Annotated in this window: 51 protein-coding genes, 5 tRNA genes, 1 rRNA gene and 4 pseudogenes (1 of these 61 only partly in view); 25 read left to right on the forward strand and 36 right to left on the reverse strand. The window is 68.2% G+C overall.

Annotation, left to right across the window (positions count from 1 at the left end; genetic code table 11):
- Window positions 1-88 (forward strand): 5S ribosomal RNA (gene rrf, locus ABIA35_RS33575); the annotation flags it as partial.
- A 59-nt stretch (window positions 89-147) separates the two neighbouring features.
- Here rrf and ABIA35_RS33580 read toward each other — a convergent pair.
- The 9 genes from ABIA35_RS33580 to ABIA35_RS33620 form a co-directional block, all read right to left on the reverse strand.
- Window positions 148-1,308, reverse strand: coding sequence for a serine hydrolase domain-containing protein (locus tag ABIA35_RS33580; protein WP_370360648.1), 1,161 nt, complete (start codon window positions 1,306-1,308; stop codon window positions 148-150).
- 126 nt (window positions 1,309-1,434) lie between these two features.
- Window positions 1,435-1,508, reverse strand: a tRNA-Ala gene (locus tag ABIA35_RS33585).
- A gap of 58 nt (window positions 1,509-1,566) precedes the next feature.
- Window positions 1,567-2,409 (reverse strand): hypothetical protein, encoded by an 843-nt coding sequence (locus ABIA35_RS33590; RefSeq protein ID WP_370336442.1) that lies wholly within the window; start codon window positions 2,407-2,409, stop codon window positions 1,567-1,569.
- A gap of 150 nt (window positions 2,410-2,559) precedes the next feature.
- Window positions 2,560-3,249 carry a GNAT family N-acetyltransferase gene (locus ABIA35_RS33595; RefSeq protein WP_370360730.1) on the reverse strand — a complete coding sequence of 230 codons (690 nt, stop codon included), beginning with the start codon at window positions 3,247-3,249 and terminating at the stop codon, window positions 2,560-2,562.
- A gap of 38 nt (window positions 3,250-3,287) precedes the next feature.
- Window positions 3,288-3,758, reverse strand: a complete 471-nt coding sequence (locus ABIA35_RS33600) for a molybdenum cofactor biosynthesis protein B (RefSeq protein ID WP_370336440.1) — start codon at window positions 3,756-3,758, stop codon at window positions 3,288-3,290.
- 121 nt (window positions 3,759-3,879) lie between these two features.
- A tRNA-Phe gene (locus ABIA35_RS33605) sits at window positions 3,880-3,953 on the reverse strand.
- Window positions 3,954-4,077: 124 nt separating this feature from the next.
- Window positions 4,078-4,479, reverse strand: coding sequence for a YccF domain-containing protein (locus ABIA35_RS33610; RefSeq protein WP_370360649.1), 402 nt, complete (start codon window positions 4,477-4,479; stop codon window positions 4,078-4,080).
- 126 nt (window positions 4,480-4,605) lie between these two features.
- Window positions 4,606-4,680, reverse strand: a tRNA-Asp gene (locus ABIA35_RS33615).
- A gap of 118 nt (window positions 4,681-4,798) precedes the next feature.
- A tRNA-Glu gene (locus ABIA35_RS33620) sits at window positions 4,799-4,871 on the reverse strand.
- A gap of 195 nt (window positions 4,872-5,066) precedes the next feature.
- Here ABIA35_RS33620 and ABIA35_RS33625 point away from each other — a divergent pair.
- Window positions 5,067-5,139: transfer RNA gene (locus ABIA35_RS33625), tRNA-Lys, on the forward strand.
- A gap of 168 nt (window positions 5,140-5,307) precedes the next feature.
- On the opposite strand, the gene ABIA35_RS33630 is transcribed toward ABIA35_RS33625, so the two are convergent.
- The 5 genes from ABIA35_RS33630 to ABIA35_RS33650 form a co-directional block, all read right to left on the reverse strand.
- A complete protein-coding gene (locus ABIA35_RS33630) occupies window positions 5,308-6,123 on the reverse strand; it encodes a TRM11 family methyltransferase (RefSeq protein WP_370360650.1) in 816 nt (271 codons plus the stop codon).
- A 521-nt stretch (window positions 6,124-6,644) separates the two neighbouring features.
- Window positions 6,645-7,202, reverse strand: a complete 558-nt coding sequence (locus ABIA35_RS33635; protein ID WP_370360651.1) for a hypothetical protein — start codon at window positions 7,200-7,202, stop codon at window positions 6,645-6,647.
- A 64-nt stretch (window positions 7,203-7,266) separates the two neighbouring features.
- Window positions 7,267-10,335 carry a DUF4434 domain-containing protein gene (locus ABIA35_RS33640; protein WP_370360652.1) on the reverse strand — a complete coding sequence of 1,023 codons (3,069 nt, stop codon included), beginning with the start codon at window positions 10,333-10,335 and terminating at the stop codon, window positions 7,267-7,269.
- 273 nt (window positions 10,336-10,608) lie between these two features.
- A complete protein-coding gene (locus tag ABIA35_RS33645) occupies window positions 10,609-10,803 on the reverse strand; it encodes a hypothetical protein (protein ID WP_370360653.1) in 195 nt (64 codons plus the stop codon).
- A gap of 438 nt (window positions 10,804-11,241) precedes the next feature.
- Complete coding sequence (locus tag ABIA35_RS33650) at window positions 11,242-11,382, reverse strand: hypothetical protein (protein ID WP_370336428.1); 141 nt, start codon at window positions 11,380-11,382, stop codon at window positions 11,242-11,244.
- A 396-nt stretch (window positions 11,383-11,778) separates the two neighbouring features.
- Between ABIA35_RS33650 and ABIA35_RS33655 the strand changes: the two genes are divergently transcribed.
- On the forward strand, window positions 11,779-12,309 hold the full coding sequence (locus tag ABIA35_RS33655; RefSeq protein ID WP_370336426.1) for a hypothetical protein: 531 nt from the start codon (window positions 11,779-11,781) through the stop codon (window positions 12,307-12,309).
- Window positions 12,310-12,514: 205 nt separating this feature from the next.
- Here ABIA35_RS33655 and ABIA35_RS33660 read toward each other — a convergent pair whose 3' ends face one another.
- Window positions 12,515-14,581 (reverse strand): hypothetical protein, encoded by a 2,067-nt coding sequence (locus ABIA35_RS33660; protein WP_370360654.1) that lies wholly within the window; start codon window positions 14,579-14,581, stop codon window positions 12,515-12,517.
- Between the two features lie 798 nt (window positions 14,582-15,379).
- On the opposite strand from ABIA35_RS33660, the pseudogene ABIA35_RS33665 reads away from it, so the two are divergent.
- The 4 genes and pseudogenes from ABIA35_RS33665 to ABIA35_RS33680 all read left to right on the forward strand — a co-directional run bounded on the left by ABIA35_RS33665 (window position 15,380) and on the right by ABIA35_RS33680 (window position 19,261).
- Window positions 15,380-16,835, forward strand: a pseudogene (locus tag ABIA35_RS33665) (NF041680 family putative transposase).
- Window positions 16,836-17,270: 435 nt separating this feature from the next.
- Window positions 17,271-17,513 (forward strand): hypothetical protein, encoded by a 243-nt coding sequence (locus ABIA35_RS33670; protein WP_370336422.1) that lies wholly within the window; start codon window positions 17,271-17,273, stop codon window positions 17,511-17,513.
- 278 nt (window positions 17,514-17,791) lie between these two features.
- Entirely contained in the window at window positions 17,792-18,442 is a 651-nt protein-coding gene (locus tag ABIA35_RS33675) for a nucleoside deaminase (protein ID WP_370336420.1), read from the forward strand.
- Between the two features lie 141 nt (window positions 18,443-18,583).
- Window positions 18,584-19,261: a nucleoside deaminase gene (locus tag ABIA35_RS33680; RefSeq protein WP_370336418.1), complete on the forward strand. Its 678-nt coding sequence runs from the start codon at window positions 18,584-18,586 to the stop codon at window positions 19,259-19,261.
- Window positions 19,262-19,695: 434 nt separating this feature from the next.
- On the opposite strand, the gene ABIA35_RS33685 is transcribed toward ABIA35_RS33680, so the two are convergent.
- The 3 genes and pseudogenes from ABIA35_RS33685 to ABIA35_RS33695 form a co-directional block, all read right to left on the reverse strand.
- Window positions 19,696-20,592, reverse strand: coding sequence for a hypothetical protein (locus ABIA35_RS33685; RefSeq protein ID WP_370336417.1), 897 nt, complete (start codon window positions 20,590-20,592; stop codon window positions 19,696-19,698).
- Window positions 20,593-21,176: 584 nt separating this feature from the next.
- On the reverse strand, window positions 21,177-21,728 hold the full coding sequence (locus ABIA35_RS33690) for a DUF6529 family protein (protein ID WP_370360655.1): 552 nt from the start codon (window positions 21,726-21,728) through the stop codon (window positions 21,177-21,179).
- A 142-nt stretch (window positions 21,729-21,870) separates the two neighbouring features.
- Window positions 21,871-22,122, reverse strand: a pseudogene (locus ABIA35_RS33695) (hypothetical protein); the annotation flags it as partial.
- 4 nt (window positions 22,123-22,126) lie between these two features.
- Here ABIA35_RS33695 and ABIA35_RS33700 point away from each other — a divergent pair.
- On the forward strand, window positions 22,127-22,264 hold the full coding sequence (locus ABIA35_RS33700; protein ID WP_370336414.1) for a hypothetical protein: 138 nt from the start codon (window positions 22,127-22,129) through the stop codon (window positions 22,262-22,264).
- Between the two features lie 534 nt (window positions 22,265-22,798).
- Window positions 22,799-24,682: a helicase-associated domain-containing protein gene (locus tag ABIA35_RS33705; protein ID WP_370360656.1), complete on the forward strand. Its 1,884-nt coding sequence runs from the start codon at window positions 22,799-22,801 to the stop codon at window positions 24,680-24,682.
- Between the two features lie 86 nt (window positions 24,683-24,768).
- Here the strand turns inward: ABIA35_RS33705 and ABIA35_RS33710 are convergent, their stop codons facing one another.
- Window positions 24,769-25,821 (reverse strand): ABC transporter permease, encoded by a 1,053-nt coding sequence (locus ABIA35_RS33710; protein ID WP_370360657.1) that lies wholly within the window; start codon window positions 25,819-25,821, stop codon window positions 24,769-24,771.
- Between the two features lie 168 nt (window positions 25,822-25,989).
- Here ABIA35_RS33710 and ABIA35_RS33715 point away from each other — a divergent pair.
- Both ABIA35_RS33715 and ABIA35_RS33720 read left to right on the forward strand, forming a co-directional pair.
- Window positions 25,990-26,136: pseudogene (locus tag ABIA35_RS33715) on the forward strand (hypothetical protein); the annotation flags it as partial.
- A gap of 160 nt (window positions 26,137-26,296) precedes the next feature.
- Complete coding sequence (locus ABIA35_RS33720; RefSeq protein WP_370336408.1) at window positions 26,297-26,890, forward strand: isochorismatase family protein; 594 nt, start codon at window positions 26,297-26,299, stop codon at window positions 26,888-26,890.
- An 88-nt stretch (window positions 26,891-26,978) separates the two neighbouring features.
- Here ABIA35_RS33720 and ABIA35_RS33725 read toward each other — a convergent pair whose 3' ends face one another.
- Window positions 26,979-27,185: a hypothetical protein gene (locus ABIA35_RS33725; RefSeq protein ID WP_370360658.1), complete on the reverse strand. Its 207-nt coding sequence runs from the start codon at window positions 27,183-27,185 to the stop codon at window positions 26,979-26,981.
- 374 nt (window positions 27,186-27,559) lie between these two features.
- Here ABIA35_RS33725 and ABIA35_RS33730 point away from each other — a divergent pair, with 374 nt between their 5' ends.
- Both ABIA35_RS33730 and ABIA35_RS33735 read left to right on the forward strand, forming a co-directional pair.
- Window positions 27,560-28,228 (forward strand): hypothetical protein, encoded by a 669-nt coding sequence (locus ABIA35_RS33730; protein ID WP_370360659.1) that lies wholly within the window; start codon window positions 27,560-27,562, stop codon window positions 28,226-28,228.
- A 227-nt stretch (window positions 28,229-28,455) separates the two neighbouring features.
- A pseudogene (locus ABIA35_RS33735) lies at window positions 28,456-28,622 on the forward strand (IS1380 family transposase); the annotation flags it as partial.
- Between the two features lie 50 nt (window positions 28,623-28,672).
- Here the strand turns inward: ABIA35_RS33735 and ABIA35_RS33740 are convergent.
- Window positions 28,673-29,806, reverse strand: coding sequence for a LuxR C-terminal-related transcriptional regulator (locus ABIA35_RS33740; RefSeq protein WP_370360660.1), 1,134 nt, complete (start codon window positions 29,804-29,806; stop codon window positions 28,673-28,675).
- 164 nt (window positions 29,807-29,970) lie between these two features.
- On the opposite strand from ABIA35_RS33740, the gene ABIA35_RS33745 reads away from it, so the two are divergent.
- A complete protein-coding gene (locus tag ABIA35_RS33745; RefSeq protein ID WP_370360661.1) occupies window positions 29,971-31,317 on the forward strand; it encodes an FAD-binding oxidoreductase in 1,347 nt (448 codons plus the stop codon).
- Between the two features lie 53 nt (window positions 31,318-31,370).
- Complete coding sequence (locus tag ABIA35_RS33750; RefSeq protein WP_370360662.1) at window positions 31,371-31,835, forward strand: acyl-CoA thioesterase; 465 nt, start codon at window positions 31,371-31,373, stop codon at window positions 31,833-31,835.
- Window positions 31,836-31,998: 163 nt separating this feature from the next.
- On the opposite strand, the gene ABIA35_RS33755 is transcribed toward ABIA35_RS33750, so the two are convergent.
- From ABIA35_RS33755 to ABIA35_RS33765, 3 genes are all read right to left on the reverse strand, one after another.
- Window positions 31,999-32,292 carry a hypothetical protein gene (locus ABIA35_RS33755; protein ID WP_370336397.1) on the reverse strand — a complete coding sequence of 98 codons (294 nt, stop codon included), beginning with the start codon at window positions 32,290-32,292 and terminating at the stop codon, window positions 31,999-32,001.
- An 819-nt stretch (window positions 32,293-33,111) separates the two neighbouring features.
- Window positions 33,112-34,539, reverse strand: a complete 1,428-nt coding sequence (locus ABIA35_RS33760; protein ID WP_370360663.1) for a hypothetical protein — start codon at window positions 34,537-34,539, stop codon at window positions 33,112-33,114.
- Window positions 34,540-34,688: 149 nt separating this feature from the next.
- Window positions 34,689-36,056, reverse strand: coding sequence for a DUF2786 domain-containing protein (locus ABIA35_RS33765; protein WP_370360664.1), 1,368 nt, complete (start codon window positions 36,054-36,056; stop codon window positions 34,689-34,691).
- Window positions 36,057-36,482: 426 nt separating this feature from the next.
- On the opposite strand from ABIA35_RS33765, the gene ABIA35_RS33770 reads away from it, so the two are divergent.
- Window positions 36,483-38,000, forward strand: a complete 1,518-nt coding sequence (locus ABIA35_RS33770) for an ATP-binding protein (protein ID WP_370360665.1) — start codon at window positions 36,483-36,485, stop codon at window positions 37,998-38,000.
- 194 nt (window positions 38,001-38,194) lie between these two features.
- Here the strand turns inward: ABIA35_RS33770 and ABIA35_RS33775 are convergent, their stop codons facing one another.
- Together ABIA35_RS33775 and ABIA35_RS33780 are read right to left on the reverse strand one after the other, a co-directional pair.
- Complete coding sequence (locus tag ABIA35_RS33775) at window positions 38,195-38,752, reverse strand: hypothetical protein (RefSeq protein WP_370360666.1); 558 nt, start codon at window positions 38,750-38,752, stop codon at window positions 38,195-38,197.
- Between the two features lie 215 nt (window positions 38,753-38,967).
- Window positions 38,968-39,696, reverse strand: a complete 729-nt coding sequence (locus ABIA35_RS33780; RefSeq protein ID WP_370336388.1) for a hypothetical protein — start codon at window positions 39,694-39,696, stop codon at window positions 38,968-38,970.
- Window positions 39,697-39,820: 124 nt separating this feature from the next.
- Between ABIA35_RS33780 and ABIA35_RS33785 the strand changes: the two genes are divergently transcribed.
- Complete coding sequence (locus ABIA35_RS33785) at window positions 39,821-41,074, forward strand: plasmid pRiA4b ORF-3 family protein (RefSeq protein ID WP_370360667.1); 1,254 nt, start codon at window positions 39,821-39,823, stop codon at window positions 41,072-41,074.
- A gap of 115 nt (window positions 41,075-41,189) precedes the next feature.
- On the opposite strand, the gene ABIA35_RS33790 is transcribed toward ABIA35_RS33785, so the two are convergent.
- Entirely contained in the window at window positions 41,190-41,582 is a 393-nt protein-coding gene (locus ABIA35_RS33790) for a VOC family protein (protein ID WP_370360668.1), read from the reverse strand.
- An 82-nt stretch (window positions 41,583-41,664) separates the two neighbouring features.
- Window positions 41,665-42,111 (reverse strand): anthrone oxygenase family protein, encoded by a 447-nt coding sequence (locus ABIA35_RS33795; protein WP_370336384.1) that lies wholly within the window; start codon window positions 42,109-42,111, stop codon window positions 41,665-41,667.
- Between the two features lie 89 nt (window positions 42,112-42,200).
- Between ABIA35_RS33795 and ABIA35_RS33800 the strand changes: the two genes are divergently transcribed.
- Entirely contained in the window at window positions 42,201-42,779 is a 579-nt protein-coding gene (locus tag ABIA35_RS33800; protein ID WP_370360669.1) for a TetR/AcrR family transcriptional regulator, read from the forward strand.
- Between the two features lie 33 nt (window positions 42,780-42,812).
- Here ABIA35_RS33800 and ABIA35_RS33805 read toward each other — a convergent pair whose 3' ends face one another.
- Entirely contained in the window at window positions 42,813-44,306 is a 1,494-nt protein-coding gene (locus ABIA35_RS33805) for an MFS transporter (protein ID WP_370336380.1), read from the reverse strand.
- 228 nt (window positions 44,307-44,534) lie between these two features.
- On the opposite strand from ABIA35_RS33805, the gene ABIA35_RS33810 reads away from it, so the two are divergent.
- Window positions 44,535-45,245 (forward strand): helix-turn-helix domain-containing protein, encoded by a 711-nt coding sequence (locus ABIA35_RS33810; protein WP_370336378.1) that lies wholly within the window; start codon window positions 44,535-44,537, stop codon window positions 45,243-45,245.
- Between the two features lie 204 nt (window positions 45,246-45,449).
- Here the strand turns inward: ABIA35_RS33810 and ABIA35_RS33815 are convergent, their stop codons facing one another.
- On the reverse strand, window positions 45,450-45,761 hold the full coding sequence (locus ABIA35_RS33815; RefSeq protein ID WP_370336376.1) for a serine hydrolase: 312 nt from the start codon (window positions 45,759-45,761) through the stop codon (window positions 45,450-45,452).
- Here ABIA35_RS33815 and ABIA35_RS33820 point away from each other — a divergent pair.
- Window positions 45,760-46,065: a hypothetical protein gene (locus ABIA35_RS33820; RefSeq protein WP_370336375.1), complete on the forward strand. Its 306-nt coding sequence runs from the start codon at window positions 45,760-45,762 to the stop codon at window positions 46,063-46,065. The genes ABIA35_RS33815 and ABIA35_RS33820 overlap by 2 nt on opposite strands.
- 143 nt (window positions 46,066-46,208) lie before the next feature.
- On the opposite strand, the gene ABIA35_RS33825 is transcribed toward ABIA35_RS33820, so the two are convergent.
- The gene (locus ABIA35_RS33825) at window positions 46,209-46,781 is read right to left on the reverse strand and encodes an XRE family transcriptional regulator (protein ID WP_370336373.1); all 573 of its coding nucleotides are present in this window, start codon (window positions 46,779-46,781) and stop codon (window positions 46,209-46,211) included.
- A gap of 108 nt (window positions 46,782-46,889) precedes the next feature.
- Here ABIA35_RS33825 and ABIA35_RS33830 point away from each other — a divergent pair, with 108 nt between their 5' ends.
- Window positions 46,890-47,543 (forward strand): class I SAM-dependent methyltransferase, encoded by a 654-nt coding sequence (locus tag ABIA35_RS33830; protein WP_370336371.1) that lies wholly within the window; start codon window positions 46,890-46,892, stop codon window positions 47,541-47,543.
- Window positions 47,544-47,549: 6 nt separating this feature from the next.
- Here the strand turns inward: ABIA35_RS33830 and ABIA35_RS33835 are convergent, their stop codons facing one another.
- From ABIA35_RS33835 to ABIA35_RS33845, 3 genes are all read right to left on the reverse strand, one after another.
- Window positions 47,550-49,235, reverse strand: coding sequence for an LCP family protein (locus ABIA35_RS33835; RefSeq protein WP_370336369.1), 1,686 nt, complete (start codon window positions 49,233-49,235; stop codon window positions 47,550-47,552).
- Window positions 49,228-49,641: a DUF6542 domain-containing protein gene (locus tag ABIA35_RS33840; RefSeq protein WP_370336367.1), complete on the reverse strand. Its 414-nt coding sequence runs from the start codon at window positions 49,639-49,641 to the stop codon at window positions 49,228-49,230. Before ABIA35_RS33840 ends, ABIA35_RS33835 begins: the two co-directional genes overlap by 8 nt.
- Before the next feature lie 93 nt (window positions 49,642-49,734).
- Window positions 49,735-50,283: a MarR family winged helix-turn-helix transcriptional regulator gene (locus ABIA35_RS33845; RefSeq protein WP_370336365.1), complete on the reverse strand. Its 549-nt coding sequence runs from the start codon at window positions 50,281-50,283 to the stop codon at window positions 49,735-49,737.
- Window positions 50,284-50,346: 63 nt separating this feature from the next.
- On the opposite strand from ABIA35_RS33845, the gene ABIA35_RS33850 reads away from it, so the two are divergent.
- From ABIA35_RS33850 to ABIA35_RS33860, 3 genes are all read left to right on the forward strand, one after another.
- A complete protein-coding gene (locus tag ABIA35_RS33850; protein WP_370336363.1) occupies window positions 50,347-51,714 on the forward strand; it encodes an amidohydrolase family protein in 1,368 nt (455 codons plus the stop codon).
- 95 nt (window positions 51,715-51,809) lie between these two features.
- Window positions 51,810-52,097, forward strand: coding sequence for a hypothetical protein (locus ABIA35_RS33855; RefSeq protein ID WP_370336362.1), 288 nt, complete (start codon window positions 51,810-51,812; stop codon window positions 52,095-52,097).
- A gap of 153 nt (window positions 52,098-52,250) precedes the next feature.
- Window positions 52,251-52,979, forward strand: coding sequence for a hypothetical protein (locus ABIA35_RS33860; protein ID WP_370336360.1), 729 nt, complete (start codon window positions 52,251-52,253; stop codon window positions 52,977-52,979).
- A gap of 344 nt (window positions 52,980-53,323) precedes the next feature.
- On the opposite strand, the gene ABIA35_RS33865 is transcribed toward ABIA35_RS33860, so the two are convergent.
- A complete protein-coding gene (locus ABIA35_RS33865) occupies window positions 53,324-53,866 on the reverse strand; it encodes a YbaK/EbsC family protein (protein ID WP_370336358.1) in 543 nt (180 codons plus the stop codon).
- Window positions 53,867-53,998: 132 nt separating this feature from the next.
- Complete coding sequence (locus ABIA35_RS33870) at window positions 53,999-54,466, reverse strand: MarR family winged helix-turn-helix transcriptional regulator (RefSeq protein WP_370336356.1); 468 nt, start codon at window positions 54,464-54,466, stop codon at window positions 53,999-54,001.
- A gap of 117 nt (window positions 54,467-54,583) precedes the next feature.
- Between ABIA35_RS33870 and ABIA35_RS33875 the strand changes: the two genes are divergently transcribed.
- Window positions 54,584-55,734, forward strand: partial view of an MFS transporter gene (locus ABIA35_RS33875; protein WP_370336354.1) — the 5' portion only. Its footprint extends 373 nt past the window's final position; 1,151 of the gene's 1,524 nt are visible here — the first part of the coding sequence; its start codon is at window positions 54,584-54,586; the stop codon falls past the right edge of the window.

The following is a 55,734-nucleotide window of genomic DNA, read 5'->3' on the forward strand; positions in this document are numbered from 1 at the left end:
CGGTCCCATTCCGAACCCGGAAGCTAAGCCCGCCAGCGCCGATGGTACTGCCAGGGGGACCTGGTGGGAGAGTAGGACGCGGCCGGACTAAATTTGTAGACTCAGGCCCCGAACCTTTGGTTCGGGGCCTGAGTCGTTTCCGGGCTTCTACCGACGAAGCAGCTCGCAGACCGCGTTCTCTTCGACGGCCCGCATCGTGGCGAACACCGCCGGATCCGTTTTCTCGGTGATCTGTGCGTTGACTGAGAACGTCAAAGAACGCGTGCCGTCCGGGGAGGCCGCGGTGAACTGTGTGTACCCCGAGGTGTTGCCGGTGTGGCCGTAGACGGTGCCGCACCGGGTCACGTAGCGGAAGATGGCGAGGCCGGCCGAGTTCTGCCCGGGGCCGGCGGGTTCGGAGCTGCCGTCGATGAACGCCAGCTGTGCCTGGCGCACGTTTTGCGGCAGGAACCGGGGGCCACCGTAGGCCGCGATGAAGGCGTTCAGATCCTGCGGGGTCGAGACGATTCCTCCGGACGCCCAGGAGGCGGAGGCGGTGAACTCGGTGCTCACGTCGGTGAGCCGGCCATCACGTTCCCCGTAGCCGTGGATGTATGGGATCGGCATCTCATAGCCGATGGGAAGGCTTGTCTTGCGCAGCCCGATGCGTCGGAACACCAGGCCGCTCAGCAGCTGCTCGTAGCTGCGTCCGGTCGCCGCCTGGGCCATGAGCGCGACAGCGATGTTGTCGGAGTTGGAGTACTGATACCGCGTGCCCGGGACGAACAACAGCGGCTCCGAGGCCACGAACGCCAACAGGTCGTCCGGTGCGAACACGTGGTGCGGATCCGCTTGGAGTTCCGCGCCGAACGCGGGGGCCTGTGAGTAGTCCGGGAGTCCGCTGGTGTGCTGCAACAGTTGCCGGAGTGTCACGCGGCCCCAGGAAGCCGGCAGGGAGGGCAGCCAGCGCGCGATGGTGTCGTCGAGTCCGAGTGTTCCCCGGGCCGCCAGTGAGAGCGCCACGGCCCCGCTGAAGGCCTTGGCGACACTGGCGATCCGCATGGAGTCCCGCGGCTTCGGCGGCCGTCCTGTGGCGAGGTCCGCGACCCCGGCGCGGTAGACGTTCGAGGCGCCCTGACGCGCGAACGTCACGATGACGCCGGGCGGCCCGCCCGGCTCGTGCACGAGCGCCTCCAACTGTTGCTGGAAGCCGGAAGGGGGCGTCGGCGGCCGCGTGGAGCCGGCTGCCGTCGTGGCCGAGACGGCCAGTACGCCGGCGACGACCGCGCAGGCCGCCGCGGCACGGAGATGACGGAGATGACCGAACATGGAGCGGATCTAGCCGGACCGTCCGCGTGACAAACGCAGTGGTCCCGTCGTGCAGTCATATGGAGTAGCACGGCAAAAAAGTATTGGGGCTCCCAGATTTCTCTGGAAGCCCCAATACGTTGAGTGTGGACCTGAGGAGATTTGAACTCCTGACCCCCTCGATGCGAACGAGGTGCGCTACCAGGCTGCGCCACAGGCCCTCAACGAGTCAGAAATCTATCACATGGGCCGACTCGTTCTGAAACCCGTTTCCCGGCGCTAGCCGTTGGCTGCGCGCCGGTACTCGGGGGAGGACTGTGCGGGACGCCACACCGTGGACTCGGGCTCGCGCACACCGGCTTCGACCGGGGCCGCGGGTGCTGCCGGCGCGGTTGTACGCTGCTCCGGCTGGCGCTGCCGTTCGCGGCGCCGTTCGGCGGCCACCGCGGCCTCGCGGCGGCGGTAGCGCTCGCGGGTGCGCTGCACCTCGTCGCGGCGGATGTAGACGACATAGCCGGAGAACAGCGCCGCCGGGGCGAGCATGGCCCAGATGTAGTCCAGGCCCAGGATCGTGCTCACGACGGCGCCCAGGGTCGCCAGCGCGAACAGTCCGGCGACCACGCGGCGGCGGCGCATCAGCAGCACGCCGCGGCGCCGGGCGGCCGTGGCGGCCGGGGACGGCTTGGCGACCGGGTGGTGGTGCGGCAGGCGAGCGGTGACGCGCTTGCGGGGCTGGGCGGCCGGGGACGGCGAGGCCTTGGCCTTGAGCGCGGGCTTCTGCTTGAGGCTCTCGACCGAGGCCGGCGTCGGCAGGACCGCGGTCTTGCGCGGCGGGGCCTTCTCCGGAGCCTTCGCTGTGGTCTTCCCCGCGGCCTTTCCCGCGGTGCGCGGATCGCCGGCGCGCGGGCCGGGGGCCCCGTCGGTTCCGGTGGCGGCCAGCGACTCCTCGGCGAGCACCTTCTTCTCGAAGCGTTCGCTGCGGCCCAGGGTGCGGATCGCGGCGGCGTATCGGGCCTTCTCACGGGCCTCGTTCAGCTGCTCTTCCCTACGCAGCCACACTGGGACGAGGTACACCGCCCAGGCGCCGACGATTCCCGCATAGATGAGGCCGCTGCTGCTCACAACACAGCACAGTAGAGGGGGCGACGATCATCAAGGCGCATTCTGTCGGCGTGTCGTTGAGGTTGTGACGAGACTGTTGTGACAGAAGGGGCCAGTTGATCAGTCTAAGGTGTCCGCTGTTCCCCCATCAAGCATGCTCCACACCATTTGTCACCCCGCCGGAGTAGAGCCACTCCTCGAAAGAGTGACGTGCCAGCGGGACAGCAGCCCGTCGGGCACCTCCTCGGCGGTCAGCGCGAACGCCTCGTGGTCGCGCCAGTCGCCGTCGATGTGCAGGTACGCACGGCGCAGCCCTTCGGGGCGGAACCCGAGCTTGTGCACCACCCGCAGGCTCGCCGCGTTCTCCGGCCGGATGCAGACCTCGATCCGGTGCATCCCGCCGGCCCGGAAGCAGTGGTCGACGGCCAGCGCGACCGCCGTCGGCGTGATGCCCCGGCCCGCGACGGTCTCGTCGACCCAGTAGCCGATGTTGGCCGAGCGCAGCGAGCCCCAGGTGATGCTGGAGACGGTGAGCTGCCCGACGAGCCGGTGCGCGGCGTGCTTGGCGGGCCGGCGCGGGCGGCGCCCGGCGTGCTCGGCCTCGGCGAGCGCGTCGTCCAGGGCGTCGGCCGGGTCCAGGGGATCGGCGTAGTCGATCGCGAACGGCAGCATCCGCCCGGCCAGCGCCTCGGCGCGCAGCCGCCGCACCATCTGCCGGAAGGTGATCCGCCCGCCGGTGTCGCCGGGCGGCACGGTGGCCTCCCAGCGCGTCAGCCAGGACCGGTTCCGCTCCTTCAGCTCCCGCCAGGCCGGCGCGTCGGACAAGGCCAGCGGCCGCAGCCGCACGGGTCCGTCGCTCAGCACGGCCGGCCAGGCCGCGCCCCAGCCGGCGGGCCGGTTCAGTGGTCGCCCCCGCGCAGCTGGTCGAGCGCGTGCCCGAGGATCCGGCCGAGCACGGCCATGCCGTCCCGGACTCCGCCGGCGGAGCCGGGAAGGTTGACGATGAGCGTGTGCCCCGCGACGCCGGCGGTCGCCCGTGACAGGGCGGCGGTGGGAACCTTCGGCAGCCCCTCGGCCCGGATCGCCTCAGCGATGCCCGGCACCTCGTAGTCGAGCACCCGCCGCGTCATCTCCGGGGTCTGATCCGTCGGCGAGATCCCGGTCCCGCCGGTGGTGATGATGGCGTCGTAGCCGAGCGAGAGCATGCGCCGCAGCGCGGCCTCCACCGGGGCTCCGTCGGGCACCACCTCGGGCCCCGCGGCGGCGAATCCGAGCTCGGTCAGCCGCTCCACGATGATCGGCCCCGTGGTGTCGGCGTACACCCCCTTAGCCGCCCGGTTGGACACCGTCACGACCATCGCACGCCGCATCGCGTTCCCCCTGTCCGGCTCGGTGTCGCCCGCCAACGGTACTCACTTTCCTCTCCGGGTGAACTGGAAACGAAAGAACCCCGCCGGTCACCCGACGGGGTTCTGCAGTCCTTCTTCGAGGTGGCCAGGGGCGGGGTCGAACCGCCGACCTTCCGATTTTCAGTCGGACGCTCGTACCAACTGAGCTACCTGGCCTTACTGCGAAAGCGCCCGGTCTCCCGGACACCTCGAACAGCATACCGGATCGCGGGGGGTGTCTCCCACCGGGTTGAGCGAACCCGTGTGATCCCGCGCGATCGGCGCCGATCCGCTGACGCGCTCAGCGGTATCCGTACCGGAAGTCCGCCTCGCGGCTGGTCACGATCTCCTTGCCGAGCGGGGCCAGGGAGACCGGGATCAGCTTGAAGTTCGCGATGCCCAGCGGGATGCCGATGATGGTCAGGCACAGCAGAACGCCGGTGACCGCGTGGCCGATGGCCAGCCACAGGCCGGCGACCAGGAACCAGATGATGTTCCCGATGAAGGACATGGCGCCGGCGGTGGGCTTGGCGACGATCGTCCGGCCGAAGGGCCACAGGGCGTAGTTCGCTATGCGGAAGGAGGCCAGGCCCCAGGGGATGGTGATGATCAGCACACAGCAGATGAGGCCTGCCACCACGTAGCCCACGGCCATCCAGAAGCCGCAGAGCACCAGCCAGATGATGTTCAGGATGAAGCGCATGTCTCCCCGTTTCCCCTCGCGCTGACGGTTCGAACTGTGAACGCCTGAGCCGATCACCGCGTTCCGCCAGGGGGCCGGCCAGGCCCGGCAACGCAGAAGAGCCGCCTTGCGGCGGCTCTTCGTGTGCGGTCCCGACGGGATTTGAACCCGCGGCCTCCACCTTGACAGGGTGGCGAGCACTCCTAGCTGCTCCACGGGACCTTGGTATGTACTTGTACTGCCTTGCTTCACCTGTTCGGCCGGTTCCCCGACCGCCCGGTAGAGCATATCGGATTACCGCCGCGGTTCATAACCGCGTTTCTGCCTCGCTGGTGTCGCGTACCCCCAACGGGATTCGAACCCGTGTTACCGCCTTGAAAGGGCGGCGTCCTAGGCCTCTAGACGATGGGGGCTGGTCTGCCCTCAACGTCCATCCGTCCGTCGGGGACGAGTTGAAGCATAGAGCACGATCAGCCCGGTGCCAAAATGATTAGCGGCCCCGGGCGTACGCCCGTCCGGCGGGCGCGCCCCGGGGCGAATCCGTAACCGGTTCTGCTAACGACGACCGACCCGCTACCCTGGTACGCGACACACGCCGGGGCGTGTGTGGGGCGCTAGCTCAACTGGCAGAGTAGCGGGCTTTTAACCCGTGGGTTGTGGGTTCGAGTCCCACGCGCCCTACGAACGAGTGTTCTGGTTCCCCGCTCGGGGAACCTCCTCCCCCTGGTCAGGGGCTTGCGCGGCATGTCGGCGCCATTTCTAGTGCGATCCTGGTTCGAGTGCCGTGTCGTACTCGGGCGCGACTTTGATCATGATTTATCGAAGATCGCGCCCTATGCGCGCCCACGTTCAGGGCCGTTCGGGGTCGAGGGCTTCTCGTTGATGTCCTTCTCTTCGGTGTCCTCCGTCCAGTCCAGGGCCTGTTCGATGCGCTTGCGGGCGAGGTCCTCTTGGCCGTCGACGCATTTGAGCCATCGTGGGGATGTCGACCAACGCCCCGCCCCGCCGAATGGGACGGGCGGTGACCGCCAGGAACCCGCCGGGCTTGAGCAGCTTGCGGCAGCCGGTCAGGATTTCGGTGAAGCCGGCCATCAGGTCCTCGAGGCTGCGATGGGCGAGGTTGGCAGGGTCGCGGCTGTAGTGGTGGTCGAACTTCTCCACGTTCGGCCGCCCGGTGTCGCGGGTGGAGCGGACCTGCCCATGCACCGAGCTCCCGTACGGCGGGGATGTCAGAACGAGCGCGGCTTGGCCGTGAACGTCGGCGGAGACGAGCTCATCGATGTGCCGGGCGTCGCCGCAGATAGCCGTCGCCCCGCCGGTCGCGCCCCGGTCGGCGGCATGGCCGATGTTGTCCAAGGCCAGGTCCGCCCAGCGCTGCTCGTATTCCACGCCGATCGCGTCGCGACCCGTGTGGATCGCCTCCACCAACGTGGTGCCGATCCCGCACATCGGATCGATGACCAGGTCGTCAGGGCTGGTGTAGTGCTCGATGGCATGCCGGGCGATGGCCGGCAGCATCTTGCCGGGGTGAGCCATGGAGGCCGGGAGGTAGCGTCCGCGGCGCTGCGTCCTGGAGTCCTGCTGGCCGGTGGTCCACACCGACAGCGGTAGATCGGCGGTGAGGGGATCGAGCTCGGGGAACGGGAGGGCGGGTTGGATCGTCAAAGCGGTCTCCCACACGGTTGAGCGGTGCATCGCGTTCGGCCGGTTGCGATGCGGGTCAACCACATGGGCCGGGAAAACGGGCGTTTCGGGTCACGGCAAGTCGCGTGACCCTCGTGCGGGGCTACAGTGCGGTTCTCTTGTCGACGGCTCTATCGCAGGCAACGTTTGAAACGAGGCTGAATGGAGGAGCGGCCGGTGACAGCAGCCGAGCCGGTGAACCTTCCGGCGGGCTGGTTGACCAAGCCGGTATGGTCCGATGCGATGCGGTGACCTGGTTGGCACCTGATGACGACGCGGGTTCCGCTGACGGCGACGGCGTACTGTTGGCCGGTGCTGCCTCTGGGTTCGTCGTCCAGATCGGGCCCAATGTGGTGGGATCCAGCGTTCGACGCCAACCGGGTCGACGGAGCAGTGGCCACAACCCTGCAGTTCCGCGACGCCGACACCGGCAAGGTCAAGGCGACGCAGAAGTTGCCGATCGGCCACTGGCACGGGATGTCGGGGATGGGTCTATCCACTGTTCACTGCTGTCGCAACGCGTCCGGGACTCGGGGCGACCGCTTCGGGTGGGATGGTGGTGCGAGCTCGTCCGGGATGGGCCGCGCGGGCCAAAACTGGAAGAGGTATTCCTCCCCTGGGCGGTCTTCTTCGCCCTCTTCCGGGATGCCACCGCCGCCTTCCAGCTCACGCATGCGCTCGTGCCCGCGGGAGTTGACGCGGAGGTGGTACACCATCGGCCCGTCGCTGAGAAGGAGCGGTGCGGTGCGGTGGTCTCTCGTTCCGTTGACCGTGGTGACGATTCCTGAGCGGCAAACCATATCAAGGTCAGCTGTGGTCTCCCACAGGCCCTCTGGTTGCATGGGCGGCTCTTCGGACCAGGCCTGCATGGTGACCAGGGCGGAGAAGGTGTGTCCCGGGCTCACCATGTAGACGATGCCTTGGCGCACTGTCAGATTGTCTTGAGGGAGCCAGTCATGTGACGGCGGTTCCTCGACGTTGTTGCGGTCGGCGTCTTCGAGGTTGAAGCGGTGGTAGGAGACGACGACCTCATCGGTCACCGTGCGAACTGGCTGGGCCATGTGAGGCTGCTCCGGCGGGATTTGCGGTGTGGGCCCGTAAGCGGGCCCACACCAGGCTACTATTTCAGTTCCCGTATACCTGCAGTTCGTCGGTCATGGTCCATCCCGGTCGCGCGGTCACGGTGACCTTGACATAGCGCCCGACGGTGTTCAGGTTCAGTAGTTTGTAGGTTTTGGTCTGAGCGGTCGCGCTGGTCATCGGCTCCGGGACCAGCCCGACGTCCGTCCAGTTGGTGCCGTCGGTGGAGGTGGAGAAGTCCAGGTAGGCGGGCAGGTACGCCGAGTCCCAGACCGCGTCTTGCCGCAGTTGCAGCCAGTCGCTCTTGATCTGCGTGATGCTCTTGGTCGTGCCCAGGTCGACAGTGAAGGAGTAGTTCCCGAGATCTCGTCCCTGCCAAGCGGTACCCAGTGCCGCAGTGCCCATGACGCCGTCTGTCAGCTTCGTGTCGAAGTCGTCTGGGTAACCTGCGACGTCAGCCTTGTAGTCGCTGGTGTAGGAGCACCCGGGTGCGCCTGCTGCCGCACCGCATCGGGCGTAGTTTGTCGCTGCGGTCGGAGTGGCCGATGTCGTGGCGGTCGCGTTGCTGCTTGATGCAGAAGTGTTTCCAGCACCGTCGAATGCCTGAATCTTGTAGGTGTATGCGGTGGAGCCGATCAGCTGCGAATCGGTGTAAGTAGTTGTTGTACCGATGAGTGTGGCGATCGGATTGCCATTGCGGATGATCTTGTAGCCGGCGACGGGCAGTTTGGGATCGGTCGAGGCTGACCACGTCACCTTGATGTTCTGGGCATCGATGGCGGTTGCGGTCACGCCGGTCGGCGTGGTTGGTGGCGCGTCTCCATCGCCGCCGTCGCCAGTGCCCGTGGCGGCCCAGTCGGCGTACGCCTGGGTGAAGGAGCCGTTGTCCGCGTTATAGCCGGAGTCCGGGGACAGGTAGTCGAGGTAAGACGCGGACCAGTCCGTGTATGCCGCGGTTTTCGTGGCGTTGATGTCGGCCACTATCGTCTTCACACCCGCCGGCGTCGTGCGCCCAGAGGCGTCGGCGACGTATGTCTGCGAGCCGGAGTACAGCTCTGTGTTTCCGCCCGCAGCGCTGAACGCGTCCCCCATCGCTGTGAACCAGGTGCCCATGGTGGCCGCGCCGGCGTGCTGGTCGCCGACGCCGTCCTGCAGGTCGACGATATCCAGATCCGCTTGGGGCAGGATGCTCTGCCATGTTGCGGCATAGGCGGTGCTGTCTTGCCAGCCGGGGAGCGACGTGTCGACGGCATCGAAGTTCGCGGCGGTCGCGACGGTGAGGTCGCCGGTGATTGCCCGCAGTTCTTCGGTGATGGTGTCGTAGTAGTTCACCAGGTTCGTCTGGGCCGTAGCAGAGGCGAAATGGATGTTGTCCACGGTGAGCGGCAGGTACCAGCCACCGAATGAGGCGTGCGAGCCGTAGAGCGTCCACAGGTCGTCAGCCGTCTCGCGGGACGCGTCCGCGTCGGTCCGTGTCGCCGACGCGTCGTTGACGTTCTGTAGCCACCTGTCGTCGGCGGCCAGCCCGATCAGTACGTGGATTCCAGCGGCGTGTGCCGCGGAAAGTAGTCGGCCGACGACGTCGGTCTGGGTGGACCGGTGATATTGCAGGGCGTTCGGATAGGCGGCAGTCGGGACCCCGCCGGCCTGGAGATCGTCGATGTCGACGCTGGACTCGAGGACCACGGTGTTCATGTGCAGATTCGCCATGTTCGACATCTCGGCCGCCAGCTGGCTGTCCGTTAGAGCATCGATGTGGGAGGCCCGCACGAGCGAGCCGTTGATCCGTCCCACGGTGAGCGGATCGACGGCGGGCGGCGGCGGAGGAGGACCGGCCACACCGGTGATCGTCACGTAGAAGCCGTCGTCAGTCTGCGTGGTCAGAACCCGCTGCCAGCGAAGGAAGTTGATCAGCGCGTTGCCCGCCGAATCGTTCTGGCTCTTGTTGAGCGGCATCGCCGAGTAGTTATTGGCCGGCGTGGCCGGTTCGTACTTATTTTGTGCAGCGCCTTCGTAGGTGAGAGCGAAGGGATACTCGTCGCAGTCCAGAGTGTTTCCCTGGCTGTACTGGGCACCCCACTGTGCGCGGCAGGTGGCTCTTGCGAAATTGCGATTGTCTTTGTAGCGCTGAAGGAGGGTGGTGGTGTTCAGTCGATGAAGGGGGTGGTCGGCGTCGCAGCCCGGAACCGCCTTAGCCGGGTTGGTCGGGAAGGTGGCAGCTGGGTTTCCGCAGGCTGTGTATATGTGTTTGGCAACTGCGCCCTCATTGCCGTTGGTGTCGTACTGCAGCGCTACCAGGTATGGGAAGATCGCTCCTCCGAACGGCGAGGCTACGTAGCTGGCGTAACTGGCGTTGTCCCAGCGCATCGCCATCGGTACGGTCGAGACGGGGTCACACTGCACACATGACCAACCTGGCCCTGGGACGAAGCCGAGAGTGAACTCTGCTAGGTCGGAGTACACGTCATCGGATCCTTGCCCGCTGCCGGCGGTGGTGTTGTAGGTCCATGTGTTCGATGTGGTGCCGTTCGCGATGAGATCGGACAGCATCCAGGCGCTGTCCGAGCCCGACCTTGTGGGCGCGGGTCCGTAGACGTTCGTCACCGACCATGACGGGGTGAACAGCATGTCCGAGTCGACAGTGCCGATCGGAGAGAGGCTGTCCAGGGTGACGGTGAAGAAGAGTTGGCGCTCCGGCTCTGTCGGCATGCCGGCCGAGGTGCCGATGATCGTCCTGCTGTAGACGAGGCCCCCGATCACCTGGCCGTTCTGCAGGAACTGGAAGAACAAGTTGTCCGACTGGCAGATGTCGTAGCGCGAAGCGACGTAGAAGTCGTTGCCTGAGGCCTGGACCGCCGCTTTGCAGTCGGCCACGCTCAACGGTGGCGGGTTTGGGACTGCGTTCGGTTGCGCCGTCCCGGCCTTGCTCATCGAGTCGGCGCTGACGACGGCTGTGTGCTGCCTGGTAATCCGATCGACATCCGCCTGGTGGAACTTGCTGGTGTCCACCTTGGCCGGGGCGTGCAGCCCGAGACTCGTCGGATCCGCTCCTGCCATCAAGCGATGAAGCGTCGAGTCGCGGTCTACGGTGAGGGGTGCTTCGAACGTGCGCACGGATCGCACGTTCTGTCCACCTGTGCTCGCGGAGGCCGGGATGTTGGCTGTTGAGACCAGGCCCAACGCCAGCAGAAGGGTGATCAGGAGACGTGTACGGGTGGCTGAGTGTATGTGTGCTCTGATATACACGACTCGCAAAATTAGCACAGTTGATCGATCCGGTCACTACTGAATCACTTTAGGTGACAGCGTGTAGCGATCTCGTGTGCCTCTGGACCACACTCCGTGAGCGGCCGCAGCGCGCATTCTCGGCGGTGCGAGTGGCACGACCTAGCCTGGCGCGGCTTGCGCCGGGCCGGAGACGGTCAGCACCACGGCGGCGGGGCACTGCTCGACGGCCTTGGAGTTCTCGTTGAGGGCGTGCAGGGCGCACGCGAGTGCAAGCCCCGCGGCCGGGGGGCCGTCCTGCGCGAAGGCGGGGGTGCCGGCGGCTCTGATCCAGTGTCCGTCCTGTTCAACGGGCATGACGGGACTCCGTTGCTGGCTGGCCGACCGTGCTGGCCGGGGTCCGGGGATGGGGCGTGGTGAGCATGGCGAAGTCGAGCCACTCGTCCATCCAGCCGGAGGGTGCCCTACGGGTCGGATAGTTGACCAGAAAAGCGCGGTCAACCCGCGCCGGCCCATGTCCGAGGGCCGCTTCGCCCTAGCCAGCTCGGCAAGAACGGGCTGAAGCAGCAGGGTATGGAGCATTTCCGGAGCGTCTACTGTCTTAGCTGGCGCTTACCTTCGCAGCTCAAAGGGGGTATGGCTGATCTTCCGGTTTGCGGGTGAGTACCTGACGGCGCGCCCACCCCGGATCGGTGAGCCTTCACGTCGCAGACGCGGTGGGGGTTTCGGTTTGCGACGGCGCGAGCGCCATTCTGAGCCGGAGAAGCCCCTGCCGTACGTCCAGCGTGCACGCGGTTAGATCTCGAGGGCGGTGCTGTCGGCAAGGATCGCGGCGGAGCCAAGGCCGACGGCGCGGCGGACGCGGACACGCCCCTGCACGAGCTCGGTAAGCAAGCAGATCAGTGGCGTCCGGATCCCCGATGAGTCGGCGTTCATATGTCTATTCTGTCGCTTCCGTAGCGGCGGCGGGCTCGCGGATGGCGAGCGATCGAAGTTCTTGACGTGCAGCCGGGCGACCAACGCCTTCTCGATCGCCGGAATCAAGGTTCTGAACCCGAATATGTTGACTTACGAGAGCCAGATCAAGGCCGCAGTGAGTACCAGGGGTCAAACGGTCGCCTATGTTGTCTATCCCGAATACGATGGCGGAAATGTGATGCCTTAGGCCGTCAAGATGTCGGCGGTGTGTGTCGCGAACTGCACCAATAGCCCCATCAATATCAGCGACACAATCCAGAACGAGCTATGGAGCCGGGCGAACAACGCCTGGGTCAATATCGGTAGGTGACGCGGGTCGGTTGGTGATCAGCGTTCGAGCAGAGGAGGGTGGCCATGTCGTCGAGGGAAGAACTGCTGCGGCTTCTTGAACCGCCGAGCGAGAAGTGGGCTCTCCCGAGCCCGGAGGAAATCGTGCGTGGCTACGGGAATCCGTTGCCCGCCGACTACATGTGGCTCAGCGAGGTTTACGGGCCCGGGGCGATCGCAGGCTATCTCAGCATCCTGGCTCCGCTCCCGGCATCCGAGATCGGAGCCGCCCCAGGCGTCGCACCGATGTCCGCCGAGCAATTCCTGCAGTTTGACGAGCCGGGCGAGATCGACCCCGCCTACCTGGAGCCCGCTGGCCTGATCGTGTGGGGCTTTGATCTCAACAACGACACTGCCTGCTGGAGCCCGGTCGGCGAGCCGGACGACTGGCCGGTGGTCATCCGCCGGCACAATCCGCAGTCGGGCCCGACGTGGGTGCGGTACGAGATCGGCGTCGTGGAACTGCTGGTGCGAACCTTACAGGGGAGGCTGGACAGCAACCCGTTCAGTGGTGACGATCTTTGGCGCAACGAGTCTCCGAGTTTTGCCCGGTCCTGAGACGGCGGACGCGAACCAACCCGCTCAGGCGTCCGTGAGCCTGGTCGAGCTTCCCTCCAGGGACCGCCCGCTCTGCTCGTCGAAGCCATGGCTTGCCGCGCTCCACGACGAACCTGATCGCGACATGCCAGCGCTTGACGGCGAACTGACGACAAAGCACGCTGCCTGAGCGGCTATGCCGCCCGCCCTGACTGGGTCGGTACGGCTACCGCCTCAACCGCGCCAGCTGAGTGAGCCTCGCTGTGAGCTCCTTTCCCTCCGCGCTGAGCGGTTCGAGCTTGTCGACCAATTCCTTGCGCATGCGATGGTCTGGGTCGTTGATGCGGTCTCGGACCCTTTGGGCTGCGTCCTCTACCTGGCGTCGATAATCGTCGAGGTTGTCGTCGAGGTTCTCTATTAGCTTCTCGCCCTGTATCCCGATGGCAAAGATGAACTGCTGGCGGACCTCATCGGCTTCCTTGTCGAGCGCCCGGACCCATTCCTGGCGCAGTAGATCCAACGATGTCGCCGCTCTTCTCAACAGCTGAACGCCCATGAACACGACAGCCGCGGCACCGGCGACCACCGCCGCTGGCGGAAACAGTGCGCCAGCGCCGGCGACGCTCCCGAGCCACGCCGCGGTCGCGCCGACCGGAGTCGCGATGCCGATCACTGCTGCGGTGTTTTTGACGAGATCATGAGGCGCCTTGTGGTGAGCAGCCATGCGGGGCTCGGTCAGGGAATCCATGTCCAGAGGCGGCACGGCCAGACTGTCGGCGGGCTCGTCAGCGTCGATGCACTCTTCCACACGGCTGCGCAAGTTTGCCTTGAAGCTCGCCAGCTGCTTGTCCCAGAGAGTGGCCGGTCCGTCCGGGGCCTCCAACCAGCTCTGAAGTATCTGTGCCTTGTGCACTTGGATCTGGTTCGCCTTGCGCGGCACGTACAGGTCGGTGGCTCGAATCTTCGCGTCGAGGTGGGCGTGGAAATGATCGGCGAGATGGCGGAACGGCCGGGCTGAACGCTCGACGCGGTGCTTGAGATCTTCCGAAAGGGCTTGGCGGAGCTCTGGGATGGCCCCATCGAGATGGCTCAGGTAGCGCTTCTGATCAGCGAGCACTCGGGCCAACTCGTCTAACGGGAGCCGTTCGTTGGCGACACGTTGTTCCAGCTCCCTGGTCAGCGGACCGATCGTGTTCTTGGCTTCGGTCGCGGCGTTCGCTATGTACTTGTGTCCTGCTTCGCCTTCGATGAGTCCCTGAAGTGCCTGTCGCAGGGTATCCATTCGGCTTGCTGCGATGCAGTTGTTCGCCTTCGCGATGTCCCCCCTGGCTTCGAGCATCGCGGCCCGTGCTTCCAAAGCAGGAGATACCGGGATGAAACCTTCGCCGATGAATACGGCATCCGGCCGTCCGTCTTCGGTGAAGTTCTCCCGCAGGTAGAGATTGTTCTGCTCGACGGTGTCCTTCCAGGCCGGCGTGCCCGAGTCGTCGACCTGAGTGGCGAGATCGATCGCCGTGACGACCCACAGGACACGCTTTCGTGCTGACCGACAGTGCTGGTACAGGTAGCGGATCAGGTCGAGGTCGTGCTCCGAGAGCGTCTTGGTCGCGTGTGTGACGTAGATGAAGCAGTCCGCCTCGATGACTGCGCTCTTCACGATTTGATCGTGGATCGCGTTCGGCGAACCGTAGCCGGGCAGGTCATAGAGCTTGGCTGGCACGCGGAAGTCCGCAATGGACAACTCGATCTCCGCTACCTCCCGATTCCAATGGGAATCCAGCCGGTTCGCGCGGTCAGCACCGACCGTCGCATACGCTGCCAAGATGGCTGGCGCCGGGGAGTTCCCCACGTCCTCCCACTGATCGTCATCGGAATCCTCAAAGCGGACACGGAGAAATCCACGGCCGGAAGCCTCCACGCCGCTGTCCTCGCCTACTGGCACGATTCGTGCCGGCACTGCGGTGGTCGCACGTGAGGCCGACGGCAGCAGGCTGACGAACTGATCGGCCATCTGGCCGAAGTCCGTCTCCCGCTCCCGGACCTCCAGGCCACCCTGAAGGCCCGACAGGAGCAGACTCTTGCCCGAGGAGTAGGCACCGAACATACCCACGGTGAGTAACGTCGAGGCATTTCGAGTCCGCAGTGCCTGCAGCAGAGCGGCCTTGGTCTGGTATTCCGTCCGCGAGTTTCCGGCTTCGTAGGCGGTTTCGCCAAGCGCCTCGAGCCAGAGTTCGGAGCGGCGAAGGAGTTCGGTCAGCTCATCCTTCAGTTCACTCACGCGCGGCTTCGTCACAGAACTTTTATACACAGGGCGGCTGACATGGAACACAGTCCGCGTCCGACTCCGCGCCGACGACGCTAACGAAACAGAGGGGCGTCACTTCAGAGATTCCGTCGGCTACGTCGCCCTAAGGATCTTGCAGGTCCGAGGTCTGTGGACGGGGAACGGCCTCGCGATCGCCGACTTCAACAGCCCTCCGCTGGCCATCGACCTCCAACCCTCTTACAAACGTCCGCTCGCGAAACGACGATGGGCGTACGCGGGGTTGGGCTTCTCGGCCCCTTCTAGGCGGTCAATCGCACGGTTTGGAGCCTCTGCCGCCAGGGCTCACAGTGCGGGTTTCCACCTACCTTGAACCATGGCCGTAGGCAGTGTCCGGAGCGGCTTGACAAGGGAGTTGTGCAGTCAGCCACCTCCGTTGCCTTGCTGACCGCCTACACCTTCATCCGGTAATGCCTGGGCGCCGTCACGCGTTCCATCAACGCCATGCATGCTCTACCGGCGGTCGCGGCTAATACGCGCCCAAATCAGCGGTGCAGCGCCCGACTCGGACGCTGCACCGCAGGCCAGGGCGTGAACGCTCGAAAGTGGGTTAAGCTTGCCGTTTAAGGTCAGAAATTGATCAGTGCTCTGCTGCTGGTTTCGAAACCAGGTTGAGGGCATGTTCTGGTTCTGCGATGTGGTGGCGGGCTGACGCAGCTCAGCGCCGGTGTGTTCGACGATTCGCCGGACAGGACGACGGCCTCCGAGTGACTATGGGTTCTGCGAAAAACACTCATTGTCACGAAGGGGGTCGTCGTGTCCAGTGTTCTGCAGCCTGCGATCGTCTACGGCCGGTTGGCGGTATTGGCCGGGTTCCGCCGCGACTTCTACGACGTGTTGACCGGCCGGCGCGATGAGCTGTTCGAGCTGACCGACGCGGTGCTGTGCACCGACGGGGCAGTGAAGACGCTGGTGGAGCTGGCGTTGGCGCCCGAGCATCAGCGTGGGCACGGGGCCCTGTATGACGGGATCAACCACGGTGGCCTGGACATCGGCAGGCTGCGGCGAGCGATCACCAACACGCCGCTGCCGCGGGCCGCGGACGGCCGGCTGGTGCTTGCCGTGGACGTGTCGCCGTGGCTGCGCCCGGACGCGAACACCTCGCCCGACCGGTGTTTCTGCCATACCTACGGCCGTGGCAAGGACGAACACCGGATGATCCCGGGGTGGCCGTACTCGTTCGTCGCCGCGCTGGAGTCCGGCCCGACCTCATGGACTGCGATCCTGGATGCGCTCCGGTTGCCGCCCGGCGCCGACGTCGCCGCGATCACCGCCGCACAGCTACGTGAGGTCGTGATGCGCCTGCAGGCCGCCGGGCATTGGAGGCCCGGAGACCCGGATATCCTCATCGTCGCCGACGCCGGATACGACGCCCCGCGCATCGCGTTCCTGCTGGCGGACCTGCCGGTCCAGATCCTCGGGCGGCTGCGTAGCGACCGGGTATTCCGCCGCCCGGCCCCGGCCTACACCCACCCTCCGACAGGCGGACGCCCGGCCGAGCACGGCGGCGAGTTCGCCTTCGGCGACCCGGGCCAGCTGGGGTGAGCCGAACGTCCTGACCACGACGCAGAACACGCGCTATGGCACCGCGACCGCACAGGCCTGGGACCGATTACATCCGATCCTGACCCACCGGGCCGCCTGGGCTGACTGCCTCGGTGACCTGCCGGTCATCGAAGGGACCGTCATTCGCCTGACCGTCGACCACCTGCCATCCGGTGGGGAGGCGAAACCAGTATGGCTGTGGTGGTCGCACGTCGATGCCACCGGCGAGGACGTTGACCGCTGCTGGATGAGCTTCCTCCGAAGGTTCGATATCGAGCACACCTTCAGGCTGCTGAAGCAGACCCTTGGCTGGACGACCCTGCGGCTTCGCGACCCGGCCGCTGCCGACCGCTGGACCTGGATCACGATCGCTGCCCACACCCAGCTGCGCCTGGCCCGGCCGCTCGCCTCCGACCTCCGCCGGCCCTGGGAGAAACCGTTGGACCCCGAGCGCCTGACCCCGGCCCGGGTCCGCCGCGGGTTTCGGAACCTCCGCGCGAAGATCCCATCGCCAGCGCGTGCGCCGAAACCGACACGACCTGGCCCCGGACGACCACCCGGCTCCCGAAACCGCCAGCGCGCCACCGTCCACGACGTCGGCCGCGTCCTCGCCACCGGCGAGGCCTACATCAGACCCGAACATCACCAGAAGGGCACTAAGTCACGCCGAAGAGGTTAAACGACAAGCTCAACCTGGTTTCGAAACCAGCAGCAGAGCATTGATCAATTTCTGACCTTAAACGGCAAGCTAAGGCCCCACGCGAAGTCCTATATTATTTCGCAACCCTGAAGTACAAGCCGAACACGGGTGGCAAGCTGCGGCGCTACTGGTGAACGTACTGGTGAGAGCCCGTTTTCGGGTCATCGGATAGTTGTGTCTAGGGATATGGGCGGAGCCTGGCGGATGTCCCGGCTCGGTCATTGCGCCTAAAATGCGCCCAAATTTGTAGGAATAGGGTGGGGTCTCTGGGCGCGGTGCAGCTGTCGCGGGGCCGTGCTTGGCGTGCGAAATGCTGGTCGATGGTGTCGATATGTTTGTACTGCCTGACCGGGGGAGGGCTGAGCTCTGCAGTCGCCTTGAGGTTGTCGCGGTTGGCCAGGCGGCCCCTTTGAAATGGACCAGGTCCTGCACCACCTGAACGACTTCGCCGTGCCCTGGACCGCAAACCTCGCCGAACAGGCACTACGCCACGTCAAAATCCACCTGAAGATCAGCGGCTACTTCAGAATCCTGGCCACCACCCGGGCGTACTGCCGCATCCAGTCCTACCTGGCAACCACCCGACTCCACCACATCCCCGCCATGGACGCGATCCGCGCAGCCCTCGCCGGCCATGCCTGGAGCCCACTCACCTGACCCCGTAGCTGGTTACGGCCAAACGAGTGGAACCCTGGCGCCCCACTTAAGTCGCACTACTGAGTCACCGATACGTCAAGCGGGGCCAACGCCCCCCCCGAGTCAGACGCAGACACTTTCTTGTGGAGAATCGAGAAGGGGAAGATGATCGTAGAGGGCCGCGGTGATCACGTCGTCGAGGGCGCCGAGTGCTACGCGCAGTCGGGTGTAATGGGGCTCGCGGCTTGTCCGGGAACAGACGCACGGCAGCCTCTTGGCGTCTATGGGGCAGGTGTCCGATGACGCCACCGATGCCGCACTCGCTCGATCGCCGCCAGACGCTGCGGGGCGCGGTCTTCCTCGGTGCTGCTGGGGCACTGTCGCTCCTGGGTGAGGCGCGTGCGGACGCGCAACCCTCGCCCTTCCGGCACGGTGGACCGCCCACGAAGCTGCCGCTGCAGCCTGAGTTCCCCACCTCGCCGCTCGACGCGTTGCCGGAGCCCGTGGTCAGGAACCTTGAGACGGCGATGCGCGCCGCGATCAAGGCGGTGTCGCCAGCTCCGCGGTACCGCGGATTCGGCGCCGTACTCGTCAATGTGGATGACGGTCGGATCGTTGCGGAAGGGAAGGGGGGTGAGGGCCCCGGAACGAATCACGCGGAGCTCAACGTGATCCGGAACTACGGCCTTATGCACCCTGACGGGGATGCCTTGCAGAAGACCGTTCTGGTGACGACGGGCGAGCCATGCCCCATGTGCGCGACGTGCGCCATCTTCTCGCGCGTGGCCGGCGTGGCCTACGGAACCTCGCTCGAGTTCCTCATGCAACATCCACCCACGCGCATGCCGATCCGGATCTCCATGCCTCAGGTCGTCGCGACCGGACCCACGCCGAATATGCCGGTGGTCGGGGGCGTGCTCTGCGAAGAGACGGATCCGCTCTTCAGCTGATTCGGATTGAGCGAACCCTTATCCGCGCGCCTTAGTTGACTGTTACGTCTTACTCGTCGTTTCATCGAGGAGAATCGAGAAGCGGAGGATGGTCGTGGAAAGCGCAAGGCAGCCTTTTGGCCTCTATGGGTCAGGTGTCCAATGACGACCTCGATGCCGCACTCGCTCGATCGTCGCCAGTTGGTGCGCCGGGGGGCGATCTTCCTCGGCGCAGCCGGGGCGCTGTCGCTCCTGGGTAACGCGCGTGCGGACGCGCAGTCCTCGCTCGTCCGGGATGATGAGCCGCCCACGAAGCTGCCGCTGCAGCCCGAGTTCCCCACCTCGCCGGTCGACGCCTTGCCGGAGCCCGTGCGCAGGAACAACAACCTCGAACGCGCTATGTGCGCGGCGATCGACGTTGCGAAGCGGGCGGCCAATTCCTTCGGCTACGGGGCCGTGCTCGTCGACGTGAGTAATGGTGAGATCGTCTGGAAGGCGGCGAATACCGGCGGCGCCGACCCATCTGCACATGCGGAGCTCAATGCGCTCCGGGAGTTCAGCATCAACAGAGGGAGCTTTACGGCTGCCTCCTCGACCATCTTGGTGACGACGGCCGAGCCGTGCTCCATGTGTGCGACGTGCGCCCTCTTCGCGCGCGTGGCCGGTGTGGCCTACGGGACATCGCTCGAGTTCCTCATGGCACAACCCGGCAACACGGTGCCCAGGATCTCCATGCCTCAGGTCGTCGCGACATTGCCGCCGTCGGATCCCAGGATCAGCACGCCGGTGGTCGGGGGCGTGCTCCACGAAGAGACGGATCAGCTCTTCGAGAAGAAGTAGCCTTCCCGCGCCATTCGGGCGAATCCGGGGACGAATCGGAAACCCCTCGACCGTTCACCGGGTCCTGACCCGCTACCGGCTGGTCCGGCTGTCCCACCAGGACCGGGCCACCGCGCGGCCGGGGCGGCGCTACGAGCGTGACGCGCCGGGCGACCTGGTGCACGTGGACGTCAAAAAGCTCGGGAACATCCCCGATGGCGGCGGACACCGCGTTCACGGCCGCAAGATCGGGCAGCACAACCGCCAGGTGAGCGCCGGCGGGGCCAAAAGCGTCTGGCGCAATACCCGTCTGGGTTACTGCTTCCTGCACACCGCCCTGGATGATCACTCCCGGCTGGCCTACACCGAGATCCTGTCCGACGAGACCAAGGAAGCCGTGACCGCCTTCTGGACCAGCGCCCAGGCCTTGATTCGGGGCTCGCGTGCCCGGTCGCCTACCGTGCGGCAGCCGCTGTCGGGGCGACTGGCGCCCCGTTCGGGCGCTGGGTACGGCCGGTGCGGCGGTTTACCGGTGCGGGAAGCGGCGGTAGCGGGTGGCGGGCAACGTGCCGACTCTGATACGCGGTCAGGACCAGTAGCATTGCCAGCAGCGTCATGCTGCCCCCGGCGGTGCCCCAGCCCAGGCCGCCGGAGCCGGCCGGTTTGGTCAGGGCGTCGCCGCCTGCTGCGCCCAGCGGGCGGGTGAGGACGAACGCCGGCCAGAACAGGACGGTGCCGTTGACCGGTGTCAGGTAGTGCGCCGCCAGGATGAGCATCAGGACGACCGCGATGACCGCGAACGCGCCGCGGTAGCCCAGGCCGGTGTCGTCGGCGAGCCAGTCGCCGCTGGAGGTTCCCAGGGTGTTGGAGACCAGGATCGCGGCCCAGTACAGGATCTCGCCGGTGTGGCTGGAGATGTTCTCCACGTCAAAGGTCTGGCCGGTACGCCACCAGGCAAGGAACACCAGCACCAGCACGCAGGTCAGCAGCACCGCTCCCCAGCCGTAGCCGATGCCCTCTGGGGCGCTGCCGTGGCCGAAGCCGCGGTTGAGGAGATCGGAGATTTCGGTACCGACCATGCTGGTGCCCAAAACCACCGTCCAGTACAGCGCGGGGCGGAACCGGTGCGCGCGAACCTGCGCTGTCACGGCGGCGATGAAGTATACGGCGACCACGATCGCGGCCGTGGCGTATCCGAGGCCGAAGGTAATACCCAGCAGATCACCGGAGGTCTCGCCCAACGTGACCGCGATTGTCTTCAACACCCAAAACAGCGCGGTTACCTGCGGCAGCTTGCGCAGCACATGCGTAAATTCGCCTCGCACTGACTGTTCTGACAGCCGTTCGGACACCGCGTTTCCTATCAGTCGGGACCCAACTTCGCAGCAACGGGCGTCCGGAGCCCCAGAGGGCGGTGCCGAACTCGCGACCGGCACCGACACGGCTGCTCCAACCGTCAGATGCCTGTCGCGCAACGTAGCCATCGTGCCGAGCCGAGACAGTCAAGAGCCGGATCCACACGCCCGGCCCTGGCGATCATCACCCGAACAGGCGCAGCGGTGCGGGCCCTGCCCGCCAGCACCGCGGCTTCCTCGCGCCACAGCCCACTGGCACGACGCCGGAGCCGCGGGGGAAGCTTGACGTTCTCCGGCTTCAGCGCCTCGGGGCGGGCCCGCAGAAAATCCGCCAGCAGTGCTCGGTCCATCGCAGTGCCAGCCCTTCAGCCCGTTCGATCGCGTCGGGCGCGAGATTTGGCGGACCGCGGCGGGGCGGCGCGCATACGCGAGTTGAATCTGGTGCGAAGCCGGGTGCACTGACCCGGTATGCGGGTAGATACGACGGTCGTAAATCGGGCTCTTCCGCGCGGAGGGCCAGGTCCTTGTCGGCAAGGCGCCATACGTCGCGGGTGGGAGTCACCGAAAGCGGCCGGCAGGGCTCATTGGCTGGTGAAGAACCACCATGCTGCGGTGTACCAGAGCACGGCCACAGTGGCTACCAACAGCCCGCCCATGACGGGAAGCACCCATCTGTGCAGCGACCGGCTACGGACGACTAGGACCTTTGCGGCGAAGGCGCCGTAGAAGAAGCACCCTGCGATCGAGTGTGCCGCAGTTCGTGACGTGGACATCTCGATGCCGTATGTGAGGATGCAGTGGACAGCGATGGGGATGCTCAACGCGAAGGCGACGACCCCGACGAGCCGATGCGTCCTGGACACCGCACGCGGCGTCCGGTCGGACCGGGACAGACCTGGCAGCCGCCGGTACATCCACAAAGCCAACGCGAGTTGGACCAGCGCCAAGGCCAGCAGGCCGGTGCCGAGCTGGGCCTTCAGGCGCACACTGTCCTGTCCGGTCTGGCCGAACAGCGACGTGGCGTAGTCCGGGGTGTGATGATCGGCCACCAGGTACACCGCCGCCGTCACCGCGGCGGCGACGGCCACGACAGCGGTGCCGGTGACCGCGGCCCGAGCCCTGCTCTCGTTCATCGCAGCGTCCTGTCGTCTCGGGAGCGGTCACCGGCGTCTGTGTTCGAGAATTGTCGATCTTGTTGCCGTCTGCGCCGGTAAGGTACCATTCCGCCCCGAACGCGTTCAGCGCCTGGCCGTTGGTGTCGCCCGGTTTGTTGTCCCCGGCGAAGTAATACAGCGGGTGCCCGTTGAAGGTGACCTGCATGGTTCCGTCGGCGCGGGCGGTCATCCCCAGCTTGCCCATGTCGCCGCCGGTGATGCTCGGCGCGGCCTTTGCGATGACCGGCGACCACGCGCTGGCACACGCGCCGGTGCAGGTGGACATGCTGCCGGTGTCGGCGGCGAAGAGGTAGACCGAGCGGCCTGCGGAGTCCGTCAGGGCGGTGGGGAACTTAGCCGTCCCGACCTTCAGGGCCGTGCCGGCTGCGGCTGGCGAGGGGGACGCGGCGGCCGGCGGCGATGTGCTGGGCGCGCTGCCGCTGCTCGCGGGCGCCGCGCTGCTCTTGCTGCCGCAGCCTGCTGCCAGGGCGAGTGCGGCGGACGCACGGCAGTGAGTGCGGGTATGCGGCGGAGGCTGATCATGTCCGACCTCCCGTTCGAGGGTGTGTGCCGTCGTGTTCGACGACGTGATCACCCTCTGAAACGGATGAATCGTTCACTGTGGCGCCCACTCACGGCTCCGTTGACCGAGCAGCTGCTGATTGACCACGGCGCCGCACGCCCGCACATGGATCGTTCGCCCGGCAAGGACGGCTGTCGGGTCGTGTTCGGCGGGCCCGTCGGGCTGCCATCGGCCGTTCTCTGCGTCGCGGCGGTGGGGGTACCAGCCTCCGTCGGTTCCTAGTCGGATCTGGGCGCCTTCTGTCTCGGCGGTCCATCGGTTGCGCCACAGTCGCAGGGTTGGCAGGTCCTCGTCGGCCCCGTCCTCCAGCGCGCGGTGGGCTCGGGCCTTGTCGGCGTCGGTTTGCCGCTGACGCCTCGCCTGGTGCGGGGCCGGCGTTCGTGGTGGCAGGCTGCGGGTCGCCGGTGCCGGTGGTTTCGGGGCGGGACGGTGTCCCAAGGCGTTCGGGCGGGGCGAGAATAACGGGGTGACTTCTTTGCTGCAGTCCCTGGGCGATCACGTATCCGGGTTGGACGAGGCTGCTTTCGACCGACTGCTGGATGCACGTCCGGACGTGTGCGCCGCGTTGGGCCTGGATGAGGCCGAAGGGGCGACGGAGGTGAGCGTCAGTGCGGCGGCGTCGGCGCTGTCCGATGTCGATGGGGCTTTCTTCGCGTTGGCTCGGCTTCCGCTGCCGCATGTGTATGTGGTGGCGGTGCTTGTGGCCGGGCGGGAATCGGTGCGTGTCGATGGCCGTCGCGCTCCTCGTGTCCGGGAGTCGCGCCAGGCCGAGTGGGCTCAGGTGGCGGCCGAATTCGGGATGCTGTTCGCTGTTGCGCATTATGCCGATCTGGCGGAAGTGCGGGCCGGGCTGTGCGGTACCGATGGCAGCCGTGGTCAGGTTGTGGACCAGATCGTCGAGGAACTGGTCGACTTGGCGCTGGTGTGGCCTGAGCAGGGGCGGCTGCGGCTGCACGATGCCTTGGCCGGTTCCTTCAACGTGGACGTCGTGTTGGACGGTTTCGATGCGGGGGCGGTCTTGTCGGGTCCGCCAGTGGTGGAGACGGTGGCCTATCAGGGCCCGGATCCGGCTGATTCCGCGCGGGCTTGCGCGCTGGCGGCGCTGGAGGAGGTTGAACGGCTGTTGGCCGTGGTCGCGGCTGAGCCGGTGGCGTTGTTGAAGGCTGGGGGCGTGGGCGCGCGGGAGATGAAACGGCTGGGGAAGGTCGCGCGGATCGACGCCGCCCGGGTGCGGCTGTGGCTGCATCTCGGTGAAGCCGCGGGGCTGATCGGAGCTGGTGAGGGTGAGGTGATGGCGACAGCCCTTTACGACGAATGGTCTGCGGCTGAGCCGCCACAGAGGTTTCTGATTCTGGTCAACGGCTGGTTTGGGATGGACGCGTTCCCGTTGGCGGCTGGGCTGGGCGGCGGCCGGGTGCCGGCTCCGCTGGCCGCCGCGGCGTTTCTGGGGCCGGCGTCGATGGTGCGTCCAGCGGTGCTCGCCGTGCTGCGGGCGGCTCCGGTCGGGCGGACGCCGGCGGCCAAGTCGTTGGAGGCGGGTGCGGCGTGGAATCTTCCGCTGATGCTGGGCTTCGGCGAGGCCGGCTCTGCTGTGGCCTGTTCGTGCGGTGAGGTCCACGACGAGTTCGACGACGAACCGTGGATCGACCCGGCGTTCGCAGTGGCGCAGGTGCTCGCCGAGGCCGAAGTGCTGGGGGTCGTCGTGGCGGGGGCGTTGGCGCCATGGTTCCGCTTCGACGTGGCCGATCTCGCCTCCGGAGACGTCGGCGAGGATGCGATTGCCCCGATCGTGGAGGCCCTCGGATCAGTCCTGCCTCCGGCCGTGTCCGAGGTGCGACTGCAGGGGGACCTGACCGCGGTGGCCTCCGGTCTGCCCAGTGCGGCGCTTGCAGGGCTGCTCGACGGTTGCGCGCGACGGGAGTCCAGCGGGGCAGCCGCGGTCTGGCGGTTCTCTGACGCCTCGATCCGGGCGTTCCTGGACGGTGGCGGTGACGCTGAGGGCCTGCTGTCGCGCCTGAAGGGATGCAGCGTCACCGGCACGCTCCCACAAGTACTGGAGTACCTGGTCAAAGATGCCGCCCGGGTGCACGGCCTGGTCGATGTGATCGCCGCGACTGTGGTACTCGTGGCGGCCGATGAGCGCCTCGCCTCAGAGATCGAGGCGAACCGGGCTTTGGGATCGCTGGCGCTGCGGCGCGTCGCCCCGACCGTGCTGGTGTCAGCCGCCGGCCCGGTCGCAGCCCTGGACGCGCTGCGTTTCGCTGGATACGCCCCCTCTGCACATCAGGCCGACGGTGCCGTCATGGTGACCAGGGCTGTGGGGCAGCGGCTGCGCGTGGACGCCGGCTGAGAGAGCGGCGACCGCGCTTCGGCGAACACCTTCGGCGTCGGCAGGGCTGTGATCACCCTGCCGGCGCCTTGTCCGGCTTGCCGCTTCTACTCAGTTCGCAGCACTTCCGCGACCGGTGCCCGCGCGGCCCGGAGCGAGGGCAGGAAGGCTCCCATCGCGGCGATCGCCGAGCCGGACAGCACCAGCAGGACCAGTGCGCCCGAGTTCCAGACGTGCAGCATCGAGTCCGGGAAGTCGTCGTGGATGGCGTGTCCGGTGAGGGGGATGACGATCCGGTGGGCGAGCATCCCGAGGGGGACGCCGATCAGGCCGCCGACCGCCCCGAGTGCCGCCATCGACGTCATGACCATCGCGATCACCTGGCGCGGGGTCATGCCGATCGCCTTGAGCATGCCCAGGTCTCGGCGGCGCTCGCGGGTGTTCAACACGACGGTGTTCAACACGCCGAGCGAGGCCACGATCGAAAGCATGATGGTGAGGGTCGAGACGATGCTGATGATGATCTTCTCTGTGGTCTGTGATCCGCCCTCGACCGCGCCGTGCAGTCCGGGATCCTGGCGCTGGACCGCTGCGATGAAGGCGGCGGGGTCGGTGCCTCTACTGAGTCCGACGTAGAAGGTCATGGCGCGGCCCTGATCGTTGAGCCCGATGAAGGACTGCCAGTCGGGTGTCGCGATGTGCCAGCCGGGCGCTTCGCCGACGATCGTCTCGGGCAGTTCTTTGCCGCTCGCGTCCAGCATTCTGATCGTCTGGCCGATCGTGAAGCCGAACTGGTGCAGGTATTCCGAGTCCACCGTGACCTCGCCGGGAGCGGTCGCCCAGCGGCCCTGGACGAGCGGGGCCTGGATCGCGCCGTAGTCACCCCGGGTGACGCCGGCCCAGATCTTCGCCGTTGAGCCCGCGATGTGCGTCGCGATCGGGGCGTCGGCAGCCACGTGGGTGACTTCCGGCTGGGCGCGCATCATGTCCATGATCTGTGCGACGGTGTGGATCGGCGCCGGACCGCCCAGGCTGCTCCCGTCGCCGGTGGTGAAGGAGACCTGGTCGGATCGCTGGCTGAGCCCCTCGAACGTGAGGGTCGATCCCGTCATGCCGATCGCCAGTGTCACGGTCGCCACGCCGACGACGACGGCTGACATCATCAGGAGGGTGCGGGCCGGCCGCGAACGTCCAGCCCAGGCCGAGGCTGATCGCCCGGGGCAGGCGCGACCCGCCGAGTCTGCGCTGGACCAGGAGTCCGCGTCCGGCCCGCTGCGCGCTGCCCGCGCTGATGGCGGCGGCCGCAGGCACTGAACTTCCCCGACGCACTGAGCGGGGGCCCGTTCGAGGCCAACGCCTCCCAGCCGCTTCTGCTGACCGACCCCCTCGACCTGTCCAGTCCGGTCGCTGCACAGCTGATCGGCTGGCACGATCGCCTCCCGCAGCTCACCGTCTTCGGAGGACCCAGCGCGATCTCGCGGAATGTCGACAACGAGATCATCACTGATGTGTCACTCGGTGGTCGAGGACCTGGAACCGCCGCCGATCGGGTGAACGACCAGGCCTTGAGGCATCCGACCATAGCGGCAGGGGGTAGGCATCCAAGCACGGATTCCTGCGAAGAAAGGACCACCTGTGCGCCGAGCGCTGATCGTCGTCGATGTGCAGAAAGACTTCTGCGAAGGCGGCAGTATTCCGGTGAAGGGCGGCGCCGACCGGGCCCACGCCATCGCCGACCTGGTCCGACGCTCGGCCGGCGATGGTTATGCGCACATCGTTGCCACCCGCGACCACCACATCGATCCGGGCGGCCACTTCTCGGAGCACCCGGACTTCCAGAACTCCTTCCCCGTGCACTGCGTGGTCGGTAGCGAGGGAGGCAACTTCCATGCCGACTTCGCGCCGGTCGCTGAGTCCGAGGCAGTCGACGAGGTCTTCTACAAGGGTGCGCACTCTGCCTCGAAGAGCGGCTTCGAGGGCTCGGCCGAAGACGGCACATCCATGGCCGACTGGCTTCACGCCCGCGGCGTCAGCAACCTCGACGTCGTCGGTATCGCGACCGACCACTGCGTGAAGGCCACCGCGCTGGACGGCGCGAAGGCCGGCTTCGCCGTACAGGTCCTGCTTGACTACACCGCCGGAGTCGCCCGCGACACCACCGACAGCGCCATCGACGAAATGCGGCAGGCGGGCGTCGCACTGACCGGGGAACCCGTCGTCCTCGGCTGATCACTCTCTACCGGCGCACGCCTTGGCTACCCCACTCGGTAGGCCGATGGCGTGCCGGGGCGCAGATGAAGCAGAGCGACTTCGCCGGTCAGGCTGTGAGTCGGTGTTTCTGCTGGTAGTGGTCCTGGTGGTTGCGTTGGTGTTCTTGTTTGAGGTGGTAGGCCCAGAAGGTGTCAAGGTCGCCGTTGGCAATCAACGCCCGCAATTTCAGGACCGCTTCGGTACCGGCCAGTGACCAGCGGGCTCCGGTGATGTCCAGCCAGTCGGCGATCGGGTGGCGGGCCGCGCCCTCCACGATGCCGGTGGCGGTCGGCCAGCCCTTGGCCAGGGCGGTGTCGTAGCGAAGGTAGTCGTGCTTGTTCCGCAGGTAGGTGACGGTTTCGCCGATCTTCTTGCGGTCCTCGGGATCGTGCCGCGTTTCGGCGATGGTTGCGAGGTGGTCGGCGACGTCGGGGATCTGCCTGTCGGCTCGGCCGGCGCAGGATGACGTCGGCGGTCACGGAGGCGGTACCGAGGCCTGCGGCAAGGCCACGAGGCCTGCGCCCAAACGGGTGGCCCGGAAGTGCGCCGCCGCCGGGCGAATGATCACTAACGCCATGATCGAATCGCTGATCTCGGTACATCATCTCGGAGGAGACACCAGTGACTACACGGTTCAGGAATGCCGGCGTGCGTGCGGCGGCTGGCGGCGCGCTCGGGATCGCAGGACTATTGGCGTTCACCACGGCCCCGGCGCACGCTGCCGGCCCGGCGCACCGCGCCGCCGCAGCGAGTGAGCTTCCGCCGGTCGGGGAGAAGGACACCGAGCCACTCTCGGGGGACTTCACCTTCACGCTCAACGGCGAGAAGTGCCACGCGCATGTGGCCGGGTCGGTCAACGAGTACGTCATTGCTCAGGACGCCGCCGCCGACGCGGACACCGTCGTGGAGGGAGGCCTGCATCTGCACGGCACCGACGCATGCGGCTCCGGGAGCCGCCAGACCCGCGCTGCCTCTGGGGGCTCGATCACCATCGAGCAGAACGACGTGGACGTCGACCCGAAGTCCCTCCTGCGGCTCACCCAGAGCTTCCCGCCCAAATTCGAGCAGATCATGGTACTGAGCTTCACCATGGTGATCGATGATCCGCAAGCCTCGAACGGACGTGCCCGCGCTGCTTACGAGCCGCTGATCCTGACCACCAAGGACCCGGCCAAACTGGTCGGGCAGCTGACGCAATTCCCGCCCAGGGGAGACCTGTACCAATTGCAGAACCCTGTCGACCTCATTGACCTGGAGAACCCCGACGTCACCATCGCCACGATCGGGAAGTTCCCCGTCAAGGTCGGCGGTCTCTAACAGCCACCTCGTCATCGGCAGCATGTGACCAACACGCCGCGACGCGCCGCCGTGCAACCCGGGCCTGCGGCGCGTCCACGCGCATCGCGCACGACAAGCTACGCGGATCGTGCTGAGTACCAGCGAGAAACACGCCTTTGCAGTGGAAGTCACAGACCAGAGCCCTCGCGGCCAGCACGACGGCATCGCGCACAGCAGCGATTATGCGGAGTCTGATTCGCTGAGCATCATCAGCGCCCGCCGGGATGTGCGCGGGCCCGGACAGCATCGATGATGTGGGCCTGCTGCGGCACGGGGCGATGGACACCGCGTTCTAGGGGATCCGGGCGCCTTGGACGCCGGGAACGTTCCTGCGGTGCTCACCTACGGCCACAACCGGCAGCTTGGCGCTGTGTACCGCCCGGTTCAAGGGCATCAGGACCCTGCACCCGATCTTTGTAGTGGCTACCGGGCGCTGGCTGTGGGGGTGTCCTGCGCGAACCAGCCGGAGGGGGCGAGGGGATTTCCCATGCGTGGCGCGTATTGGTCGTAGAAGATCTTGGCCGTGAGTTCGCGGCGGCTGCGGACTCCGGTCTTGTCGAAGACGGTCTTGAGATGGTCCTGGACCGTATAGGCCGACATGTACAGCTCGTTGGCGATCTGCGTGGTGCCCAGGCCTCGCAGGACGAGCCGGACGACGTCCTGTTCGCGCGGCGTCAGACCGAAGGCGGCCACGATGAGGGGGATGATCTCTGGAGGGCGGGCGTCCTCGATGGTGACCACGACGTCGTTGCCGGTGCCGTCGCGAGAGCGTAGCGGTGCCGCGCGGGCGACGAGCCATCGGCCGGAAGCAGTGCGCAGCCGGGCACGGGGGACGGTTGGTTGCCCGTCGGTGGTGCGGGCGGCGTCGACGAGGGAGCGGAGCGCGACGGGCAGCAGGAACCGGTCGAGCGGTCCTGCTCCCAGGTCGGCGGCGAGTTCCTCAGTGCCCGGGCTGGACTGGCTGATCTGGCCCTCGGCGTCGATGACCAGGACGACGGGAGTGTCCAGCTGCACGCCATGTGCTGCGGCGGCGAGCAGTCCCACGCGCATTCCGATCGCCAGCTGCGGGGCGACGGAGCTGACGAACTGCTGGTCGGCCAGGCTGAAGGGAGCTCCGTCGCCGCGGTAGAGAGCCAGGTAGCCCCAGATGTCGCCGTTGTCGGCCCGCAGCGCGGCGCGCAGTTCGTCGGTGAATCCCCACTCCGGCCGCAGGTAGCGGGCGAAGCGGGCAGAGCGTTCCGGGTGGTCGGCGGTCTCGGCCCGCAGTGAGGTGACCATGCCGGGCCGGTCGGCGACGTCGCGGAAGTCGTAGACGTCGGGCACTTCGTACTCGAATCGGGCCCATTCGGTGTCGGAGGCGTTGCCGAGCTCGCCCCACTTGGTGGTGCCGGTGAGGATGCGGGTGGCCGGGTCGGCGGTGGCCACGCACGCCGATCCGAACGGGACGGCGCGGGCCAGCAGCGCGAGGGCGGCGTCGGTGAAGGCCGGTGCGTCCAAGCCGGCAGTCGCCAGTTGCGCGAGGTGCGCGTGGATCCGGTCGGCGTGCGTTGTCGGCATGGGCCGGACTATGCCAGCGCCGGTGTCGATCGTGCACTCCCAGGTTTCTGGGATGGCTTGTGCCCACCATTGTGGTCTTCAGAGTCGTGGGTGAGGTGGCTGAGGGTGGCAGTCGGGATCGGTGCCCGAACCGCGGGCGCCGGCATCGACTGGAAGACCCTGTGATGACCACTTTGGGAAGTGACGAGCTGTCGGCCGTGCTGGAAGGCCGACTGCTCACCGAGCCGGACTTCGAGCCCTTCAACCCGGCCTTTCCGCTGCGCCCGGCTGCTCTGGTCTCGGCCGCGCACACCGCGGACGTCACCGCCGCGGTGCTGTGGGCCGCGCGGCACGGAAAGCGGGTGGCGGTGATGGCCACCGGGCACGGGCTCAATGCCCCCGTCGAGGACGGTGTGCTGATCACCACCGAGCGGATGGCTGATGTACGGATCGATTCTGACGCGCGCACGGCCACGGTCCAGGCGGGCACCAGGTGGTCGCAGGTCTTGGAGGCTGCCGCTCCGCACGGTCTGGCGCCGATGAATGGCTCGTCCTGCGCTGTCGGCGCTGTCGGATACACCCTGGGCGGCGGAAGCGGCCCCTTGTCGCGCGCATACGGGTTCGCCGCCGACCACGTCCGGCGCGCCCGCCTGGTCGACGCCGAGGGCACCGTCCACGACGTCGACGCCGACAGTGATCCCGAGCTGTTCTGGGCGTTGCGCGGCGGCAAGGGCAACTTCGGCATCGTCACCGAACTCGAGATCGGGCTGATGCCCGTGGCCAGGCTCTACGGCGGGTCGGTTTTCTACCCGGGCGCCGCTGCCCGCGATGTCCTGCACGCCTTCGCCGAATGGTCGGCCGACCTGCCCGAACAGGTGTCGACCACGTCGGTGGCGATGCTGCGGCTGCCGCCGCTGCCCGAGCTTCCCGAGCCGCTGCGCGGCCAGTTCGTCGTCCAGCTCCGCTACGCACACCTTGACGGAGCCGAGCCGGGCGCCGCGCTGTTGGAGCCGCTGCGCACGGTGGCCGCACCGCTCGTCGACACCGTCCGGGACATCCCCTACGCCGCGGTCGACTCGATCCATCAGGACCCCACCGACCCGATGCCGTTCTGGGACGGCGGCGCCGGCCTGACCGGGCTGTCGGCCGCCGCGATCGACGCGCTGCTCGAGGTCGCCGGGCCGGGCTGGGACATCCCCGTCCCCCTGGTCGAGGTCCGGCTGCAAGGCGGCGCGATGGCCCGCCCGCCGGCGATCCCCAACGCGGTGTCCGGTCGGGATGCCGCCTACGCCCTGTCGACCGTCGGTCTCATGACCGCCGAGACGGCCCCGGTCGTTCCCGGCCTCATCGACGGCATCGTCGCAGCCGTCGCCCCGTGGCGTGCCGCCTCGGACCCGTTCAACTTCATCGGCCCCGCCACGCCCGACCGGGTGGCAGGCCTGTGGAGCGAGCAGGACAGGGCCCGACTCCTGGCCGTGAAGCGCCGCTTGGACCCCGCCGGCATGTTCGGGGCCGGTCACACGCTCGCCTGACCCTCATCCGCCGCCACCAACTCACCACGTATACGCCTTACCAGGAGAGAACGATGAACCCTTCCGCTCCAACCGACGTCATGCCGACCTCCGACGTCGGTGTCCTGATACCGGTGGAAGTCCACTTCGACGAACTGGATCCGATGAGCATGCTGCACAACAGCCGGTACCAGGTGTGGGTCGAGCGAGCATGGGGGGAGTTCTGGCGCGGCCAGGGCTTCGGCGGCGAGTCCGGCTTCGAAGGGGACGGTTTCCACGTTGTCAAGGCCTTCTCCATCACCTACGACCTTCCAGTGACCGGATTCGAAAAGCGCGCCGTGCATCTGTGGATGGAACACATGGGCAACGCCTCGGCCACAGCGGGCTTCCGGGTGTGCTCAGCCGACGGGGATATCACGCATGCGCACGGCACACGCACTGTCGTCCGCCTCGACAGCCTCACATTCCGCCCCACGCCGTGGTCCGACCGAGCCCGGGAGACCGCCCGGCTGATCGAAGTGCCGACCCCGGCGCTCTGAACACCGGCGGCCTGATCGACACGGCACGGCCAGGCCGCCTGCGCCAGCGTGGTGTCGGCCAGCGTCAGGTTGGCGGGCCGGGGCTTCGGCTACCGTTCCAGACGGTAACAACCGCCCATCGCCCGGCCGGGGTCCGGCCGGTCCGCCGGCCGGGAAGATCTGCTCAGGCGGTCACCAGATTGAACACGGGGTAGATCTTCGGCTTTGGCGTCGGGGCCCCGAACTCCTGGTGTAGCGGGGCGACGATCTGTCCGAACTGTTGGAGGGACTCTTCGGACTCCCAGACGTCAACGATGAGCAACCCGTCAGGGGTGGTGGCGGTGGTGTGTGAGAGGAGGCCGGCCACAGGCCAGTCCGAAGGAGTTTTCGCGCCCCTGCCGTCGCTCAGCTTGTTCGTGATCTGTTGGTACATGTCCTGGGTCATCCCCGGGAGTTCGAAAACCGCGACGACTGCCATGCGTGTCTCCTCTGCGGGAGTGATGTGGACAGGGCCAGTTGAGCGTGCCGCCGGTCCACCCGCTCGACGACCGCACCATTCGGGTGACGGGAATCCGCACCCGACCCCGAACCGAATCAGCCCCGCCGCTTACCACCTGGTCACCGAGCCCTATCACGCCGACCTGGAAGCCGGCCGGGCCCTGCGGGTCTGGGCCGAATCCGCGCACACGGTGGAATCGGCCACGCTGGCCGCGCTCGGACGCTTGGTCTACTCGCCGCACTTGATCCGGCCCTCATCGGCCAAGTTCAGGACGGTCACCAGACTCGACAACGCCTGCGTGCGCAGTCTGGCGGACGACGACAACTTCGGATACGCCGTCGAGGCACGGCCACGATCCGGCTCCTCCCCGGATCAAGAGGGAACAACGAGTCTCGGTGGTCGCGGCTGATGCCCGTCCGAATCAGCGGTGGAGCGCCCGATTCGGGCGCTCCACCGCGTGTCAGGGCGTGAATACTCGAACACAATTTCCTACCCCACGCAAGGCCTATAGGGCCTTACGGTGGCCTTGGTTTACATGGTCCATACCGGGTTCCGGTATGCTGCGTAACAGCTGCTCCGCAGGTAGATCGCTGTTTTCCTTGGTCGAGGTGACGATCCGGCTTCTTGTCGATGGGCGGGCGTGTCAGGGCCTGGTACCAAGATCTCGGCTAATATGCGGACAGATTTCGTGGACGATCCGGTACCCGGCATCGCGGTCATCTCGGCGGCTGTCACCGTGACAACACCGGTAGCAGACGAGTTGGACTGCGATGCACTGGCGGCTCCGGCGGGTGGTCGCTATTCCTGAACCCGGTCCAGGGGATTGAGGTGGTCGCGGGCGGTGTCGGCAGCAGGTTGCGGTACCAGGTCGGCGGGGAGGGTGGCCTGCTCGGAGAGCCAGGCGACGAGGTCCGGGACAAGGCCGGTGATGACTTGCGCGAAGTCGTCGTCGTAGAAATCCGTCAGGTGGTCGTGGAGCAGCGCGATCCGGTGTGGGGAACAGCAGTAGGCGAATTCTGGAAACTCGCCGGTGAACCAGCTCGAGAGCAACTCACGGTACAGCTCGTTCTCGGTGAGGGGATCGGCGCCTTCGACGATCGGGAAGTCCTCCGGGATGGCGCGTGCTCCGGGCCGGTGCATCGCGCGCCAAGCGGCGAACTCGCCGATCCACTGGTCCTTGCCATCCCAATCCTGCTGGTCGAACCACTCGCGGTCCTCCGGCGCCGGAGGGCTTGCGGGACCGGAACCGGTCGCGCTTCCGTCGAAGTACTTCGAGCTCCGCAGCGCCTGGGCAAGGCGGCGACAGCGGTGAAACTCCGCGTACTGCTCCTGGTTCTCCCCGCCCGGGTGGAAGAACGCAGGCAGCCCCGGCAGCAAACGCGCGGCCACGTAGGGGTCGGTGACCGGTTCGAGGACTGCTCCGGCGGTGGCACGTGTCCCGGCGGCGGCGCGCCAGGCGGCCAGGGCAGCGTCGGCGTCGGGGAAGTAGCCGGCGCCGACGGTGTAGGCATCGGAGCCGCAGGCGTCGATGTCCCACAGGTACCAGCGCGCGGGGCTGCCTGCCGTGGGCGTGTTGGCGTCGGTGGCGAACGGCGCCGTGATGGCGAACCGGGTCCCGTAGGCGTCGCGGCACCACAGGGCTGGGCCTTGTGGTGTGGCGGTTGTGTCTCCGTCCGGGCGTGGTGTGGCCATGGCGCGCAGCTGGTCGCCGGCCGCGATGGTGAGCTCGGCGGCCGGATACGGCGTGATGCGGCAAATCGCCAGCTGCATCTGCCAGGCCGCATCCCGCGTCTGCGGGTCGCCGTCGACCGCGACGGCCCGGCGGGCTTCCCGGACCGCGATGTCGGTCACGGCCTGGAGCAACTGGTCCGGACTGTACGCGCCGAGTACCTCCTGTGAACGCGCCAGTGCCGCATCGCTCACCTGGTCCTGCTCTGCGAGCGTTTCGCCCAGCATGCGGCACAGGGCGTCCTCGACCTGGTCCACCGTCCCGTCGAGACTCAACAGGTCGGCGACGATCGGTTCGGCGTCGTACGACGCGTTCTTCATCCGTTGCCGGTCGAGCTGGCGTCGGTACTCGCCGAACGGGCTGTCCGAGTGCTGCCACGCTGCGCGCGACACCCGGCGCTCCTCGGCTGACTCCCGCTCGGCGCGCCGGGTCGCGGGGTTCCCCGATCTGGACGCGGTGCGGGCGGGCTTCTTCTTACGTGGCTTGGACGCTGGCACGGGTTCAATCGTAGAGAGCGCCGCGGCGACCTGCGGGCGGATTGGGGGACCTGGGCCGTAGGGCACCGGAGTCCGACCTGCGGTGCCGACGGGTCCGGCCAGCCCGCGCTGTTGCCGACCGGCACTGCGCGGCCCCGTGTGGCTCGGCTCTACGCGGCTCCGTCGCCGATGGCGTTGCCGCGGGCCAAATCGGCGAGATCGGCGGCGGCCCGTCCGGCATGCCAGCCTTCGAGGTCCCATCGGCGTCCCGAGCGTACGCTTCGGCTGATGTCGGGGAAGATGCGGCTGACCTCGTCTTCCACGGCCCGCTCCTGTGAGGCGAGTACGGGGAGCAAGTCGGGCCCGTTGGCAGTGACGGCATCCTCCTGTGCATGTGCGGTGGTGTCGCGCAGCCGTTCGCCGATGCGGACGGCGAAGGACTCCAGGAACGACGCGCGGAACGCGCGGGTGCGCGAGACGCCGGACTTCGAGGTCTTCGTGCCAGCCCGGGCCATCGCCGTGCTCGCCTGCAGGAGCAGCGATGTGTACAGCAGCGACACCCACGCGGTGTCGGAACGGAACCCGATGACGGTGCTGAAACCCAGGTCCCTGCTCCAGACCGTACGGCACCGGTTCGCTTCAGCCACCTGCTGCAGAAGGATCGCCTTGGGCTCGGCGTAGGGGTTGTCCACGCCGAGCCGGATACCCCCGGGCCCGTCACCGGCGAACCTGCCCGAACGGCCGGCGCTCTGGCGGCTGCGCAGCATCGCCTCGTCGATGTTGTGGCGCGCCATCATGGCCTGGGCGGCGGCGGTGAACGTCTCGGCTTCGGCCTCGTAGTTGGTGCCCTCGGCCTTGGCCAGCAACGCGCGGACCCGTGCGAGCAGCTTCTCATCGACCGCGCTGCCCGACCCCGCCGAAGCGCCACCGGTGCCGTGCGCGGCCCCTGGTAACGGGGTGAGCACTTCCACCGCGGGTAGCGCGTCCAGCAGCCGTAACATCCGCACCAGCAGCTCGACCGTCGCCGACCGGGTCGTCCGGCGAGCCGCGGCAGATTCCCGGACGTATTCGGCGTCCGTCGACCACCAGACCGCGGCCTGCAGCTCGGCGAGCTGGTCGTGCCAGGCGTCGTCGATGCTGGTCGGGGCGTAGCGACGCAGCTCGGCCGCCATCATGTCGGTCACACCGCGGCGGGCCGCGGCGCCAAGCTCACGGTCCGCGACGCGCGCCAGATCGGCCGGCTGCCAGCCGTCCGGCCAGCACTTCTTCCCCAACACATCCATGTGGAGACCGAACAGAACGGTGTCCACCGCGCGGCACCATCCGACGCCACGGGTCTCATCAACCAGCACGCCGAGAGCACGAGCGCCTCGACCGCCACATGCTTCTGTATCGGGGCATGCAAGGTGTTCCAGGGCTTCGACAGCGAGATTCTGGGCCTTGCCGAACAGGTCGAAGTCACCAAACCGCGCCTGCTCGCGGCGCCGGTCCGCCTTCTGCTTCTTGGCCGATCTTCGTTGCCGGTTTTGGTTGCCCACTGATACATCCTCCCATCGGGAGGTGAGCCGGACGGACGGTTCAGAGCGGTTCCGTGACCTGATCACGGTCTGCAAGGTCCGGCCACTGAGCGCGGATCACCATGGCGGCGCGTCCGGAGCTCGGCGACGCCGGTGGTGCCGCGCCGACGCTGGTAACGATTCAGTGCGGAACAGCGCTGTGGGCCGTCCGTCCGCCCCGCCCGAGCCGTCGCGTCGACATGCAGGGCGAGCTGCGCCGCCTGGGCCATCGTGTCCGCCGGATCACCGCTGACCGGGTCACGCACGGTGCACGTGGCTGTGACTATTGCGGCGGGGATCACGCCCCCGAACTCAAGGCTGGCCGATTCTGTCGGCGAGCCGGCGGGCTTTGTCAGGTTAGCCTGAGTATACTTAGTGTAAGTGTAGTCGAGCTAAGGAGCCGGAGTGGTGTCCGCACTTGCCAAACCGCAGGACGTCTTCGGTCGGGACGCGGAGTGGGCCGATCTTGCGGACTTCGCCGCTTCATCGCTACCCGGGTTGCGGATCGCTGTGGTCTACGGCCGCCGCCGTCAGGGCAAGTCATACCTGCTGCGGCGGCTGGCCGAAGCCTGCGGGGGCCTCTACCATTTGGCGACCGAGCAGGCCGAGGCGGTGTCGCTGCGGCGGTTCGCCGACTCCGTCGCTGAATGGCAGCAGTTGCCAGCCGGAGCGCTGGGCTTCCGGAACTGGGAGCACGCACTGGACAGCACCACGGAGTTTATGACGCGCCGAAGTGTGCGCGACGGCGTCCCGCCGCTGCTCGTCCTGGACGAGTTCCCGTATCTCGCCAGCGAAACCCAGGGCCTGCCCTCGATCATCCAAGGGCTTTACGACCGGCTCGGCCCCGGCGGGCTCGGGCAGCCCACGCCTTTGCGGCTGATCCTGTGCGGCTCGGCGATCTCGGTCATGTCCGGCCTGCTGTCCGGGACCAAGGCGCTGCGCGGACGCGGTGCCCTGGAGCTGAAGGTGAAGCCGTTCGGCCACCGCGAGGCGCGCGCCTTCTGGCAGATCGAGGATCTGCAGACCGCGTTCCTGCACAACGCCCTGATCGGAGGCACGCCCGGCTACCGCGAACTCGCCCCCGATCCGCACGTCGGGGAAACACCTGACGCTGTCGCCGAGTGGATCGCCCGTAACGTCCTGCGGCCGTCGGCTCCACTGTTCGACGAGGCCAACCGGGTCGTCCACGAAGACCCGCGCATCCGCGACGCCGCTTTGTACAGCTCCATCCTCGCGGTCGTAGCGGCAGGCGAGAGCTCGCCGACGAAGATCGGCGGCCTGCTCGAACGGCCCGCGACCTCGCTGACCCACCAACTCGCCATGCTGGAATCGGCCGGGTTCCTGGACCGGGCCCAGGACCTGCTGTTGGAACGGCGACCGGTCATCGCTGTCAACGACCCGGTCATCCGCCTGCACCACCTGGTCACCGAGCCCTACCAGGCCGACTTGGAAGCCGGCCGGGCCCGTCGGGTCTGGGCTGAATCCGCGCACACCGTGGAGTCGAAGATCCTGGGACCGCACTTCGAGACCCTCGCCGCAGAATGGGTGAGACGGCACGCCGCCGACGACGCCGGACTCGACGTCGGTGTCACCGGGCAGACCGTCGTCCCATGCCGCGAGCACAAGACCGGACACGAGATCGACATCCTGTCCCTGGCCCGGGGAGCCAGACCACGCACTACGGGGGCGCCGATCGCCTTCATCGGTGAAGCCAAGTCCCGCGATCGCCGACCGGGAACAGCCCAACTGGAACGTTTGGAGCACGTTCGAAGCCTGCTCACCGCCTCCGGTCACGACGCGTCGACGGCGAGACTCGGGCTGTTCAGCACCTCGGGATTCACCGATGAAGCCCTGGCCGCCGCTCAACAGTCGTCAGGCGGGATCCTGCTGGTCGGCCTCGCAACGCTCTACGGGCAAGCGGGTTGAGGCATGGGGCGGCACAGTTCGACGGCCTGAGCCGGGCCGGAACGACGCCTGTTGTAGACGCTGGCACTGAGGGCTGTCAGGCGGTGGCCCCGGTCCCGATCCACTCCCTGGCCGGGAGGTCGGCCGGTCCGAGGCGGTGGCATGGCGGCTGCTTTGTTGTGTGGTCCCAGGCGGCCTGTGGATCGTTGGCAGGACTACGTCCCGTTCGAGAAGGCATCAGCTCGGGTGACCGTGATTCCCCGCGGCCAGGGGCGACCCGCGTTGGCTGCGAGAGCGGCCGTGACTTGGACACAGACCGCCTCGGGATCCTCCTTGATTCGGGTCGGTGCGAAGTGAAGAACCACGAATCCGAGTGCCGTGAGCATCGCGTGCCGTTGTTGGGTCCGACGCCAGTCTTCCGGGCTCAGATGGTAGTCCCTCGAGTCGACCTCCGCGACGAGGCAGCTGCCAACCCACAGCGCATCGGGAACCGCGACTATTCTTGCGGTCGCGGAGTCGCGCAGGACCGCGTTCCATCGGGGTGCAGGCACGCGGAACCGGATGAGCGCATCGCGCATCCATGCCTCGGCCGGCGAACGGACGCCATCGCCGATCTCCAACGCCACCTGGTGCGCCAGCCGCGAGCGACGCATGGGCCCGTTGGCGACCTCCTCAAGGATCTGGGCCGGCGTGCAGAATCGCCGTTGCACCGCTTCAGCCAACACGGCCCGTACCTCGTCGACGTCCTCCGACCGGCGTGCCGCATCAATCAACGCCCGTATGAAAGGGGTGCAGGCGTTCTAGGAAACCGCTGGTGATGGCGGGATTTCATGGTCATGGGCTGATCTGTCAGCGGTTGGCGCGGGTGGTCGAGCCGGAGCGGATTCCAAGATCGCAGCTAATGCACGCCCAAGCTTTGGCGGTTAACTGAAAATGTAGGGTGCTGCTTCAGGAGGTCGCTCTGCGTGGTGCCAGCGTGGTGCCGCTGTCATCCGCGGGCACGGCCGAAGCGTCGGCGGGGCTGGCTTGAGGGTCCGATGACGGCGAAGTCGAAATTGCCCTCACCAATAGTGCGGCGCAGCGTTGCCAGGACGGACGCGGTGTCGTCGTAGGGACCGTTGACGTAGAACGGTTTCCCGTCACGGCCGAATCGGATCGGGGAGGGATGTTCCGGTTCACCGAGGACGGCGGCGGCTTCGCCGAAGTCCCCGTTGGGCTCGAAGCCGAGGGCGCGGGCGTAGGCTTCGGCGCCGAAGACGAGGTCGCGGGCCAGGGCGGCGGGGATCTGGTGGTGGGCCTGGTGGGCGCTGAAGTAGGCGTGGCGTTGTTCGGCGAGGTGGGCCGGGGTCATGGGGTCCGGCGGCAGAGCGTTCTTCACACCCAGGCACCACACGTCCAGCAGGAACCCGGCGACCAGGGCCTTGTTGGCATGTCTGACGTCGCGTGCGACCAGGATCGCGGCCAGCCCGCCGGCCTCCTCGTCCTCGCTGGTCGGCCGGTCGTGGGCGGCCCAGTGGGGTGCGCCGGTCAGGTCGACGCGGTGGCTCCAGCCCGTGTTGATCCAGCACCTCGGCTCGTCCATACCGTTGGCCGGCGTGCCGGCGTTCAGCGCGGCGGTGACGTCGGAGACGCTGATTCCCAGCGCCCGGGCGATGGCCTTCGGAGCCAGTCCGTCTGCGCGCAGGGCATGGGTTTGCTGGATGACGTCCTCGTTCACGCTTCAAAGCTATCGGTGCGGCGCGGATGCCGTGTGCGGAAACAGAAGGTTCGGCTGTAGGTGCACGTGCGACGATGGCGAAGTGAGCGGAATGAGAGATGCCGCGGGGCCGGATGAGACCGGTTTGGCTCTGCTGGAGCAGGTCCAGGCGCTCGTGGAGTGGATCGGCGCCGGGCGCAAGCTGACCCAGACCGGGCGGCTCACCTTGGGTGACGCTCGTGTGCTCGTGCCGTTGCTGGGCACTGCCGACCGGATCGATCCGGTGATCGGTGATCGGGTGTTCCGCACCAAGTCCAGCCAGGAGTTGCCGAGGCTGAACTTGTTGGTCGAGTGGGCCAAGGCCGCCGGGCTCGTCCGTGCCGTGGGCGGCAAGCTGGTGCCGGTGAAGAAGAACGCGAAGCTGCTGTCCGAGTCGGAGCGGTTGCGCGCGGCGTTGTTTGAGGCGTTCGTCAAGATTTCGGTGGATGCGGTCGTGCCTTCCGGGTGGATCACATCGCTGGTGCTGTTGGCTTTCCGGGAGACGTGTACGGAGCTGAGGTTCCTGCTCGGTTCCGGGGACTGGGTACTGCTCGAAGCGTTGCAGAGCGCTGTGTGGGCGGATCTCGCCCCGCGGTTCGTCCTGGATCATCTGGACCGGGAGCGGCTGGCGCGGCTGCGCGAGATCACTGCTCGTGACACGGCGCACATCGTGGCGCTGTGGCGTGCTCTGGGAGCGGTTGAGGGCGACGAAGGACGTGTCCGGTTGTCTGGGGCGGTGCTGGGCGCCGTCATGGCCGGGCGCGGTGGTGCCGAACCCGGCGAGGAACTGTTCCAACTGCGCGTGAGCCTCGATGATACCGATCCGCAGGTGTGGCGGCGGGTGCTGGTGCCCGCGTCGATCCGGCTGGATCGGCTGCACGGCGTTCTTCAGGCCGCGCTGGGCTGGACCGACTCGCATCTGCACCTGTTCACCGTGGGCGAAGCGCGTTATGGCCGGCGGGATCCGGACTTCGACGAGGACATCGTCGCTGAGGACGCTGTGGGCCTGGCCGACATCGCTGGGGCGGGAGCGGTTATCGGCTACGAATACGACTTCGGCGACGGCTGGGAGCACGAGATTCTTGTAGAGGTTGTGGTGACTGCCGAGCCCGGCGTCGTCTACCCGCGTTGTGTTGACGGGGCTGCGGCCTGCCCGCCGGAGGACTGCGGCGGCGTCTGGGGCTACCGCGACCTGCGTGAGACCCTGGCGGACCCGGGCGCCGCAGATCACCAGGAGATGCTGGACTGGCTCGGGATCGAGCACGCCGCACAGTTCGATCCGGCGGCCTTCGATGTGGACGCGGCCAACCGCCGGGTCGCCGCGGACTGGATCACACGCGGCACGCGTGGGCGCGGCTGATGCCTGGTCTGGTCACGACCAGGTTAATCAGGGCGGCAGAATAGTGATGAGGCCGAACGCGTTTTCCTGTCCCATGCGCCCTACAAGTTCGGCCTGGTCCTGACCTGCGTGGACGTCATATCAGCCCTTTGGGCCGTCCCCGGGTCAGGATCTCCATGAGATGCCCGTCGGGGTCGCGGAAATAGGTGCCCCTGCGGCCCTCGGCGTGCTTGCTCCGATAGATCTCTCCGACCTGTGTACACGCGGGATCCCCGTAGTGCGTGACCCTGCCGCCCTGGATGCGCGCGAGGGCGTCGTCGAACTCCTGGCCGTTCACCATGAAGGCGTAGTGGTGCGGCTCGAAGTCCTCCATCTGGTCGTAGTCCAGGCTCACCTCGTTGGCGAGCGTGACCGGGGTGAAGTGCGCCACTCGGGGGCTGACGTCCAGGCCGAGGATCCCGGCCAGGAAGTGTGCGGAGACCTGCGGGGCGCGGGCGGGGACGATGGTGTGGTTCAGCTGGATGGTCATCGGTGACTCTCCTTCTTTTGGGAATGGGCTGTGCGGGTTACGGCCGTGCGGGTCTTGGCGGTGCGAGCCAGGGCTGTCGGACTCAGACGAGGGCGGCGACCAGCAGCGCGAAGGCGGCGATGATGTCGGCGACGCGGACGTAGTGCAGGCGGTTCCAGCGGTCCAGCTGCCGCTGCCAGTCCGCGGGGCGGTTCTCGGGCGTCCAGGTCTTGTTCCGGTTGTTGATCGGGACCAGCAGCAGGACCGACATGATCACGCTGACGATCAGCAGCACGCCGGCGGTGACGACCAGGCCGGTGCCGTGGTGGTGCCAGTGGCCCGCGGCCCAGATCCCGACCAGCACGACCGAGCCGATGTACCAGAACGGCATCACGGCGCCGAGCATCCGGCCGCCGTGGGCATGACCGAGCTGGCCGGCGTCGCCCGGCAGGGCGTCGAGGATCCGCTTGAAGATGACGGCGACGGCGAACTCCACCCCCACCATCACGCCGACGACCACCGTGGTGAACACCTCGAGTGCGTTGAACATGGGATCCTCCCCGGATCTAGCGTTGCTAGCTGTTGAGGCAACGCTAGTACTACTGCCGCTCGATTGTCTAGCGGTGCTAGAATCGAGGCATGTCGGTCCAGGAACGCAAGCAGCGCGAGCGCTCGCAGCGCGAACGCCTCATCGTCGCGACAGCCCGCGAACTCGCTGAACAACAGGGCTGGGACGCGGTCACCACCCGCCAGCTCGCCGAGCGCATCGAGTACAGCCAGCCCGTCCTCTACAGCCACTTCCGCGGCAAGCGCGAGATCATCGGCGCCGTCGCCCTTGAGGGCGCCACCGAGATGGCGGTGGCGATACGCGCCGCGACATCGGCGGTGGACGGACCGCGAGCCCGGGTGACCGCGCTGGCCTACGCCTATCTCGACTTCGCCGAGCGCAACCCGGCGGTCTACGACGCCCTGTTCCAGCTCGACGGCGGCCTGACCTACGCGAGCGAGGAGACCCCGGCGCCTCTCAAGGACGCCTTCGCCGCCCTGCTGGAAACCCTTGGCGAGGCAGCGGGGAAAGGCATCGAACCGGGACTGTTCACCGAGGTGTTCTGGGCGGCCCTGCACGGCCTGGTGACCCTGACCCGGGCCGGCCGGCTGCTGCCGGAGGACGTCGAGCGCAGGGTGGAGTTGGTGGTGGATCGGCTCGCCGTGCTCTGATACGGGGTTGAAGACGTCGGGACCGGGCGTGCCTCACCGCGGCCCGGCGACGAGTTCACCGTCCACCGGTGTGTCAGCACCCGCCGACTCGGACCGCCGCCGCGAGCCCGGTACCGCGATGGCCAGGAACGCGATCCCCATCACGACCGCGCCGGCCCACATCGCGTTCTGCCAGCCGCTCACGAAGGAGTCGCGGGCTGCGAGGGTCAGCGCGTGCGCCTGGGAGCCGGCTTCGGGCGCGGCGGCGAGGGCGTTGGCGATGCCCTGGCGCGCGGTGTCCGCGATGTGCGCCGGGAGCGCGTGGAGGTGGGGGCCGACGGCGCTCTGGTACCCGGCGGTGACCAGCGCGCCGAGCAGGGCCACGCCGAGTGCGGTCCCGAATTCGCGGGTGACGTCGTTGAGCGCGGAGCCGACGCCCTGGCTCTCGCGCGGCAGGGAGCTGGTGATGGCCTCGGTCGCGGGGGTCATCGTCAGGCCCATGCCCAGGCCCATCGCGAGCATGCCGGGCAGGATGGCGAGGTAGCCGCCGCTGACCGAGACCAGGGCGGCCATCAGGACCAGGCCCGCGCCGCTCACCAGGAGGCCGGCGGCCATGGTCGCGCGGCCGCCGATCCGCGCAGCCAGCCGGGGTGCCAGGCCCGAGGCGGCCATCATCAGCAGCGCCATCGGCATCATCGCCAGCGTGGAGCGCAGGCCCGACCAGCCCAGGACGGCCTGGAAGAAGGGGAAGAGGACCACGAAGATGCCCGCCTGCACCCCGAAGGTGGCCAGCAGCGACATCGAGCCGCCGGCCAGTCCGCGCCGGCGGAACAGGCGGACGTCGAGCAGGGGAGCCGCGCTCCGCAGTTCCCAGAGCACGAACGCGGCCCCGCCGACGACCCCGACCAGCGCGCTCCCGAGCGTCGCGGGCGCGGTCCACCCGCTGTCCGGGCCCTGGTGCAGGAAGTACACGAGCCCGACCACGGCGACCAGCGAGGTCAGCGCGCCGACCGTGTCGAAGGGATGGGCCGCGCTCCGGCGGGAGTTCGGGACCGCCCGCAGCGTCATCGCGCCGGCCGCGACGACCAGCGCGACCGGCAGGACGAACAGCCACCGCCAGCTGGCCAGGTCGACCAGGGCCGCGGACAGGAACATCCCGAGGATGCCCCCGCCGCCGGCGACGCCGGTCCACACGCCGATCGCCTTGGCGCGCTCCTCCTCCGGGAAGGTCGAGGTGATGACGGCGAGCGTGACCGGCATGATCATCGCCGCGCCGACCCCGCTCAGGAAGCGGGCGCCGAGCATGACCTCCGGCGAGCCGGCCAGACCGGCTGCGGCGCTGGCCACGCCGAAGACCAGCAAGCCGGCCAGCAGCATCGGCTTGCGGCCCAGGCGGTCGCCCAGCGCGCCGAGAGGCAGCAGCAGGGCGGCCAGGGTGAGGGTGTAGACGTTGATGATCCACAGGACCTCGGACTGCGAGGCGCCGAAGGAGGCGGACAGCTCCGGCTGCGCGACGCTCAGCCCGGAGACCGAGGCGATGACTGCCATGAGCGCGATGCAGACGGCGGCCAGGATGGTGCGGCGCTGCCGGGGGTCTTGGACGGCTGTGTCGAGAGCCGGCGGGGGCGGTGACTGGGGGTTTGGTGGCTGGGGGTCCGGTGACTGGGCCGGTGATTTCGGGGTCGGCATGGGTTCCCTTTCGCGAGCGGTACGCCGCCAGCGTGCGAACCGCGCGGCGGAAACGCAAACCTCCTTGCCAAATGGCAAAATGGCCGCATGGAGCAAGTCCGCGAACAGAACCGCGAAGCGCAAGAAGATCTCGAAGCCCCGGAAGTCCTCGAAGCCCCAGAAGCCCCAGAAGCCCCAGAAGCCCTTGAGGCCGCAGAAGACTCAGAAGCTCTCGAAGGGCACGAGGAGATCGACCGCACCCTGGACGCCGTCGGACCGCGGCTGAAGCGGCTCCGCCAGCGCAGCGACATCACCCTCACCGACCTGGCGAAGAAGACCGGCATCTCGGCCAGCACCCTGTCCCGGCTGGAAGCGGGCCTGCGCCGCCCCACGCTGGAGCAGCTGCTCCCGCTGGCCCGCGCGCACGGCGTCACCCTCGACGAGCTCGTCGACGCGCCGCCGACCGGCGACCCCCGCCTGCACCTGCGCCCCATTGCCTGCGGCGACGGCTCGATCGTCCTGCCGCTGACCCGCAGGCCCGGCGGGATCCAGGCCTACAAGTTCGTCCGGCCGGCCGGCCGCGACGACGAGGCCCCCGACCTGCGCGCCCACGAGGGCTTCGATTGGGTCTACGTGCTGAACGGGACGCTCCGCCTGGTGCTCGGCGAACACGATCTGCTGCTCAAGGCGGGCGAGGTCGCGGAGTTCGACACGCGGACCCCGCACTGGTTCGGCGCCACGTCGGCCGGGTCCGTCGAGTACCTGAGCCTCATCGGACGGCAGGGCGAGCGGGCCCACATCCGCGCGGCGAGCAGATAGGCGGCGGCTGGTTGCCAACCCCGAGAAGATCCGTCCCCGGTAGCTCGGGGGAGAGCGCAGGGCCTGGCGCCGGGCCTCCAAGCGCCAGGCCCCTGTCGGCCTCCTAGCTCTTCGGCGCCGTGGCGGCCCCGCAGAACACCGGGGTCAGCGCGGCCCGCAGGCTGGTGAAGACATTGTTGTTGTTCGAGGCGTTCGCCGAGATCGTCACCTGGCGGCGCCGCTCTGGTCGGTGGCGTCGGACAGGCCCTTGGCCGGGTCGTCCTGGGTGAGGTAGCCGACCGCGTGCGGGGCCGCGATGCCGGTGCGGGGCACCACGTAGCTGGTCTGGCTCAGGTGGAGCGGCCCGGTGATCTGCTGGTGCAGCAGGTCGTTGGTGTAGTCGTACAGGCCGCTGCGATGGTCGAGCAGGTCGCGCACCGTGATCGCCGAGCCGGCCGGCAGCAGCCCGGCCGGCAGGTAGCCGGTGGCCGGGGAGTCCAGGTCCGCGCGGCCGGCGGCGACCATCTTGAGCACCATGACCGCGGTGAAGTTCTTGGTGATGCCGGCCCTGCGGGTCCACCGGCGAGTCGGTGGCCAGGTTGCCGGTGCCTACGGAGACGTCGGTCTTGGTGACGTGCCCGTTCACGGAGTCCTCGATCCGGGTGAAGACGCCCGGCGCGCCGGCCGCGACGACCTTGCTCAGCGCCTGCTTCAGGCCGCTGACGTCCGGACCGCCGGACTTCGAGGAGGAATCAGTGGCCTGAGCGGTCCCGGCGGCGCACAGGGCGGCGCCGAGGGTGCCGGTGACAATCGCGACGAGGGCTTTGACGAGCCTATGTGACCAGGGCGGTGAAGGAGTCGCGGCATTGAGGTGCTCATTGCTATACGCATTCTGTATGACGGAGATTGCCGATGAAGTGCGAATATGGCCGTACCGCGAGTTCATGACATTGCAGTAGGTGCAAACGGCTGGCGGCGCGGTGATCAGGCCGTACGTACCTTGAGATGCGCGCGCTCGCCCTGCTTCCCGAACAGGATCAGGAGCTCGACGGTCTGGTCTCCGTCGGCGCCGAGCCAGTGCGGGACGCGGGTGTCGAACTCGGCGGCCTCGCCCGGCTTGAGCACCAGGTCCTGGTCGCCGAGCAGGAGGCGCAGCCGGCCGCTGATGACGTAGAGCCATTCGAAGCCCTCGTGGGTCTTCGGGTCGGGCTCGACGCCGGGCCGGGGCGGGATGAGGAGCTTGTGGGCCTGGACGCCGCCGGGGTGGCTGAGCGGGATGTGGGTCATGCCGTGCCGGGTCACCGGGCGCGGGTGGATGCGCGGGTCGCCGGTGCGCGGCGCACCGACCAGTTCGTCGAGCGGGACGGCGTAGACCTCGGCGAGGGGGAGCAGGAGCTCCAGCGTCGGCTTGCGGCTGCCGCCCTCCAGCCGGGACAGCGTGCTCTCGTTGATCCCGGTGCGCTCGGCCAGCTCGGCCAGGGTCAGCCCGCGGCGGCGCCGCAGCTCCCGCAGGCGGGGTCCGACGGCGTCCAGGACGTGCTGCTTCGAGGTCGGCATGGGCCCAGGTTGCTGAACCGGCATGAAGGATTGCAAGTTCGGCAGCTCGCGGCGCAAGGTCGGTGGTGCCATGCCGAGACTGCGCCGAAACTGTGAAAAGGACCTGCGGTGAACAGCGACTTCGATACCGACACCACTTCCGCGACCTTCTGGGAGAAGCACTACTCCCGCTTCGACCCCAGCTGGGGCACCAAGCCGAACGTCGTGCTGAAGGACCTGGTCACGGCCTTCGCGCCGACCCCGGGCAGCGCGCTGGACCTGGGATGCGGCCACGGCGGCGACGCGATCTGGCTGGCCGGCCTGGGCTGGGACGTCACCGCCGTCGACGTCTCGCAGACCGCCCTGGACCGGGTCGCCGAGGGCGCGTGGGCGGTCAGCGTCGCCCAGCGGGTCCACCCGGTCCGCCACGACCTGGCCGAGACCTTTCCGGCCGGCGAGTTCGACCTGGTCTGCGCGACCTACTTCCACACGCCGATCGACATCCCGCGTACCGAGGTGCTGCGCCGCGCCGCCCGGGCCGTGGCGCCGGGCGGGCTGCTGGTCGTGGTGGAGCACGCCTCGGTCGCGCCCTGGTCCTGGCAGGCGGGGCAGGACGTGCGCTTCCCCGGCCCCGAGGAGGTGCTGGCCTCGCTGGAACTCGGCGCGGGATGGCGCGTCGAACGGTGCGACGCGCCTCAGCGAATGGCCACCGGGCCGCAGAAGCAGAAGGCGGCGGTCACGGAGAACGTCATTGTGGTGCGCCGGATCGCAATGACGGACTAAGGCGGGTCAGTTTATGCAAGGAATTCCATTCACCGAATCAGCGCCGTTCCCGGCTATCGTTCCGCCGTTCTCGCCATTGCCGGAGTCACTGGTCGTCGCCGAGCTCGTCGTCGCCGGGCTGCTCGCCGTCGAGCCGGTCGGGCCGGTCGGGCCGGTCGAGCTCGGAGCCGTCGCCAGCGTCCCGGCGGCGATCGCGTCGCCCTTGTCGGTGCCGATGACGACCTCGACCGTGCCGGCCTGCAGCGAACCGTCGGCCGTCGGGGTCACGCCGCCGAGCTGCGCGGCCACGGCCTGGGCGGCGGCCGAGGCGCCGGTCCCGTAGAGCACCGTCGTGTGCTGGTGGTAGGGCCGGATGGTGCCGTCGACGGTGGCGGTCAGGCCGAGGGCGGTCAGGGCCGAGGCCTCCTTGGCGGCGACGCCGTTCGCGCCGGAGGCGTTGACCACCTTGGCGCTGCCGGTGACGTGCGCCGGCGCGGAGCTGGTCGCGCTGGAGGTCGGTGCCGGGGCCGGCGTCGATCCGGACGGCGTCGGCGGAGCCGGTGTGGTGGCGTCGCTCCCGGCGAAGGCGTTCTTCACGAAGGACCGCACCGTGGGGATGTCGATCTGGTTGCCGACCTCGTGGTTCTTGCCGATCCACTTCCACTGCGAGTCGGTGACGATCGGCGCGGTGCGGAACGAGGTGCCGCCGTCGGACAGGCTGGAGGCGCTGCCGGCGAAGTCCAGCAGGTCCCAGCCGCTGTCGATGATGACGTCCTTCTCGGCGGTGCTGATCAGGCTGTCCATCTTGGACACGTCGCTGAGCAGGCCGTCGTCCTTGAGCTTCTTCAGCACCGCGGTGATGTAGGCCTGCTGCCGGTGCGTGCGGTCCAGGTCGCCGTTGGGCAGGTCCTCGCGCTCGCGGACGAAGGCCAGCGCCTGGGTCTGGGTCTGGAGGGTGAACACGCCGGCGGGGAAGTCCGCCCCGGAGTTCTCCTCCTTCCGGGCCTTGTTCAGACAGACCTGGACCGGGCCGACGTCGCCGGCGACGTCGTAGAACCCCATCAGATTCACCTCGGCGAAGTGGTCGATGGGGATGTCGAGCAGGTTCTCCAGCGTGGCTATCTGGGCCTTGACGCCGGCCGCGTGGCCGATCTTCGCCAGCGCGTGGGTGTCGTGGGTTCCGGAGGCCGCGGCCTTGTCGGTCGCGAAGGCGTAGGCGTTGCCGTACGCCTCCTTCACCTTCATCGTGCCCATCGAGTCGCCGGCGCCGTCCTGGGCGTCGACCCAGTCGTCCCGGGGGATCGACACGGCCGTCGGGGTCCCGTTGCCGGCCGGGATGTGCAGGATGATCTCGCTGTTGGCGTTCTCCCCGCCGAGCAGGTCGGAGGCGGAGCCGGCGTGCAGTTCGTCGTGCACGACGCTGTCCGGCAGCGGGTCGCCGTTCATCGCGTAGCGCGAGTCGAGGCCGATCAGCAGGACATTGACGGACTTGTCCAGGCCGGTGTGCTTGGGGACCGGGGCCCCGTCGGCCAGGTGCACGTGGCTGGTGTCCACCGCCTGCACGCCGGTGTCCAGCTTGTGCACGCCGTACCAGGCCACCCCCGACCCGGTCAGGACGGCCGCCCCGGTCAGCGCGAAGACGCCGCGCGCGGCGATGATCGCTGGAGAGGTGCGTCTGGTCGGGGTGCCCTTGGCCTTCCTCGTCTCAGCCACGCTGCGCCCCCGCCGGCTTGGGCTCGCCGCCCCGGCCGGCCACGGCCTTGAGACCGGCCACGACCAGCACGGCTCCCAGCGCCACGAGCGTGATGACGAAGGCATGGTGCAGCGCGCTCACGGTGTCAGTGCCCATCTTCGTCCGGCTGGTGCCGGCCGGTTCGGCCAGCAGCATCCCCAGGACAGCTGAGGGGACCACGATCATCGGCTGCGCCGGCACCAGCCACCACAGCCCGCGACGGGTCGCCATCACGGTCGCGACACACGCGCCGAGAACCGCGCCGGCCTGGAAGATGTGGCCGTCCCCGTCGCCGCGCATCCCCGCCGCGACGCCTGCCGCGACCGGTATGCCCACCGCCACCAGGGCTGTCAGCCCTGCCCTCCACCGCTCGTCGAGCCCCGCCATTTTGTCTCCACCCCGATCTGTCCGAGCCCACTCACTCCAGGGGGACGCATGAATGTTCGGGGTGGTTCCGTGTGGAACGAATCTGTGACACGTCTAGGCCCGCGTGCTGTGCCGGCGCACGCGAGCGGCCGCCGGCTGGGCCGCGCCGGGCGGCGGCGGGGCCGGGATCGCGCGCAGGGCCGCCGTCGCGGCCTCGACGACCTCGGGCGGAAGCCCGGCGAACACCGCCTCGTGGGCCGCGCTGGTGGCGCGGACCGCGCGCTCGGCGAGCGCGACGCCCTCCGGCGTGAGGCGGATCAGGGTGCTGCGGCCGTCGGCGGGATCCTGCTCCCGGTGGACGAGGCCGTCGGCGGCCAGGCGGTTGATGACGTTGCTGGTGCCGCCGGTGCTGAGCAGGAGGTCCTGGGTGAGCTCGTTGGAGCGCAGGCGGTAGGGGGCGCCGGCGCGGCGGAGGGCGAGCAGGATGTCGTAGGCCGCGACGGTCAACCCCAGGGCCGGGAGTTCGGCGCGGGTCGCGGCGTCCAGGCGGCCGGCCAGGATCAGGACGCGCTTGGTGAGTTCGGTGGTGGGGCCCAGGACCTCCGGCAGTTCGGCGCGCCAGGCGGCCATCAGCTGCTCGGCACGGTCCGGGGTGCTGGTCACGCTTGACAGCCTAGACCTCTTCTCGGATAGCTTTTAATAAAGCTTTCTAGAGAGGAACCTGTCATGAGTGCTTCTCGCCTGCTCGTCTCGGGCATCGCCTGGCTCATCGACTTCGACGACGCGGACTCGGCGGACACTGCGGGTTCGACGGACTCAGCCGTCTCGGTGCCCTCGGCCGCGCCGACCGTGCGCTCCGGCGTCGACCTGCTGATCGAGGACGGCCGCGTCGTCGAGGTCAGCGTCGGCCTGTGCGCCGGGACTGCCGGCGCCGACGGGGCCGACGGGGCCGACGAGGGCATCGAGGTCATCGACGCTTCGCGGCACGTGGTCCTGCCCGGCTTCGTCGACACCCACCGCCACCTGTGGCTGACCGCGCTCCGCGCCCTGACCACCGAGACCGATCTCGGCGGCTACCTGGAGCTGGTCGCGGGCCGGATCGGACCCCGGTTCACGCCGGAAGACCTCCGAGCGAGCACGTACTTCGGCGCGCTCGAATGCCTCGACGCCGGGGTCACCACGGTGCAGGACTTCGCCCACGCGATGCGCTCCCCCGACCATGCCGACGCCGCGGTCGCCGCGCTGGAGGCCTCCGGGATCCGCGCGGTGTTCGGCTACGGCTTCCCGGTCTTCGGCACCTCGCGCGACCTCGCCGACATCCGCCGCGTTCGGGAGCGCTACTTCGCTTCGGACGCCGGACTGCTGAGCATGGCCCTGGCGCCGATGGGCCCTTCGTACTCGCCGATCGAGGCGGTGCGGGAGGACTGGCGGCTGGCGCGCGAGCTGGACATCCCGATCGCGGTGCACGTGGGCGCCGGTCCGGTGGCCGAGCGCCCGATCGAGACGCTGGAGCGTGAGGGGCTGCTCGCTCCCGGCACGGTCTACGTCCACGGCAACTCGTTGCCGGACGAGGAACTGCGGCTGATCGCCTCGTCGGGCGGATCGGTCGCCATCGCCCCGGCGGTCGAGGCGCAGATGGGCCACGGTGCGCCGATGATCGGCCGGCTCCGGGCAGTCGGGGTCGGCCACGGGCTCGGCGTCGACGTGGTCACGGCCACCGCCGGCGACATGTTCACGCTGATGCGCGCCGCGTTGGTCACCGGCTACCTGGGGGAGGGCTCACGCCCCGGGCCGGCCGACGTGCTCCGTGCCGCGACCCTCGGCGGGGCCGAGATCCTCGGCCTGGCCGACCGGGTCGGCTCGCTCCGTCCCGGCAAGCGCGCCGACCTCGTGCTGCTCCGCGCCGACGCGCCGAACCTGGTGCCGCTGCACCACGACCCGGTCGGTACGGTCGTCTCGTCGGCGCACGCAGGTAACGTCGACACGGTCGTCGTGGACGGCCGGGTGGTGAAGCGGGACGGGATACTGCTCTCGGACGGGGTGCCGGGGGCGCGTGAGGCACTGCTGGATGTCGCGAGCCGTATCGTCCGCTGAGATCGGTACCTGCGAACTTATGGGCTTTCCGCAGTCATCCGTGCTTTTATACACTGGCCGGTAAGGCGTGGGCTTGAACACGAGGGGGGCGTGCAATGCCAGATCTTGCGGTAGACGTCGATGCTCTGGACAACTTCAGCGGTCAGTTGGAGTCCATCCGCAACCGGATGAACGCCGCGCGCGACTGGACCCACCAGTACGACGGACAGATGGGCGCCTCGCAGGTCGAGGACGCGCTGCACTCGTTCGCGTCGGGCTGGAAGGACGGCCGCACGGAGATCGACGGGTCGCTGAAGGCCCTGTCCGACATGCTGAAGAACACGGCGGACAACTTCCGGAAGACCGACGAGGACATGGCGAAGCCGCTGACGCAGCAGTCGTAGCGGTTGTTGCGGTCGCAACGGTCGCAGCAGTCGGGAGATGGACGGCGCCGACGGTTCCACCGTCGGCGCCTCAGGCAGTCGGGCACCCCGGGGACATCAGAGGAGCTGACGGTACTCTGTCAGCTGCTTGTCAGACGTACGGGGAGGGAACCGATGACCGAGCAGCCGAATCGCGGTCAGCCGAATCAGCAGCCGCCGTATCCGTACGCACCGCCGCAGGGGCAGGCGCCGGGGTATCAGGGTCCGCCGCCGCAGCAGCCGCAGAATCCCTATGGGCAGCAGCAGCCGTATCCGCAGCAGCAGCACGGGGCGCCGCAGCAGCAGGCTTATCCCCAGCAGCAATATCCGCAGGTTCCGCCGCAGCAGTATGCGGGGCAGCAGCCTCCCGGATGGCCGCAGGGGCAAGGTCAGCCGCAGTTCCCCGGCCCGCAGCAATTTCAAGGCCAGCAGCCCTACCCCGCGCAGCAGTTCCCGGGCCAGCCGGGCCAGCAGTTCCCCGGCCAGCCGTTCCCGGGCCAGCCGGGCCAGGAGCAGAACCCGCCGAAGCCGAAGAAGAAGCGCAGCGGCTGGGCCACCTTCTTCATCGTCCTGTTCAGCCCGTTCATAGCCCTGGCCTTCGTGGCGTTCGCCGTCTACTGGGTCCTGTGCTGGCTCCTGACCCCGGTCGCGCTGGTCGTCCACTTCGTGCTCTGCGGCCTCGGCCTCATCTGGTTCTCGCTGGTGAAGGCGCTGGCCTCGGGTGGCTCGAAGTACCGGCTGTTCCAGCCGATGTATCCCAAGTTCCCGCAGCTGTGGACCGGGCCGTACTGGGTGCGGCTGAACCGGAATGTGCGGAACACCTTCGAGGGCCTCGCCGCGGTCGCGCAGCTGCTCGACTGGTGACGGACTCGAGGGTCCATGGTGGCTCTGGGCGATCGGGGCACTGCCGCTGAAACGGCACCGGGCCGACCGGCCCCGGTGATGGCGGGGTCGGCCGGCCCGGCGGACCGGAGGCCGGGTGGTCGACCCGGCTTGTCCATGGTGGGGAAACAGCACCCTGCGCCGCAACATTCCACGCCGGATCCGGGGTGTGGCGAACGCCTCAGATCATCAGCGCCGGCGGTGCGGTCGAACCCTGATTCGGTAGCAACGTAATGCGGCGGCTGCGGCGTCGTAGTGGGTAGAGGGGTTCCGGGTCGTGGGGCGGTCCGGAACCCCTCTGATGTTCCCTCGTGGCGCGGTGCCGCTCAGCGCGCGATGCCGAGCCCTTCGAGGACCTGCGCACCGGGCAGCGCGGCGATCGCGGCACCCGGCAGCCACAGCTTCGAGCCGCGGATCCCGGAGCCCACCACGGCCACCGGCGCCGCGGCCACCGCCGCGTCGACCAGGACCGGCCAGTCCTCCGGCAGTCCGATCGGCGTGATGCCGCCGTACTCCATGCCGCTGAGCTCCACCGCGGTGTCCATCGGCGCGAACGACGCCTTGCGCGCCCCGAGGTGCTTGCGCACCAGGGAGTTGACGTCGGCCTTCGTGGTCGCCAGGACCATGCACGCGGCGTAGGAGGTCTGCTCGCCCCGGCGGGCCGCCACGATCACGCAGTTCGCGGACTCCTCGGGCAGGACGCCGTACGCGGCGCAGAAGGCCTCGGTGTCGGCCAGTTCCGGATCGATCCGCGCCACCTCGACCGTCGGCGCCAGCGCGGGCAGCGCACGCAGCGCGGCCGCGACCGGCGCGGCGAGCAGGTCGGGACGGTCCAGGGCGGGGGTGCGGACTACGGCTTCGGTGGGCATGGACCGAATCTACGCCGACCGAATCCATGCCGAGGGCGCGGGCGGTGCGGTGGGCGGTTGCCACACCGCGCAGGTCGTGAGGCGGGCAGGTTGTGAGGCGAGCAGCGCTCCCGCCCAGCCCGCCCAGCCCGCCTAGGCCCCGTGCATCCCGCTCTCGACCAGCACCGCGTCGGCACTCGCCACGTCCGCGGTCTGCAGGCCCGCCGCCATCGGCGCGTTCAGCTCCGCGGCCAGCACCGCGCGGTGCGTGGGGCGGGCCTCGGCCAGGCGCTGCATGCCCTCGTCGGTCAGCACCACGAAGACGCCGCGCCGGTCGGCGTGGCACAGGGTGCGGGTGACCAGGTTCTGCGTCTCCAGGCGGCCGATCATGCGGGACAGCGCGCTCTGCGTGATCGGGACGTGCGCGGCCAGTTCCTGCACGCGCGGGGGGTCGGCGCAGTCGTACTCCGACAGTGTGTCCAGCACCTCGAACTCGCTGGCCGACAGGCTGTGCCGTCGGTCGAGCTCCAGCTCCAAGGCGTTCCACACGCGGGTCTTGCGCGCGACGAGCTCTCGCCACTGTTCGACGAGGTTTTGCTCAAGGAGGGACTCGGACTCCATGGGCACATGATAACACGTGCGAACGCACAAGGTTCCGGTGCACAAGGTTCTGCTGCACAAGATGCCTCGACACAAATTGCTTGCGCATTAAGTGCACGTGCATGTAATCTCCAACGCATGAGCCACAGCGACACCACAACAACCCTGCGTCCCGGCGAGTCCGCCGCGTCGGGACGCTGGCCGCTCCGCTTGTGGGGCGCCCTGATAGTCCTGTGCGGCGCCCTGTTCCTCGACGCGCTCGACACCTCGATGGTCGGCGTGGCGCTGCCGTCGATCCGTGAATCCCTGAACCTGTCCACCTCGTCGTTGCAGTGGGTCGTCAGCGGTTACGTCCTCGGCTACGGCGGATTCCTGCTGCTCGGCGGACGTGCGGCGGACCTGCTCGGCCGGCGCCGGGTGTTCCTGACCGCGCTGGCGGTCTTCGCGGTGGCCTCGCTGCTGTCCGGCCTGGTCGACGACGGCAGCCTGCTGATCGCGACCCGGTTCGTGAAGGGGATCAGCGCGGCCTTCACCGCCCCCGCGGGCCTGTCCATCATCACCACCACGTTCGCCGAGGGGCCGGACCGCAACCGGGCCCTGAGCATCTACACCACCTGCGGCGCCGCCGGGTTCTCGCTCGGCCTGGTGCTCTCCGGCCTGCTCACCGAGGTCGGCTGGCGCTGGACGCTGCTGGTGCCGGCGCCGGTGGCGGCGCTGATCCTGGCCGTCGGCGCCAAGCTGATCCACCGCGACCAGCCGGTCGCCCGGGAGCAGCGCGGCGGGTACGACATCCTGGGCGCGGTGACCAGCACCGGCTCGGTGCTGCTGCTGGTCTTCGGCATCGTGCGGGCCCCGCAGGTCGGCTGGCTCGCGCCGGTCACGATCGGGACCTTCCTGGGCGCGGCCGCGCTGGCGGCGGGCTTCGTCGCGACCGAGCTGCGGGTGGCCAACCCGCTGGTGCGCCTGGGCGTGCTGCGCTCGCCGTCGCTGATCCGGGCGCTGATCGGCGGCGGCCTGATGTTCGGCGGGTACGCCTCGTTCCAGTTCGTGGTGACGCAGTACCTGCAGACGCTTTCCAAGTGGAGCGCGCTGCACACCGCCCTGGCGTTCCTGCCGGCCGGCCTGATCGTCCTGGTCGCCAGCTTCAAGATCGCCGACGTCCTCAACAAGTACGGCACGGCCCGGGTCGGCGTCGCCGGCTTCGCCGCCCTGTCGCTGGGCTACCTGCAGTTCCTGCGCATCGGCCAGACCCCGAGCTGGTGGGTGATCCTGCCCTCGATCGTGCTGCT

The sequence above is a fragment of the Catenulispora sp. MAP12-49 genome, from assembly GCF_041262705.1.
Classification (GTDB): domain Bacteria; phylum Actinomycetota; class Actinomycetes; order Streptomycetales; family Catenulisporaceae; genus Catenulispora.

Bases quoted from the DNA above. Each gene is read 5' to 3' on its own strand.
- ABIA35_RS33580 (WP_370360648.1), bottom strand. From the start codon at position 1,308: ATGTTCGGTCATCTCCGTCATCTCCGTGCCGCGGCGGCCTGCGCGGTC.
- ABIA35_RS33600 (WP_370336440.1), bottom strand. From the start codon at position 3,758: ATGCGGCGTGCGATGGTCGTGACGGTGTCCAACCGGGCGGCTAAGGGG.
- ABIA35_RS33610 (WP_370360649.1), bottom strand. From the start codon at position 4,479: ATGCGCTTCATCCTGAACATCATCTGGCTGGTGCTCTGCGGCTTCTGG.
- ABIA35_RS33635 (WP_370360651.1), bottom strand. From the start codon at position 7,202: ATGGCCCAGCCAGTTCGCACGGTGACCGATGAGGTCGTCGTCTCCTAC.
- ABIA35_RS33645 (WP_370360653.1), bottom strand. From the start codon at position 10,803: ATGCCCGTTGAACAGGACGGACACTGGATCAGAGCCGCCGGCACCCCC.
- ABIA35_RS33650 (WP_370336428.1), bottom strand. From the start codon at position 11,382: ATGAACGCCGACTCATCGGGGATCCGGACGCCACTGATCTGCTTGCTT.
- ABIA35_RS33655 (WP_370336426.1), top strand. From the start codon at position 11,779: ATGTCGTCGAGGGAAGAACTGCTGCGGCTTCTTGAACCGCCGAGCGAG.
- ABIA35_RS33670 (WP_370336422.1), top strand. From the start codon at position 17,271: ATGGACCAGGTCCTGCACCACCTGAACGACTTCGCCGTGCCCTGGACC.
- ABIA35_RS33675 (WP_370336420.1), top strand. From the start codon at position 17,792: ATGACGCCACCGATGCCGCACTCGCTCGATCGCCGCCAGACGCTGCGG.
- ABIA35_RS33680 (WP_370336418.1), top strand. From the start codon at position 18,584: ATGACGACCTCGATGCCGCACTCGCTCGATCGTCGCCAGTTGGTGCGC.
- ABIA35_RS33690 (WP_370360655.1), bottom strand. From the start codon at position 21,728: ATGAACGAGAGCAGGGCTCGGGCCGCGGTCACCGGCACCGCTGTCGTG.
- ABIA35_RS33710 (WP_370360657.1), bottom strand. From the start codon at position 25,821: ATGTCAGCCGTCGTCGTCGGCGTGGCGACCGTGACACTGGCGATCGGC.
- ABIA35_RS33740 (WP_370360660.1), bottom strand. From the start codon at position 29,806: ATGCCGACAACGCACGCCGACCGGATCCACGCGCACCTCGCGCAACTG.
- ABIA35_RS33745 (WP_370360661.1), top strand. From the start codon at position 29,971: ATGACCACTTTGGGAAGTGACGAGCTGTCGGCCGTGCTGGAAGGCCGA.
- ABIA35_RS33750 (WP_370360662.1), top strand. From the start codon at position 31,371: ATGAACCCTTCCGCTCCAACCGACGTCATGCCGACCTCCGACGTCGGT.
- ABIA35_RS33755 (WP_370336397.1), bottom strand. From the start codon at position 32,292: ATGGCAGTCGTCGCGGTTTTCGAACTCCCGGGGATGACCCAGGACATG.
- ABIA35_RS33790 (WP_370360668.1), bottom strand. From the start codon at position 41,582: ATGACCATCCAGCTGAACCACACCATCGTCCCCGCCCGCGCCCCGCAG.
- ABIA35_RS33795 (WP_370336384.1), bottom strand. From the start codon at position 42,111: ATGTTCAACGCACTCGAGGTGTTCACCACGGTGGTCGTCGGCGTGATG.
- ABIA35_RS33800 (WP_370360669.1), top strand. From the start codon at position 42,201: ATGTCGGTCCAGGAACGCAAGCAGCGCGAGCGCTCGCAGCGCGAACGC.
- ABIA35_RS33805 (WP_370336380.1), bottom strand. From the start codon at position 44,306: ATGGCAGTCATCGCCTCGGTCTCCGGGCTGAGCGTCGCGCAGCCGGAG.
- ABIA35_RS33810 (WP_370336378.1), top strand. From the start codon at position 44,535: ATGGAGCAAGTCCGCGAACAGAACCGCGAAGCGCAAGAAGATCTCGAA.
- ABIA35_RS33820 (WP_370336375.1), top strand. From the start codon at position 45,760: ATGACCGCGGTGAAGTTCTTGGTGATGCCGGCCCTGCGGGTCCACCGG.
- ABIA35_RS33815 (WP_370336376.1), bottom strand. From the start codon at position 45,761: ATGGTGCTCAAGATGGTCGCCGCCGGCCGCGCGGACCTGGACTCCCCG.
- ABIA35_RS33825 (WP_370336373.1), bottom strand. From the start codon at position 46,781: ATGCCGACCTCGAAGCAGCACGTCCTGGACGCCGTCGGACCCCGCCTG.
- ABIA35_RS33840 (WP_370336367.1), bottom strand. From the start codon at position 49,641: ATGGCGGGGCTCGACGAGCGGTGGAGGGCAGGGCTGACAGCCCTGGTG.
- ABIA35_RS33850 (WP_370336363.1), top strand. From the start codon at position 50,347: ATGAGTGCTTCTCGCCTGCTCGTCTCGGGCATCGCCTGGCTCATCGAC.
- ABIA35_RS33855 (WP_370336362.1), top strand. From the start codon at position 51,810: ATGCCAGATCTTGCGGTAGACGTCGATGCTCTGGACAACTTCAGCGGT.
- ABIA35_RS33860 (WP_370336360.1), top strand. From the start codon at position 52,251: ATGACCGAGCAGCCGAATCGCGGTCAGCCGAATCAGCAGCCGCCGTAT.
- ABIA35_RS33865 (WP_370336358.1), bottom strand. From the start codon at position 53,866: ATGCCCACCGAAGCCGTAGTCCGCACCCCCGCCCTGGACCGTCCCGAC.
- ABIA35_RS33870 (WP_370336356.1), bottom strand. From the start codon at position 54,466: ATGGAGTCCGAGTCCCTCCTTGAGCAAAACCTCGTCGAACAGTGGCGA.